This is a genomic window from Frankia sp. AgB1.9 (assembly GCF_016786355.1).
Lineage (GTDB): Bacteria > Actinomycetota > Actinomycetes > Frankiales > Frankiaceae > Pseudofrankia.
In genome coordinates this window covers 56,588-113,670 of record NZ_JADWYX010000009.1, presented here as the reverse complement: position 1 = coordinate 113,670, position 57,083 = coordinate 56,588, and the positions used below count along the sequence as shown (strand labels likewise).

At 70.1% G+C, this 57,083-nt stretch carries 51 protein-coding genes and 1 pseudogene (2 of these 52 running past the window's edge); 35 read left to right on the top strand and 17 right to left on the bottom strand.

Features of this window, described 5'->3' with window-relative positions; translation table 11 throughout:
* From I6A60_RS05310 to I6A60_RS05285, 6 genes are all read left to right on the top strand, one after another.
* Positions 1-471, top strand: partial view of a cytochrome P450 gene (locus tag I6A60_RS05310; RefSeq protein WP_203015819.1) — the 3' portion only. The gene continues 777 nt to the left of window position 1, outside the view; the window shows 471 of its 1,248 coding nt (coding positions 778-1,248); its start codon lies beyond the left edge, outside the window; the stop codon is at positions 469-471.
* A gap of 49 nt (positions 472-520) precedes the next feature.
* On the top strand, positions 521-955 hold the full coding sequence (locus I6A60_RS05305) for a nitroreductase family deazaflavin-dependent oxidoreductase (protein ID WP_203015817.1): 435 nt from the start codon (positions 521-523) through the stop codon (positions 953-955).
* A 20-nt stretch (positions 956-975) separates the two neighbouring features.
* The gene (locus I6A60_RS05300; protein ID WP_203015815.1) at positions 976-1,701 is read left to right on the top strand and encodes a TetR/AcrR family transcriptional regulator; all 726 of its coding nucleotides are present in this window, start codon (positions 976-978) and stop codon (positions 1,699-1,701) included.
* 179 nt (positions 1,702-1,880) lie between these two features.
* Positions 1,881-3,533: an AMP-binding protein gene (locus I6A60_RS05295; RefSeq protein ID WP_203015813.1), complete on the top strand. Its 1,653-nt coding sequence runs from the start codon at positions 1,881-1,883 to the stop codon at positions 3,531-3,533.
* Positions 3,534-3,686: 153 nt separating this feature from the next.
* On the top strand, positions 3,687-4,097 hold the full coding sequence (locus tag I6A60_RS05290) for a hypothetical protein (protein WP_203015811.1): 411 nt from the start codon (positions 3,687-3,689) through the stop codon (positions 4,095-4,097).
* Positions 4,098-4,341: 244 nt separating this feature from the next.
* Positions 4,342-5,577 carry an ABC transporter substrate-binding protein gene (locus I6A60_RS05285; RefSeq protein WP_203015809.1) on the top strand — a complete coding sequence of 412 codons (1,236 nt, stop codon included), beginning with the start codon at positions 4,342-4,344 and terminating at the stop codon, positions 5,575-5,577.
* A gap of 62 nt (positions 5,578-5,639) precedes the next feature.
* Here I6A60_RS05285 and I6A60_RS05280 read toward each other — a convergent pair whose 3' ends face one another.
* The 4 genes from I6A60_RS05280 to I6A60_RS05265 all read right to left on the bottom strand — a co-directional run bounded on the left by I6A60_RS05280 (position 5,640) and on the right by I6A60_RS05265 (position 9,381).
* On the bottom strand, positions 5,640-6,320 hold the full coding sequence (locus tag I6A60_RS05280) for a class I SAM-dependent methyltransferase (RefSeq protein WP_203015807.1): 681 nt from the start codon (positions 6,318-6,320) through the stop codon (positions 5,640-5,642).
* Between the two features lie 57 nt (positions 6,321-6,377).
* Positions 6,378-7,550, bottom strand: a complete 1,173-nt coding sequence (locus I6A60_RS05275) for an NADH:flavin oxidoreductase (protein ID WP_203015805.1) — start codon at positions 7,548-7,550, stop codon at positions 6,378-6,380.
* 84 nt (positions 7,551-7,634) lie between these two features.
* On the bottom strand, positions 7,635-8,615 hold the full coding sequence (locus tag I6A60_RS05270; protein ID WP_203015803.1) for an alpha/beta hydrolase fold domain-containing protein: 981 nt from the start codon (positions 8,613-8,615) through the stop codon (positions 7,635-7,637).
* A gap of 145 nt (positions 8,616-8,760) precedes the next feature.
* Positions 8,761-9,381 (bottom strand): TetR/AcrR family transcriptional regulator, encoded by a 621-nt coding sequence (locus tag I6A60_RS05265; protein WP_203015802.1) that lies wholly within the window; start codon positions 9,379-9,381, stop codon positions 8,761-8,763.
* A gap of 648 nt (positions 9,382-10,029) precedes the next feature.
* Here I6A60_RS05265 and I6A60_RS05260 point away from each other — a divergent pair.
* Positions 10,030-11,298: an ABC transporter substrate-binding protein gene (locus tag I6A60_RS05260; RefSeq protein ID WP_203015800.1), complete on the top strand. Its 1,269-nt coding sequence runs from the start codon at positions 10,030-10,032 to the stop codon at positions 11,296-11,298.
* Positions 11,299-11,363: 65 nt separating this feature from the next.
* On the opposite strand, the gene I6A60_RS05255 is transcribed toward I6A60_RS05260, so the two are convergent.
* Positions 11,364-11,990: a TetR/AcrR family transcriptional regulator gene (locus tag I6A60_RS05255; protein WP_203015798.1), complete on the bottom strand. Its 627-nt coding sequence runs from the start codon at positions 11,988-11,990 to the stop codon at positions 11,364-11,366.
* 107 nt (positions 11,991-12,097) lie between these two features.
* On the opposite strand from I6A60_RS05255, the gene I6A60_RS05250 reads away from it, so the two are divergent.
* From I6A60_RS05250 to I6A60_RS05225, 6 genes are all read left to right on the top strand, one after another.
* Positions 12,098-13,690, top strand: coding sequence for an AMP-binding protein (locus I6A60_RS05250; RefSeq protein ID WP_203015796.1), 1,593 nt, complete (start codon positions 12,098-12,100; stop codon positions 13,688-13,690).
* Positions 13,687-14,481 (top strand): enoyl-CoA hydratase/isomerase family protein, encoded by a 795-nt coding sequence (locus I6A60_RS05245; RefSeq protein WP_203015795.1) that lies wholly within the window; start codon positions 13,687-13,689, stop codon positions 14,479-14,481. The genes I6A60_RS05250 and I6A60_RS05245 overlap by 4 nt, the downstream gene beginning before the upstream one ends.
* Positions 14,478-15,236: an SDR family NAD(P)-dependent oxidoreductase gene (locus tag I6A60_RS05240; protein WP_203015794.1), complete on the top strand. Its 759-nt coding sequence runs from the start codon at positions 14,478-14,480 to the stop codon at positions 15,234-15,236. Before I6A60_RS05245 ends, I6A60_RS05240 begins: the two co-directional genes overlap by 4 nt.
* A gap of 32 nt (positions 15,237-15,268) precedes the next feature.
* Positions 15,269-16,279: an alpha/beta hydrolase gene (locus I6A60_RS05235; RefSeq protein ID WP_203015793.1), complete on the top strand. Its 1,011-nt coding sequence runs from the start codon at positions 15,269-15,271 to the stop codon at positions 16,277-16,279.
* Entirely contained in the window at positions 16,276-17,907 is a 1,632-nt protein-coding gene (locus tag I6A60_RS05230; RefSeq protein WP_203015792.1) for a CocE/NonD family hydrolase, read from the top strand. The genes I6A60_RS05235 and I6A60_RS05230 overlap by 4 nt, the downstream gene beginning before the upstream one ends.
* A 135-nt stretch (positions 17,908-18,042) precedes the next feature.
* The gene (locus I6A60_RS05225) at positions 18,043-19,848 is read left to right on the top strand and encodes a hypothetical protein (protein WP_203015791.1); all 1,806 of its coding nucleotides are present in this window, start codon (positions 18,043-18,045) and stop codon (positions 19,846-19,848) included.
* Positions 19,849-19,953: 105 nt separating this feature from the next.
* Here the strand turns inward: I6A60_RS05225 and I6A60_RS05220 are convergent, their stop codons facing one another.
* Positions 19,954-20,967, bottom strand: a complete 1,014-nt coding sequence (locus tag I6A60_RS05220; RefSeq protein WP_203015790.1) for an alpha/beta hydrolase — start codon at positions 20,965-20,967, stop codon at positions 19,954-19,956.
* A 376-nt stretch (positions 20,968-21,343) separates the two neighbouring features.
* Between I6A60_RS05220 and I6A60_RS05215 the strand changes: the two genes are divergently transcribed.
* The 4 genes from I6A60_RS05215 (at position 21,344) to I6A60_RS42675 (ending at position 24,905) form a co-directional block, all read left to right on the top strand.
* Positions 21,344-22,600, top strand: coding sequence for an ABC transporter substrate-binding protein (locus I6A60_RS05215; RefSeq protein ID WP_203042383.1), 1,257 nt, complete (start codon positions 21,344-21,346; stop codon positions 22,598-22,600).
* Positions 22,601-22,741: 141 nt separating this feature from the next.
* On the top strand, positions 22,742-23,392 hold the full coding sequence (locus I6A60_RS05210) for a TetR/AcrR family transcriptional regulator (protein ID WP_238434802.1): 651 nt from the start codon (positions 22,742-22,744) through the stop codon (positions 23,390-23,392).
* Positions 23,393-23,535: 143 nt separating this feature from the next.
* Positions 23,536-24,309 (top strand): alpha/beta hydrolase domain-containing protein, encoded by a 774-nt coding sequence (locus I6A60_RS42680; protein ID WP_374210162.1) that lies wholly within the window; start codon positions 23,536-23,538, stop codon positions 24,307-24,309.
* The gene (locus I6A60_RS42675) at positions 24,240-24,905 is read left to right on the top strand and encodes an alpha/beta hydrolase domain-containing protein (RefSeq protein ID WP_203015787.1); all 666 of its coding nucleotides are present in this window, start codon (positions 24,240-24,242) and stop codon (positions 24,903-24,905) included. The genes I6A60_RS42680 and I6A60_RS42675 overlap by 70 nt, the downstream gene beginning before the upstream one ends.
* 301 nt (positions 24,906-25,206) lie before the next feature.
* Here I6A60_RS42675 and I6A60_RS05195 read toward each other — a convergent pair whose 3' ends face one another.
* Together I6A60_RS05195 and I6A60_RS05190 are read right to left on the bottom strand one after the other, a co-directional pair.
* Positions 25,207-25,773, bottom strand: a complete 567-nt coding sequence (locus I6A60_RS05195; RefSeq protein ID WP_203015786.1) for a VOC family protein — start codon at positions 25,771-25,773, stop codon at positions 25,207-25,209.
* A 61-nt stretch (positions 25,774-25,834) separates the two neighbouring features.
* Entirely contained in the window at positions 25,835-26,608 is a 774-nt protein-coding gene (locus I6A60_RS05190; protein ID WP_203015785.1) for an SDR family NAD(P)-dependent oxidoreductase, read from the bottom strand.
* 283 nt (positions 26,609-26,891) lie between these two features.
* Here I6A60_RS05190 and I6A60_RS05185 point away from each other — a divergent pair, with 283 nt between their 5' ends.
* Positions 26,892-27,494 (top strand): TetR/AcrR family transcriptional regulator, encoded by a 603-nt coding sequence (locus tag I6A60_RS05185; RefSeq protein WP_203015784.1) that lies wholly within the window; start codon positions 26,892-26,894, stop codon positions 27,492-27,494.
* A gap of 111 nt (positions 27,495-27,605) precedes the next feature.
* Entirely contained in the window at positions 27,606-28,613 is a 1,008-nt protein-coding gene (locus I6A60_RS05180) for a dihydrodipicolinate reductase (RefSeq protein WP_238434824.1), read from the top strand.
* 12 nt (positions 28,614-28,625) lie between these two features.
* Here I6A60_RS05180 and I6A60_RS05175 read toward each other — a convergent pair whose 3' ends face one another.
* Positions 28,626-29,909, bottom strand: a complete 1,284-nt coding sequence (locus tag I6A60_RS05175; protein WP_203015782.1) for an ABC transporter substrate-binding protein — start codon at positions 29,907-29,909, stop codon at positions 28,626-28,628.
* Positions 29,910-30,346: 437 nt separating this feature from the next.
* Positions 30,347-30,973 (bottom strand): TetR/AcrR family transcriptional regulator, encoded by a 627-nt coding sequence (locus tag I6A60_RS05170; protein WP_203015781.1) that lies wholly within the window; start codon positions 30,971-30,973, stop codon positions 30,347-30,349.
* Positions 30,974-31,360: 387 nt separating this feature from the next.
* Between I6A60_RS05170 and I6A60_RS05165 the strand changes: the two genes are divergently transcribed.
* From I6A60_RS05165 to I6A60_RS05130, 8 genes and pseudogenes are all read left to right on the top strand, one after another.
* Entirely contained in the window at positions 31,361-33,127 is a 1,767-nt protein-coding gene (locus tag I6A60_RS05165; RefSeq protein WP_203015780.1) for a CocE/NonD family hydrolase, read from the top strand.
* Positions 33,128-33,136: 9 nt separating this feature from the next.
* A complete protein-coding gene (locus I6A60_RS05160; RefSeq protein ID WP_203015778.1) occupies positions 33,137-34,870 on the top strand; it encodes a tannase/feruloyl esterase family alpha/beta hydrolase in 1,734 nt (577 codons plus the stop codon).
* 29 nt (positions 34,871-34,899) lie between these two features.
* Complete coding sequence (locus I6A60_RS05155; RefSeq protein WP_203015776.1) at positions 34,900-35,895, top strand: alpha/beta hydrolase; 996 nt, start codon at positions 34,900-34,902, stop codon at positions 35,893-35,895.
* Between the two features lie 63 nt (positions 35,896-35,958).
* A complete protein-coding gene (locus I6A60_RS05150; RefSeq protein WP_203015774.1) occupies positions 35,959-37,704 on the top strand; it encodes a CocE/NonD family hydrolase in 1,746 nt (581 codons plus the stop codon).
* A gap of 21 nt (positions 37,705-37,725) precedes the next feature.
* Positions 37,726-37,851: pseudogene (locus I6A60_RS43890) on the top strand (hypothetical protein); the annotation flags it as partial.
* A 107-nt stretch (positions 37,852-37,958) separates the two neighbouring features.
* On the top strand, positions 37,959-38,891 hold the full coding sequence (locus I6A60_RS05140) for a zinc-binding dehydrogenase (RefSeq protein WP_203015773.1): 933 nt from the start codon (positions 37,959-37,961) through the stop codon (positions 38,889-38,891).
* Between the two features lie 330 nt (positions 38,892-39,221).
* Positions 39,222-40,187 (top strand): TIGR03621 family F420-dependent LLM class oxidoreductase, encoded by a 966-nt coding sequence (locus tag I6A60_RS05135; RefSeq protein ID WP_203015772.1) that lies wholly within the window; start codon positions 39,222-39,224, stop codon positions 40,185-40,187.
* Between the two features lie 87 nt (positions 40,188-40,274).
* Complete coding sequence (locus I6A60_RS05130) at positions 40,275-41,219, top strand: SDR family oxidoreductase (RefSeq protein WP_307873538.1); 945 nt, start codon at positions 40,275-40,277, stop codon at positions 41,217-41,219.
* Between the two features lie 160 nt (positions 41,220-41,379).
* On the opposite strand, the gene I6A60_RS05125 is transcribed toward I6A60_RS05130, so the two are convergent.
* Positions 41,380-41,937, bottom strand: a complete 558-nt coding sequence (locus I6A60_RS05125; protein ID WP_203055568.1) for a nuclear transport factor 2 family protein — start codon at positions 41,935-41,937, stop codon at positions 41,380-41,382.
* A gap of 235 nt (positions 41,938-42,172) precedes the next feature.
* Here I6A60_RS05125 and I6A60_RS05120 point away from each other — a divergent pair, with 235 nt between their 5' ends.
* The 4 genes from I6A60_RS05120 to I6A60_RS05105 all read left to right on the top strand — a co-directional run bounded on the left by I6A60_RS05120 (position 42,173) and on the right by I6A60_RS05105 (position 46,126).
* On the top strand, positions 42,173-43,009 hold the full coding sequence (locus I6A60_RS05120; protein ID WP_203023776.1) for a mycofactocin-coupled SDR family oxidoreductase: 837 nt from the start codon (positions 42,173-42,175) through the stop codon (positions 43,007-43,009).
* A gap of 41 nt (positions 43,010-43,050) precedes the next feature.
* Entirely contained in the window at positions 43,051-43,635 is a 585-nt protein-coding gene (locus I6A60_RS05115; protein WP_203023777.1) for a carboxymuconolactone decarboxylase family protein, read from the top strand.
* A 69-nt stretch (positions 43,636-43,704) separates the two neighbouring features.
* Positions 43,705-45,003, top strand: coding sequence for an acyl-CoA dehydrogenase family protein (locus I6A60_RS05110; RefSeq protein WP_203023778.1), 1,299 nt, complete (start codon positions 43,705-43,707; stop codon positions 45,001-45,003).
* Between the two features lie 40 nt (positions 45,004-45,043).
* The gene (locus I6A60_RS05105) at positions 45,044-46,126 is read left to right on the top strand and encodes a phosphotransferase family protein (protein WP_203023779.1); all 1,083 of its coding nucleotides are present in this window, start codon (positions 45,044-45,046) and stop codon (positions 46,124-46,126) included.
* 32 nt (positions 46,127-46,158) lie between these two features.
* Here the strand turns inward: I6A60_RS05105 and I6A60_RS05100 are convergent, their stop codons facing one another.
* The 3 genes from I6A60_RS05100 to I6A60_RS05090 are packed head-to-tail and all read right to left on the bottom strand — an operon-like array spanning position 46,159 to position 49,446.
* Entirely contained in the window at positions 46,159-47,370 is a 1,212-nt protein-coding gene (locus I6A60_RS05100; protein ID WP_203023780.1) for a CaiB/BaiF CoA-transferase family protein, read from the bottom strand.
* The gene (locus I6A60_RS05095) at positions 47,367-48,464 is read right to left on the bottom strand and encodes a dihydrodipicolinate reductase (RefSeq protein WP_203023781.1); all 1,098 of its coding nucleotides are present in this window, start codon (positions 48,462-48,464) and stop codon (positions 47,367-47,369) included. The genes I6A60_RS05100 and I6A60_RS05095 overlap by 4 nt, the downstream gene beginning before the upstream one ends.
* A gap of 52 nt (positions 48,465-48,516) precedes the next feature.
* Entirely contained in the window at positions 48,517-49,446 is a 930-nt protein-coding gene (locus I6A60_RS05090) for a TIGR03564 family F420-dependent LLM class oxidoreductase (RefSeq protein WP_203023782.1), read from the bottom strand.
* Between the two features lie 163 nt (positions 49,447-49,609).
* Between I6A60_RS05090 and I6A60_RS05085 the strand changes: the two genes are divergently transcribed.
* The 3 genes from I6A60_RS05085 (at position 49,610) to I6A60_RS05075 (ending at position 52,868) form a co-directional block, all read left to right on the top strand.
* A complete protein-coding gene (locus I6A60_RS05085) occupies positions 49,610-50,206 on the top strand; it encodes a TetR/AcrR family transcriptional regulator (protein ID WP_203012161.1) in 597 nt (198 codons plus the stop codon).
* A gap of 86 nt (positions 50,207-50,292) precedes the next feature.
* Complete coding sequence (locus I6A60_RS05080; protein ID WP_203012162.1) at positions 50,293-51,273, top strand: alpha/beta hydrolase; 981 nt, start codon at positions 50,293-50,295, stop codon at positions 51,271-51,273.
* A gap of 140 nt (positions 51,274-51,413) precedes the next feature.
* Positions 51,414-52,868, top strand: a complete 1,455-nt coding sequence (locus I6A60_RS05075) for an aldehyde dehydrogenase (protein ID WP_203012163.1) — start codon at positions 51,414-51,416, stop codon at positions 52,866-52,868.
* A gap of 180 nt (positions 52,869-53,048) precedes the next feature.
* On the opposite strand, the gene I6A60_RS05070 is transcribed toward I6A60_RS05075, so the two are convergent.
* Both I6A60_RS05070 and I6A60_RS05065 read right to left on the bottom strand, forming a co-directional pair.
* Complete coding sequence (locus I6A60_RS05070) at positions 53,049-55,064, bottom strand: molybdopterin-dependent oxidoreductase (RefSeq protein ID WP_203012164.1); 2,016 nt, start codon at positions 55,062-55,064, stop codon at positions 53,049-53,051.
* A gap of 288 nt (positions 55,065-55,352) precedes the next feature.
* Positions 55,353-55,934, bottom strand: a complete 582-nt coding sequence (locus I6A60_RS05065) for a TetR/AcrR family transcriptional regulator (RefSeq protein WP_203012165.1) — start codon at positions 55,932-55,934, stop codon at positions 55,353-55,355.
* Between the two features lie 292 nt (positions 55,935-56,226).
* Here I6A60_RS05065 and I6A60_RS05060 point away from each other — a divergent pair, with 292 nt between their 5' ends.
* Positions 56,227-57,048, top strand: coding sequence for an isocitrate lyase/phosphoenolpyruvate mutase family protein (locus tag I6A60_RS05060; protein ID WP_203012166.1), 822 nt, complete (start codon positions 56,227-56,229; stop codon positions 57,046-57,048).
* 24 nt (positions 57,049-57,072) lie between these two features.
* On the opposite strand, the gene I6A60_RS05055 is transcribed toward I6A60_RS05060, so the two are convergent.
* Positions 57,073-57,083 carry the final stretch of an ABC transporter ATP-binding protein gene (locus I6A60_RS05055; protein ID WP_203012167.1) on the bottom strand. It continues 1,186 nt past the right edge of the window, so only the last 11 of its 1,197 coding nucleotides appear in the window; its start codon lies beyond the right edge, outside the window; it ends in the stop codon at positions 57,073-57,075.

Here is a 57,083-nt window from a genome sequence, read left to right as displayed (position 1 = left end):
TGGAAGCAGATGGGCATCGTGCTGACCGCGCTGCTGGAGCGCCCGGAGCTTCTCGCGGCCGTGCGCGCCGACCGCCGGCTCCTGCGACCGGCGATCGAGGAGGCGATCCGGTGGACGCCGACCGACCCGATGTTCTCCCGGTTCGTCGCCAGGGACACCGACTTCTACGGCACCCACCTGCCGAAGGGATCGGTCCTGCACCTGTGCGTCGCCGCGGCGAACCGGGACCCGGCCCGCTGGGAGCGCCCCGACGAGTTCGACATCCACCGGCCGATGCAGCGTTCGCTCGGTTTCGGCGGCGGAATGCACATCTGCCTGGGAATGCACGTCGCGCGGGCGGAGATGACGGTAGGCATCGGGGCCGTACTCGACCGGCTGCCGAACCTGCGGCTCGATCCGGACGCGTCCGCGCCGCGGGTGATCGGGATGTACGAGCGGGGCGCGACCGAGATTCCCGTGCTGTTCGGCTGACACGGCTGTTCGGCTGACACAGCGACGGATTACCAGAGAGGCACCAGCCATGAGCACACCGGGCTACCAGCCCCCTGATCTCGTCCTTGTCGGCCCGGAGCACGTGCGGCGCTACCGGGAGACCGACGGCGAGGTTGGCTATGAGTGGAACGGCGTCCGGATCCTGCTGCTGACGACCACCGGGCGCAGGAGCGGCGAGGCCCGCACCTCGGCGCTCATCTTCGCCCAGGACGGCGACGACTACCTGGTCGTGGCCTCGCAGGGCGGCGCGCCCCAGCACCCCAACTGGTACCACAACCTGCTCGCGACGCCCGAGGCCGAGATCCAGGTCCGGGCCGAGCGGCTGGCGGTCCGTGCCACGACGGCCTCCGAGGCGGACAAGCCACGCCTGTGGGAGATCGTGACCAAGGCCTGGCCGAACTACGACACCTACCAGTCCCGAACGGAGCGGCCCATCCCGGTGGTGGTGCTGTCGCCGGTCTGAGCACGGGTAACGTTCCCGCTATGGCCTGGGCAGATCGCGCCGCCGACCGTTCCCCGGTCGTGCACCGCAGCCGCTCGCGCAGCATCCAGCAGACGCGCGACATGGTCGACGCCGCCCGCCGGCTGATCGCCGCCAAGGGCTCCTCCTTCACGACCCAGGAGCTCATCAAAGAGGCCGGCGTGGCCATGCAGACCTTCTACCGGCACTTCGCGGGGAAGGACCAGCTGCTGCTCGCCGTCATCGAGGACATGGTCGCGGAGAACTCCGAACGCTACGCGCAGGCCGCCAGCGAGCTGCCCGACCCGTTGTCCCGGCTGCGTTACTACCTCGGCGCGATCGTGTCCGGGCTGTCCGGCGACCTGTCCGGCGCCCGCTTCGTGACCTCCGAGCACTGGCGGCTGCGTGAGCGCTTCCCCGACGAGATCGTCACCGCCGACCAGCCCTTCGTCGACCTGATCGAACGTGAGCTGCGGGCAGCCCAGGACGCCGGGCTGCTCCCACCGACCGACACCGCGCGCGACGCCGGAATGGTGGCCCGGGTCGCGATGTCCGTCTTCCACCACTACGCGTTCGCGCCCGGGGGCTGGTCCCCCGAGGACCTCGGCGAATACCTCTGGGAGTTCTGCCTCGGCGGCATCAGCCGCTCGGACATCCCGCGGCTGAACGCCATGCTCCACGGCACGACCGGCACACCCGGGGTCGCCGGCGACACCGCCGCCGACGAGCGACACACCCCTACCCACTAGCCACTCGATCCCTCGGCCGACGCCGACGCGCCGCGCCCGAGTCCTCGGCCCCGCCCCACGGGGCGCTTCCGCACGGCGGCGACGCCTTTGGCGTGCGCGCGCCGCCGCCGCTCCCGCGCGTCCCCACCGCGTTTTCGCCAGGCCGTCATCCGCGGCGCCGCCGGTCCCAAGGAGACCCCATGTCAGCACACCGATGGCCGGCCCGGCCCGTGCCGAGCGAGCTCACCGCCGAGTGGCGGGCGGCCGGCCTCTGGGACGACACGACGCTCGGCGTGAAGATCGACAAGGCGCTGCGCGAGCACGCCGAGCAGGAGTTCCACGTCCACTCGCTCGAACGGCCCTGGAAGGGGACCTACGGCGAGCTGCGGGAGCGGGCACTCGCGGTGGCCGGCGAGCTGGACGCCCGCGGTGTACGCCCGGGCGACGCGGTCGCCTTCCAGCTGCCCAACTGGTCCGAGGCCGCCGTCGTCTTCTACGCGGCCTCGTTCCTGGGCGCCGTCGTCGTGCCGGTCGTGCACTTCTACGGCGTCAAGGAGGTCTCCTACATCCTGCGCCGCACGGAGGCGGTCGCGTTCGTCACCGCCGCCCGGTTCGGCAGGCGCGACTTCCTCGCGGACCTGCCGAAGTCCGTCGACGGCGCCGCGTCCCTCAAGGTCGTCGCCGTCGTCGGCGCGGCCGACGGCCCGCTGCCCGCGGGCGCCGTCCCGTTCGACGCGCTGACGGCCGGCCCCGCGCTGGCCGGCCCGGTCGACACCGACCCCGACGGTCCGGCCGTCGTCGCCTTCACCTCGGGCACGACCGCCGACCCGAAGGGCGTCGTGCACTCCCACAACACCCTCACCGCCGAGCTCATCCAGCTCCACGACATGGACGCGGGCAGTGGCCGGCCGTCGCTGATCGGCGCTCCGGTGGGCCACTTCATGGGGATGCTCGGCGGGCTCCTGCTGCCGGCCGTGCACGACATGCCCGTGCACCTGATCGACGTCTGGGACCCCGCGCGGGTGCTGTCCACGATGCTGACCTGGGGCCTGTCGGCCGGGTCCGGCTCGACGTTCTTCCTCACGAGCCTGCTCGACCACCCCGACTTCACCGCCGACCACCTGCGCCTCATCCGCAGCGTCGGCCTCGGCGGGTCTGCCGTGCCGGCGGCCGTCGCGGAGCGGGCGACCGCGGCCGGCATCTCGGTGCTGCGCAGCTACGGCGCGACCGAACACCCGTCGATCACCGGCTCGAAGCACGAGCACGACGCTCATTCGAGACTGCGCACCGACGGCCGGCCGATGACCGGCGTCGAGATCAGGCTGCTCGACGACGACGGCCAGCCGGTCCCGGTGGGCGTGCCCGGGGAGATCTGGTCGCGCGGGCCGGACTGCTGCATCGGCTACACCGACCCGGAGCTCACGGCGCGTGCCTTCGACGCCGACGGCTGGTACCGCACCGAGGACGTCGGCGTGCTCGACGCCCAGGGCTGCCTGACGATCACCGACCGCAAGAAGGACATCATCATCCGCGGCGGCGAGAACGTCAGCGCGGCCGAGGTCGAGGAACTCCTGATGCAGGTTGTCCCCGGCCTCCTGGAGGTCGCGGTCATCTCGATCCCGGACGCCCGGCTCGGCGAGAAGGTCGGCGCCGTGCTGCGGATGGCGCCCGGGACTCCCGCGCCCAGCCTCGACGCCGTGCGCGTGTGGCTCACCAACGCCGGTCTCGGCCGCCAGAAGCTGCCCGAGCGCCTCGACGCGGTCGACGACTTCCCGCGCACCTCCACGGCAAAGATCATCAAGGCCGAGCTCCGCCGCCAAATCGCCACCGCGGCAACTGGCGCCGCCAGCTAGCCCCGAAAACCGACATGATCGCCGTTTCGGTCCTCCCGTGGTCGCGATATGACCCGCTTCACGACCACGGGAGGGCCAGAACGGCGATCATCGGCCGGGCCGACGTCGCGATCGCGGCCGGCCACAGTTGGAACAACAAGGGAGAGCGAAGTCATGCCGGTAAGCAAGCTCACGGACCTGCCCGTCGGTGGAGGCGGCCGCTGGCCGTTATGCGGGGTCGGATTCCGCTCGGTCCACTGGGGAGATCTCGAGGTCGGCTACACCACCACGATTGCCGCCGACCACACGGCGGGCTACCAAGGGCTGCCCGGCGGAGTCTGCCCCTGCCCGCACTACGGCTACATCTTCAAGGGCCGCCTCCGCGCCCACTTCCCAGGCACTGACATTCCCGACGAGATCGCCCAGACCGGCGAGGCCTACTTCTTCCCCGCCGGCCACGTTCTCATCTACGAGGAGGAGACCGAGGCCCTCGAACTCAACCCGGCCGACGCCCTGCAGCGCCTCATGGACCACTTCGAGGGAATGGCCCGCAGCTACGCCGCGGAAGCGACGCCCGAGCCCTAGAGAATCACCTCCGGCTCCTCGCGCGCGCTCCTAGTGCTGCCCCGGCAAGGTTCGCCCGTTCCGGCGTCCCAGTGATCGCCGTTTCGGCCCTCCAGTGGTCGTAACCGGGCTTGTTTCATAGCCACCAGAGGGTCAAGACGGCGATCAAGGCGACGGGCGGACCTTGGCGGTCGCGCTCCTAGGGTTGATTTCGCTCCTCCATTGCCTGCGATCCACGACCAGATCTCTAATGGAACGAGGATGAATGATGCGCAGAAGAGTCGGCGCGGCGGCGGCGCTCGCCGCCGTCCTTGCCGTGACCGCGGCCTGCGGCGGATCGTCCAAGCCGAGCACGAGCGCCACAGGCGGCACATCCAACCAAACCGTCACGGTCGGCGTCTTAGCGGACATCACTGGGCCGGCCGCCTCCGTGAACAAGACCAGCGTCGCCGGAATCAAGGCAGGCGTCCGCTACGCCAGCCGTCAGGGTTACACCATCAGGTACATCGTCGGGGACACCGCCACCAACCCGAACACCGTGCTGTCCGTCGCCCAGAAGTTCGTCACCCAGGACCACGTGACCGCGGTGCTCGCGGAGTCCAGCCTCACGTTCCTGGCGTCCAGCTATCTCACGGCGCACAACGTCCCGGTGGTCGGGATTGGTGAGGACGGCCCCGAGTGGATCACTGCGAAGAACATGTTCTCCGTCGTCGGAGCCCTGCACACGACGAAGGTCGCCACGACCTCAGGTGAGTTCTTCAAGAAGATGGGCGTCACGAATCTCGGCATCATCGGCTACGCCGGCCTGCCCGCCTCCACCGACGTCGCCAAGGCCACAGCGCTGTCGGCGGAGGCCGCCGGAGTGCACGTCGGCTACCTGAACGCCACGCTGCCGCTCGGCACCACCGATGTCGGACCCATGGTCCTGGCGATGAAGAATGCCGGCGTCGACGGGTTCACCGGAACCATAGTCCCGGACACCGCTTTCGCGCTCATCACCGGTCTGCGCCAGCAGGGCGTCAACCTCAAGGTCGCTCTCCTGCCGACCGGTTACGGCGGAGACCTGCTCGAGGCCGGCCCCGGCGCGATCGCCGCCGCCCAGAACGTCTACTTCCTCGTCAACGCCGAGCCGATCGAGATGCAGACCGCCGCGACCAGGACCTTCCAGACCGACCTCGCCAGCACGGGAACCGCCGCCGCAGCCACCACCTTCGCGATGTACAACGGCTATGTCTCGGTCGGCCTGCTCGTCGAAGGGCTCAAGAAGGCAGGCGCGAAGCCGACGTCAGCCTCGCTCATCGCGTCGCTTTCCAACATCCATGACTTCACCGCTCTCGGCCTATACGGCACCCACAAGCTCGACGTCAACAACCGCGAGGACACCATCAACGGCGTCGACAACTGCATCTGGGTCACCCAGTTCCGCGGCAGTACCTTCCACGTCGTGGACGGCGCGGCTCCCATCTGCGGAGCGACCCTCGCGGGCAGAACCGTCTCCTGACCGCGACGGTTGAGAACGATCCTCCCGGCCTTGGTCAGGATCCAGCGGGGCTGTCGGGTTCGTTAGTGGTCTGGTCGGGTGACCGCGAGTCCGAGCAGTTCCGGGATCGGCGCGTCGCCGTCGTCCTCCGCGGTCTCGCCCAGTACGAGACCGGCGCCGGTCAGCGCGTTCAGCAGCGTGGGCAGCGGGACGTTGACGACCCCGACGCGGGAGCGGATTCCGTCGCCGAGCAGGGGATGGTGCTCGACGCGCTGGTGGCGCCGGTAGCCGGGGTGGACGGTGCAGGTGCCCTGGCCGTCGCGTTCGACGAAGACGCCGCCGAAGCAGGGATGCGCGCCGACGACCACCAGGCGCCCGCCGGGCCGCAGCACGCGGTGGGCCTCGGCGAACACCGGGGCCAGTTCGTCGAAGTCGGTACTCGTCATGATCATGGTGGCGGCGTCGACGGACTGGTCGCCGAGCGGGAGCCGCTCGGCGCTGGCGACGGCCACGGTGAGTCCCCTGCGGCGGGCGACGCCGAGCTGAGGCGCGGAGACGTCGACGCCGAGAAGCCGCCAGTCCAGTCCGGTCAGCGCGGGGGCGTGCGCGCCGCCGCCGCAGCCCAGGTCAAGGCACAGGCGGCCGTCGCCAGGGCCGAGGAGCCTCGCCAGGAGGCGGTCCGCGGCTCGGGCGAACGGCAGCCCCACACCCCGGGTCGCGTAGGAGTCGTACCAGTCAGCGAAATCGTCGTAGCGCTGGCGCATCTGACCACCCGAGCAGAGACCGAACCGCGCCGCCACCCAATTTGGCGCGGCCGGTCGTCAGGTCAGGCGCGCGGTGTCGGCGGCGTCGTAGGCCTGGATCTCGGCGAGGCGGCGCTCGCGGAGCTTGGTGGTCCAGGCGGGGTCGGAGAGCAGGACGCGGGCGAGCGCGACCAGGTCGAACTCGCCTCGGTGGAACAGCTCCAGCAGCGGGGCGAGACTCAGCGTCGGCGCGAGGCTCTCGTCGTCGCCGTGGAAGGCGAGCGGCACGCCGACCGAGCCGATCGCGATGGTGGGCAGGCCGGTGAGGTTCTTCGCCCAGCCGGCCAGCGTGCGCGGCGAGCCGTCGAATGCCGGCAGCCAGTAACGACGGGTCGAGACGTGCAGCGCGGTGGCCCCGGCCGCCGCGAGTGGGGTGAGCAGCTCCGCGAGCTCCTCGGGAGTCTCCGCGACCCGCGCGTGGAAGTCGGCGCCCTTCCACTGGGAGAACCGGTAGATCACCGGGAAGTCGGGTCCGACCTCGGCGCGGACCGCGGCGACGACCTCGGCCCCGATCCGGGCCCGGTTGGCGAGGCTTCCGCCGTAGCCGTCGGCGCGCTGGTTGGTCCGCGACCAGAAGAACTGGTCGAGCAGGTAGCCGTGCGCTCCGTGCAGCTCGACGCCGTCGAACCCGGCCCGCAGGGCGTCGCCCGCGGCGCGCGCGAAGGAGGCGACCACCTCGTCGATCTGGGCGGTGGTCGCCGGCTCGCCGATCACCGTGCCGTCTGGACGCAGCCCCGACGGCGAGAACACGGGCGCCTCCGGGTGGGGCGGGGCCCCCGCCGCGCGGCCGGCGCCGAGATGCCACAGTTGGGGGACGATCCGCCCGCCGACGGCGTGCACCGCGTCGACGACCCCGCGCCAGCCGGCCAGCGAGTCCTCCCCGTAGAACCGCGGGACCCGGTCGCTGGAGCCGGCGGAGACGTGGTCGACGTAGGTGCCCTCGGTGACGACGAGGCCGACGTGGGCCGCCCGCCGGGCGTAGTAGCCGGCGACGTCGTCGCCCGGCACCCCGTCCGGGGAGTGCTGGCGGGTCATCGGCGCCATCACGAACCGGTTGGCCAGTTCGACACCGGACAGCGAGAACGGCGTGAACAGCGGGGTCACGTCCGCCCCGTCCAGCAGGTGCGTGTTGCTCAGGGTGGGCGCGGTGGTGGCGGCACTCGTCGGCGCGGCACTCGAAGACACAGTCACATGGCGTTCAATCCGGCCGGCCCGGCTGGTGTTCCGGCCCGCCGGTGTGTCGCCGCTGGCGGCGGGGGCGAGCCGGCGCTCCGGTCAGCCGCTCAGCCGCTGGTCGATGAACTGGCGGATGTCCGCGTCGAGCTCGCTCTGTTCGGGTGTGTCGACCATGAAGCCGCCGTGCGGGCACGCCTCCAGGACGTGTAGCTGGGCGTCGACGCCGGCCGCGCGCAGTGCACGGTGCATGCGGACGGTGTTGGACAGGAAGAAGTCTCGCGTGCCGCTGGTGAGCAGGGTTGGGGGAAAGCCCTTGGTGAAGTCGCCGAACAGGGGCGACAGGTAGGGGTGGGCGAGGTCGTGGCCGCCTGCGTAGAGCAGGTTGGCGTTCATGAGGCTTTGGCCGCCGCCGACGGTGTCGATTCCGAGCATCGTGTGAAAGGTGTCGCCGGACTCGGTGAGGTCGGCTTCTGGGCTGATGAGCACCGCGGCGGCGGGCAGTGGCAGACCTTCGTCGCGGGCCCGCAGGATGAGCGCGGCGGCGAGGTTGCCTCCGGCCGAGCCGCCGCCGACCACGACGTTCTCCGGGCCGTAGGACGCGATTGCCTGCCGGTAGACGGCGAGGCAGTCGTCGAGTGGCGTGGGGTAGGGATGGTCCGGGGGCATCCGGTAGTCCGGCGCCCAGACCCGGATACCGAAGCGGTTGGCCGCCGCGATGCCGGTGACCCTGCACAGCTCGTCCCCGCCGCCGACGAGCGCGCCGCCGTGGATGTCGAGGTAGATCCGCCTGTCCGCGGCTCCGGCGCTGTGCGGGGTGATGGTGAAGGTGCGGACGCCGGCGATCTCGGTGTCCTCGACGTCCGCGTTCGGGAGTGGTCCCTGGGTCAGCAGGCCACGCACCAGCTCACTGGTCTGGGCGATCACCGCCCGCCAGGCGTCGAGGTCGTCGGGCGGTGGCTGTGGCGTCCCGCCGATCACGCCCCGCGCCAGCACCGCCTGCGCCTGCGGGCTGATCGAGGTGGGAACCGGGATCTCGCGCGCGGGCACCCGTAAAGCGGGCCGAGAATCGTTCTCGCTCATGGCATCCTCCCCGGCGCGCCGCGGCCTCGGTCAGCAGTCGCCCCTACCGCTCGCTGGCGGGTTGGTGCGGCTTCGGTTCCGCGTCGTCTCGGCTGTCGGTCGAACGGTGGCTGGTGATGCTGACCATATGTTTAGCACGGCGCGATCACCCGCGAAGGAGCCCGCCGGCACAGAAGTCCCAGACTTCAGCGGCGGTCAGCGGATGGTCGTACCCCGCGCTGGCGACGGCGGCGAGGAACAGGGCGGTGTGCAGGACGGCGATGGCCGCCTCGCCAGGCCGCACCCGGGGGCGTACCTGCCCGGCCCGCTCCGCGTCGGCCATCATTTCGGCGAAGACCTGAACAAGCGGTCGGAGCGCGCCCTGGCCGCCGCCTGGATGGGATGAAACCGTCAGCGGGGCGAAATGGCTGAGGAGCCCGGGCCGTCCACGCCCGTCCGGCGCCGACTGCTCGAACAGAACGCGAACTGCCGACCTGAGCCGGTCCAGTGGGTCGGAGCTGTCCAGAATGCTGGCTCTGATCTGCCTTGCGCAGGCCTGAACGGAATCGTTCATCACGGCCAGGAGCAGGTCATCTCTGCTGGAAAAATGCTGATAGAAGGCACGAAAAGACAGCCTCGAACAGCCGAGGACGTCCCGCACGGTGAAACCGGTGAGGCCATTTTCGACAATGAGACCGCGAGCCGCGTCGAGGAGTCGCGTCCTGCTGCTCGCGACCTGTGGGCGGGCCGAGCTGGCTGCGACGCGGGACGAGTTGGTCAGCTCCATCGGTGCGTTCCTTCTTCCAGGTGACGCGGACCTGGTGATCGAGCGGCGGCCGTCGCTCGTGGGTGGACGGTGGCCTCCTCGGAAGGCGCGGACATCGATGGGGGCGGTGACGCGGGTCAGCTAGCGAGGCCCTGTCGGAGGCGAGGACCAGTGCGGCGTCGGTGATACCTTCGGTTTCGAGCCTGTGCTGAACGACCGTACAGGCTGCGGGTGAGCTGGGCAAGATTCCGGTTGGCAGAGCCTCGTACGTCCGGGTGCGCCGCGCCCGGCGGGTGCCCGGCGTGACCCGTAGCGGGCCGCGGGCGTGCCGCGAAAATGGTCGGGCGAGCCGGTTGACATGGGTGGCCGGCCTCGCTATACATGCGTTCAGCGAAATTGTGACCGGCACTACAGGACTTTTGGTGCGGTCGACGTGCGTGGGCGCGCCGTTGTCGTTCGGGGACGGGTGACGCGGGCCCCGCGCCCTGTGCCGCCCGCTGCCGAGGCAGGCGGTGCCGCTCACTCTTCCCCGAAACCCTGCCGCGGGCTGACGCCGGGCGGTGGCCGATAAGGACGCCCACCCTGCCCGCGCGCCGCGGCTCTTCGTGTATCCGTTCGTCCAACCATCACACATTCGGTGAGAACGCCGCGCAGAGAATCGGAGAAGACATGGGCTTATTTAGGCCAGGGAAACGGAAGCGGCTCGGACTGTTGGCGACCTCGGTTGTCGCCACGCTGGTCGGGGCGGTCGCCTGTGGCGGGTCGTCCGCCCCGCAGGGCGGCGCCGGCGCGAGTGCGTCTGGCGGGTCGGCGCCGAAGACGACCGTCACGGTCGGCGTGTTGGCCGACGTCACAGGTGCGGCCGCCTCCGGGAACAAGTCGAGTCTCGACGGGTTCAAGGCGGGCACGTTCTACGCGTCGCGCGAGGGTTACACGATCAAATACATCGTGGCGGACACGGCGACGAACCCGGCGACCGTGCTGTCCATGGCGCAGAAGCTGGTCACCCAGGACCATGTCACCGCCGTTCTGGCCCACTCCGCGTTGTTCTTCGCGGCCGCGCCGTACCTCACCCAGCACAACGTTCCGGTGATCGGGTTCGCCGAGGACGGCCGGGAGTGGTTCACCTCGCCGAACATGTTCTCGATCACCGGACCCAGCTTGGACGACGAGGTCACGACCACCATCGGCCAGATATTCAAGAAGGTCGGGGTTACCAATCTGGCCGCGCTCGCCTACTCCGTCGCGCCGGGATCGCAGGCGGCCGCGAACGAGGCCGCCGCTTCGGGCAGGCTCGCTGGGATCAAGGTCGGCTACCAGAACGTGCAGCTGCCGTTCGGTACGACCGACGTGGGGCCGCCCGTGCTGGCGATGAAGAACGCTGGTATCGACGGGTTCTTCGGTGCGGTGGACGCGAACACGTCATTCGTGATGTTGAAGTCCCTGAAGGACCAGGGCGTCACGCTGAAGGGTGCCCTGCTGGCGACGGGCTACGGAGGCGACCTGGCCCAGGCGGGTCCGGGTGCGTCGCAGATCGCCCAGGGCGCGTATTTCTCGCTTGGTTTCGAGCCGGTGGAGATGCAGACGGCCGCGACGAAGCAGTTCGAGAGCGACCTGAAGTCCGCGGGCGTCACGGGCGAGCCGACGTTCGCGCAGTACGACGGATACGTCACCATGGGCCTGCTGGTCCGGGCGTTGAAGGCCGCCGGTTCCAGCCCGACGTCGGCGTCGCTGTTGACCGCGCTGCGGGGCATCCATGACTGGGACGGGCTGGGTCTGTTCGGTCCGGGCAAGACGTACGACATCAACCAGAAGAAGATCACGACGGGCGAGTGCCTGTTCGTGACCAAGTATGAGGGCAGCGCGTTCAAGCCGGTGCAGGGCGCTCTGCCGATCTGCGGCACCCTGACGGACCAGAAGATCCAACGAGCGTCCTGACGGTCGCCCGAAAGGGGAGCCCTCAGGTCGAGGGCTCCCCTTTTGCCGTGGGCCTGGCGACCTCCTCAGCCCGCGTGGCGAAGTCCGTTGAAGAGGAGATCGGCGAGCTCGGCGAAGGATTCGGCGGCGGACAGTCCGGTGCGTTCGAGCAACGCACCGGACTGGACGGCCTCGATCGCGAGGCCGACGACCTGCGCGGCGAAGACACCGTTGGTGGCACGGAAGACACCGGCGCGGACGCCGTCGTCGATCATTTCCTGAATGCGCTCGGCCGCCTTGGCGGTGTTGCGCCGGTAGATCTCCGCGGTCGGGCCGTAGGTGACCATGTCGGCGTAGAAGGCCGGCGAGTTGCGGCGCATGGCGTGAGCCACGCCCTGCAGGTAGGTGGTGATCTTCACCCGCGGGTCGGCCTGCTCGGCGACGGCGTGCTCGATGCGCTCGGCCTCGGTGCCGAAGAAGTGCTTGGTCGCCGCGATCACCAGCTGTTCCTTCGTGCCGCCGACCCCATACAGGGTCGACTTCGAACAGTGCATCCGGCGGGCGAGGTCGTCGACGGACACCGACGTGAAGCCCTCCGTCAGAAAGATGTCGGTGATCTGCGCCAGGAGCTCCCCGCGCCGAGCCGTGTCGACGCGGCGCCGCCGCGGCGTCCGCAGCGGGGCGGAGGGCGTCGAGCCGACTGGTCGCGTCATGTCCGCAAGTCTGGCCCAGGACGGGGCGACCGGGCGCCTGGACTTGCCCGCTCGGTACGTTAGACGGTACGTTTCGCTCCACTAAAGTACCCATGCGAGGAGTCGTGATGATCGACCCGGCAACACGCACCGACGAGCTGGTGCGGAGGTACTCGGCGCCATCGCTGGACGTCGCCCAGTTACTGTGCGATCGCCATCCAGGTCACGCGGTCGCGGCGCGGGTCATCGGGGACGATCTGGCCGAGACGACCCTCACCTACGCGGAACTGGCCGAGTCGTCGCGGCGGTTCGCCGCCGTGCTGAGCGAGCGTGGCATCGGGCGCGGTGACCGCGTGGCGACGCTGATGGGCAAGAGCGTCGACCTGTTCACCGTGCTGGTGGGGATCTGGCGGGTGGGCGCGGTGTACGTCCCGCTGTTCACCGCCTTCGCCGAGGCCGCGGTGACCGACCGGCTGCATCGCTCGCAGACCCGCCTGGTGATCGTCGATCCTGACCAGCGCCACAAGATCGGCGAGGGCGCCTGGGCGGTGCTGCCGGCCGACGAACTGGCGGCCGAGGTGGCGCGTGCTGAGCCTTGGGTTCCGGGCTCGGTCGCGGTCGGGGGCGGCGGTGCATTGGTGCACATGTTCACCTCGGGCACCACCGGGTCCCCGAAGGGCGTCGTGCATCCGGCCGCCTATCTCGGCGGCTGGCACAGCTACCTGGAGTTCGGGCTCGGAGTCGGCCCGAACAGCGTTTTCTGGTCCGCGGCCGACCCCGGCTGGGCCTATGGCCTGTACACGGCGATCCTCGCGCCGCTGGCGGCTGGAATACCGACGATTCTGCTGCGCGGCGGATTCTCCGCGGAGGCCACCCGACGGGTGCTCTCGCAGCTGAAGGTGACCAACTTCGCCGGTGCCCCGACCGCCTATCGCGGCCTGCGTAATTCCGGTGAGATCCAGCCGGGAACGCTCAACGTGCCGCATCTGTCCAGCGCGGGGGAGCCGCTGACGCCCGATGTGAACGCCTGGGCGCCCGAGGCTCTGGGCACGCGGGTGCATGACCACTACGGGCAGACCGAGGTCGGCATGCCGATCGGCTTCCCCCACCACGAAGCCGTGGCGGTGCCGATCGTGGACGGCGCGATGGGGGTCGCGCTGCCCGGCTGGTCGGCGACGGTGCTGGCCCCGGACCGCGACGAGCCCGCCGAGCCGGGAACCGTCGGCCGGCTCGCCCTCGTCGTCGCGGACAGCCCGTTCATGACCTTCGCGGCGTACGCCGACGGCGACGACCACGGCCGGTTCGTCGGCGGCGGCGGGTACTACGTCACGGGTGACACCGCGAGCATCGACGCCGCCGGGATCGTTCGCTTCTCCTCGCGCGACGACGATGTGATCATCATGGCCGGCTATCGCATCGGCCCGTTCGACGTGGAGTCGGTGCTCGCGCAACATCCCGCGGTCGCCGAGTGCGCCGTGATCGCCGCGCCGGACGAGACCCGAGGCGAGGTCGTCGAGGCCTACGTGGTGACCGCCTCCAGCAGTGCTGTCACCGAAGACGAGCTGCAGCGGTGGGTGAAGGACCGCTACGCCGCGCACGCGTACCCGCGCCGGGTCCATTTCGTGCCCGGCCTGCCGAAGACACCGAGCGGCAAGATCCAGCGGGCCGAGCTGCGCCGGCAGCGCCGCGCGCGCGTCCTCGGCGGGCCCGGCTCCCGATGAACGATACGGAGATCCTGCGCGTCGAACGGTCGGGCCCAGTGCGGGTGCTGACGATGAACCGGCCGCACCGGCGCAACGCACTGGACGCGGCGCTGGTCGACGCCCTCGACCAGGCACTGGACAAGGCCGAAGGGGACCCGGAGACGCACGCGGTCGTGCTGCTCGGCGCGGGCCGGAGTTTCTGCGCCGGCGCCGACCTGCGGTACTTCCTGGCGCTCGGCGAGCGCGGTGAGACGCCGCTGGCGTTTCTGCGGACCGTGTCCGCCTTGGCCACCCGGCTGGAGATCAGCCCGTTGCCGGTCGTGGCGGGGCTGCACGGCCACGCCGTCGCGGGCGGCATCGAGCTGGCGCTGGCCTGCGACGTCGTCGTCGCCGCGGCCGGCACGCTGATCGGGGACGGGCACGTCCTGAACAACCTGATGCCCGCCGGGGGCGCCGCGGTGCGGATGCCGCGGCTGCTGGGCCAGGCGACCGCGCGGCGGCTCGCGCTGACCGGCGAGCTGATGCCCGCCGAGCGGCTGGCCGCCACCGGCTGGCCCCACGAGGTCGTCGCGCCGGACGAGGTCGGGCCGGCCGCGCTGCGGATCGCCGAGACCCTGGCCCAGACACACGGGCCGGCCCAGAGCAGCTACAAGCGACTGCTCGCCCAGACGCCGGCGATGGAGACTCCCGCCGCGCTGGCCTTGGAACTGGACGTCTTCGACGCGCACTGGGCCGCGTACGACGTCGCCGCCGCGCTGCGGGACTTCGTCAACCGCCCCGCCACCCCGCGAACGGAGCAGCCAGCGTGAACCGCTTCACCGACCAGGTCGTCCTCGTCACGGGTGGTGGCCAGGGCCTCGGCGCGGCGATGGCACACCGGTTCGCCGCCGAGGGTGCGACCGTGGTCATCGGCGACATCGACAAGGACACCGCGGCCGCCCAGGCCGACGCGCTGCGAACCCAGTTCGGTCAGCCCGCCGAGGCCATCGGCATCGACGTGACGGACTCGACCGCGATCACCGAATGGATCGACGAGGTGGCCGCCCGGCTCGGCCGGATCGACGTGCTCATCAACAACGCCGGCATCATCCGGGACAACCGGGTCACCGCGATCAGTGACGCCGACTGGCACGCCGTCGTGGACGTCTCCCTGACCGGCAGCTTTCTCTGCGCGCGGGCGGCGATCCCGCACATGCGCGCCCGCCGCTATGGGCGCATCGTGTCGTTCAGCTCGATGAGCTGGCGCGGCAACTTCGGGCAGGCGAACTACGTCGCCGCGAAGGCCGGGATCGTCGGCCTGACCCGCGCCATCGCGCTGGAAACCGCCCGGGACGGCATCACCGTCAACGCCATCGCCCCCGGGCTGATCGAGACCCCGATGCTCGCCTCGATGAACGCGCCGGCCCGGGCGAAGCTCGTCGCCAAGGTGCCGCAGCGCGCCACCGGCCAGCCCACGGACATCGCCGAGGCGGCCGCGTTCCTAACCTCGCCGGCGGCCGGCTACATCACCGGCGTCGTTCTCGACGTCGACGGCGGGCTCGGTATCGGCTCGTCCATTCGCTAACCCCGCACCTGCTGCCGAGAGGAATGCCAGCTGTGACGAGTGCCCACCCCCCGACGCGGATTCCCGAACGACTGGTCCCGGTCCCCACCACGCTGAGCGAGCCCGCGCAGGCCATCATCTCGATGGGCAATCCGCTGCCTTTCAAGCCATGGCCGCCGCTGGACGACCGCGAGGCGGTCCAGGCGTTCATCGACGAGCGGAACGCGGCGGCGCCGCCGGGCGCGGAAGGGCCGATGGTCGCGTCCTGCTACGGCGCCGCCGACACCGGCGTGCCCTGCGCGACCGCCCGCATCGAGCTCGACGGCGTCGGCGTCTGGCAGGCGATTCCGGACAGCCTTGCCGCTGACGATCGCCGGGTCTACCTGGTCATTCACGGAGCGTGGATCTACGGCGGTGGCGAGCTGGCCCGGCTGGGAGCCGCGATGACGGCCGGCGGCCTCGGCGCGAAAACCTGGGCCGTGGACTACCGGATGCCGCCGTTCCATCCGTTCCCGACCCCGCTCGACGACTGCCTGACCGCCTACCGCGCGTTGCTCGAAGCGCACCGGCCCGAGGACATCATCATCGGCGGGATGTCCGGCGGGGCGAACCTCACCGTCGCGACGATTCTGCGGGCCCGCGACGAGGGCCTGCCGCTGCCGGCCGCCGCGGTGGTGAACACGCCTCCCATCGACCTCACCAAGGTCGGTGACTCCTACCAGGCCAGTCAGGGCGTGGACATCTCCTACGACGAGGGCGAGCTGGAAACCGTCTTCCAGCTCTACACCAACGGGCACGACCGGCGTGACCCGTATGTCTCCCCGCTGTTCGGCGACTTCGGCAAGGGCTTCCCGCCGACCATCCTGACCACCGGCACCCGCGACTTCCTGCTCTCGGACACCGTGCGACTGCACCGCACACTGCTGACCGCGGGAGTGGAGGCGGAACTGCACGTCTGGGAAGGCGCGCCGCACTTCATGTTCCTCGGCCTGGCCCCGGAGGACCATCAGCGCCAGGCGCAGGTACGCGTGTTCTGCGAACGGCAGTGGGCGGACGCCCGATGAAGCTCAACCTGATGAGCCGCCTGCTGCAGAAGACCCAGCAGTTACCACCGCCGCTCACCCGCGATGTCACCGTGGACCGCAACCTGCGAGTGCCGATGCGCGACGGCGTCGAGCTGGTCGCCGACCACTGGTTCCCGAAGTCCGGCGCGGACGGCCTGCCGACCGTCCTGATGCGCACCACGTACGGCAGCCACACCTCGGCGACCTATCCGCTCGCCCGGCCCATCGCCGAGCGCGGATTCCAGGTGTTCATCACCAACGCCCGGGGGACCTTCGGCTCCGGCGGCACCTTCGACCCGCTTCGTGGCGAACGTGACGACGGTCTGGACACGTTGGACTGGATCGTCAAACAACCCTGGTTCGGCGACTCGATCCTGCTCTACGGGCCCAGCTATCTCGGCTACACCCAGTGGGCCGTCGCCGCCCAGGCGCCTCCGCAGGTCAAGGCCATGATCCCGATTCAGAGCGAGTCGGCGACGATGCTGGAATTCCTGCGCCCCGACGGCTTCGCGCTGGAGATCCCGTTCATCTGGGGCTTCGTGGTCGACGGGCAGGAACGTCCGCTGGCGCTGCTGCGCCACCCCGGCCTGGCCGGACGGCGCAAGATGAACCGCCTGATCGCGAGTCTGCCGCTGGACACGGCCGACCAGCGCGGCGTCGGCCATCGCATCGACTACCTCCAGAACATGCTGACCCACGACGCCACCTCCCCGTACTGGGCGCGCGCCGACCACAGCGGCCGGGTCGCCGACGTGACGATCCCGGTCAGCTCCATCGCCGGCTGGCACGACTTCTTCCTGCCCGGCCAGCTCCGCGACTTCAGCGCCCTGCAGGCGGCCGGCCGCCCGGCTCGGCTCACCGTCGGGCCCTGGGCGCACAGCATGACGGCCGAACCGATCAAGCTCGGCATGCAGGAGCTGCTCGATTTCGGCATCTCCCACGCCCGTGGGGACCAACCCGTCGAGCGCGCGCCCGTTCGGCTGTTCGTCCAGGGCGTCGACGAGTGGCGTGACTTCTCCTCGTGGCCACCCGAGGGCTATTCGCCCCAGCGGCTCCAGCTACAACCTGGCGGCGGTCTGTCCACGGACGACCCGGCGGACTCGGCCCCTGACGGCTACCGCTACGACCCGGCCGACCCGACTCCCGCCGTCGGCGGATCCCGTTTCCAAACCAACACCGGCTCCGTCGACAACACCCGGCTCGAGGCGCGGCCCGACGTTCTCACATACACCACACCGCCGCTGGACCACGACGTCGAGATCATCGGCGACGTCGACGCCGAGATCTGGTTCCGGTCCAGCCTGCCGTTCGCCGACGTCTTCGTCCGGGTCTGCGAGGTCAGGATCGACGGACGATCCTTCAACGTCACCGACGGCCTCACCAGCCTGACCGACGCCGACCAGGACACCCGCGCGCGGGTGCGACTGTTCGCCACCGCCTACCGGTTCAAGAAAGGCCACCGGATCCGCGTCCAGATCTCCAGCGGCGCCTTCCCTCGGTACAACCGCAACCCCGGCACCGGCGAGCCCCGCGGCAGCGCGACAACACTCCGAGCCGCCAGCCAGACCGTCTTCCACGACCCAGCCCACCCGTCAGCGGTGATCCTCCCGATCCGCCACGGCGACTGACGCGGCGAGACGCGAACACATCCGACGGCTGTTCGTCGCGGGACCCACGCGGCACGAAAAAAGGGAGTAGCAATGCCAGACAATCGGTTGCCGGGTCAGTTCCGGGGGAGACGATGGCGCGGCCTCTTAGGGCTGATGGCGGTCACGTTAACCGCCACATTAGCCGTCCAGGCCTGCACATCCTCGTCGTCGAGTGCCTCGGCGCCCACGTCCTCGGCGGCCAGCAGCCTTCCTGTCAGGATCTCGGAGCTGCCGGTCCCGCCGACCGTCCCAGCGGACGGCACCTGTACCACTCCCACCGGCTGCGTCTCAGCGGACTGGGGCGGCATAGGCTCTCCCGGGTTCTACTGGGACTCCCACTATGTGCTGCTGGGCGTCACCTATGCCGGCGCTCCCGCCGCGCCCAACCCGGCCAGCATCTACACCGGCGGGCAGGTCGTCGTCGTGAGGACAGACGGCACCAAATTCGCCGACGGCAACGCCTGGAAGTGCGTCACCTGCGGGGTCGCCTTCGGCGCGGATATCGACCCGACCCAGTTCATCTACCCGCCCGCGCACGAGCTGCCTGACGGAAGGCGAGTCCTCGTCGGCAACGGGATACTCGAGTGCGGCCCGAACGGCGCCGACTACGCCGTGACGGATCCGCGGTGCACGCCCGCGAACACTCGCATTGCCCCCATCTACTGGGGCACCAAGCCGTTGCGCGGCCTGACGGGCCGGGAATGGCGGCTCAGCCCCGACGGTGTTCACCTCGCCTGGGACACCCTGGACCTGGCCACCTTCAGCGAGGTCCCGTTCGCCGGGCGCCTCAGCTACGACAAGGCGAGCCGGCGCTACAACCTCATCAACGTCTCGGCGCTCTACAACCCGGCGGACACCAAATACGCGCCGTACGTCGTGGGCCCTGGGAACAAGCTCACCTTCAACAGCGCCGGCATGGTGGGCGAGCTCCGGGGCTGGAACAACGACGGCACGGCGACGCTCGGGATCCAGGCCTATGAGTCGGACAGCGTCGACGCCTGGGAGACCTCACTCTCGACCGGGAAGTCCCGGCCGCTCACCGACCACGCCGAGTACACGGACCCGATGTCCATGTCGCCGAACGGCAGGTGGCTCCTCGCCGAGGAGGTGATCGGCTCCGGCAGGCTGGACTTCATCTCGGGCATGGAGGGCATTCCGCCGATCACCGACCAGCTCTCGACGATCGGCTACGTGTCGGGCATCCGCAACAACGGCAACCGCCGGTTCTTCCTGCCCTGGCTGGTGGGAACGGACGGCAAGGTCAACCAGCAGATCAACAAGGGCGCCGACCCGGCCTGGAACGCGGCCGCGGACCCCGCCTGGCTGGCTGACAGCACCGCGGTGGTCTACACCGAGAACCTGGCCTGCGGCGCCAACCCGACCCTGCACAAGTGCCCCGACTCGACCGAGCCGGGCGGCCGCAACAGCAGGACGATGATCGCTCGGTTCCCCACGCTCCGCGCGAGCAAGGCCGTGGCGCCCGCGGTCACGTCCGACCGGACCTGGGGACTGCCGGCGACTCAGGGACAGGAGCTCCCGCTGCCGACCCCGCTGCCAGCCGGCACCTACACGGTGGACGGGAAGGTATCGGGAAGCGCCAGCGTGGTGATCACCCACAACGCGGCCGACACGGCGATCGCGAGCATCGACGTCACCTTCCACGACATCGTCGACAAGCCGGGCTACGTGATAAACGGGACCGAGAAGGTAAGCATCGTCGGTACCACGCCCCTCAACGAGGTCGTGACCTGGAACGCGGACGTCAGGCTCTCCGGCAGGCACACCGGAAGCAAGGTGACCAGCCCGGGCGGCTTCACCCTCGGTCCGGACCTGCTCCTGCAGAACAAGTTCCTGCCGACCGGAACGATGACGACCGTCATCGATGGACACACCTACACCCAGCCCGCCAGCGGAGCCTGACAGCGTGGTGAGCGCCGTCTGATCTCGGCCCGCGGTGGCAGTCGTCGGGTGCGCCGGTCACGGCGCACCCGATGGCTGCCACTTGATGTGGAACACCTTTGATTCCTACGGCAGCTCAGCGGCCGTGGGTGTGGAAAGCGCTTTGGACGTGGAGGCGAGGCCTGCCGCCTGGGCGATGAAAGCGTCGAGACGCTCCCAGAGCAGGTGACGGGTGGGTGCGAAGTTGTGCATGTGCGCCATCCGTCGGAGCCGGAATACGGCGAGGTCGCGCGCCGAGGTGAAGGCGGCGGCCTCGGTGAGAAGTGGGCGCACGACATCCCGTTCACCGGCGACCAGCAGAACGGGCACGTCGACCGCGGCGACCTCGGCGGCGATCGCTCCTGGTTCGAGGAGAGTCACCGCGAGACTGGGCACGGTCATGCTCGACCACGGCAGCGCCGCCGTCTTGACCGGGATGCCTGCCTCGATGTCGGCCGCCGCGAGCGGGGAGAGCTCCTCCACCCAGTGGAACGCCCAGGGCCAGTCGAGGTCGGCGAGAATGCCGGTCCTCGCTTGGTCCGGGACGACACTCGAAGCCGCCGGCTGCCGGCGCGGAATCGTCGTTTCGATCACGCTGCTCCCCATCAGCGCGATGGCGTCGAACGTCCGGTGCTGGGCCTGCATGGCGGCGGCGATGTGGCCGCCCATCGACTGACCGGCGCCGACGACGGCCGAGATCTCGACGCAGGGCACCGCGCCGGCCGCGAGGGTGCCGTCCCGCAGCCGTTCCAGCACGGCCGTGAGCGCGGCGTGATTCGCGGCGGCCACGAGCGGAAGCGTGGTGAGGTCCGGGCCGGGGCTGGTGCTGTCTCCGGCCCCGAGGTGGTCGAGCGCCACGACGATGGTCCCGCGGCGGGCGTGGTGGTCGGCCTGGCTGTACCCGCGATCGGGCAGGTCGAAGTAGCGACGGCCGTATCCGCCTCCGGGAAGAAGGACGAGGACCGGCGAAGCCGCGCTGCGCGCCTCGCCCGCGAGCACGTGCACGGTCGCTGCGATCTCCCACGCCGCTTCACCGACGGGTGTCCCGGGAACCGCCACACGGATGTCGATGACCTTGACGTCGGTTCCTGTGTCTGACATAGCTGCTCCAGCATTCGAGGCGATCGTCCGCGGTGGGCGCTCCGATCGCGTTGACACGCGCGGTCGTCCTTGCTATACATCCGTTCAGCAGGAACATGAGGCAGTACACCGTACGACATTCGGGCGGGGCGGCGGCATCGAGTAAACCGGTGTCCCTGGGGGTTGGGTGGCAGGGCCGCCCCGCCGTCCGCCCGGGTCTCGGGACCGGGTTTTCGGCGTGCCCTTTTGCCGAATTCTGGCCCGGGATTCAACGATTGGCGATGGCTGACGGTGCCTCCGATCCAGCCGCGAGTTCGCGGGTCGCGAGTCCTCGCGCTGAGTCCACGGCCAGCCATCGCGTTTCGGCGGCATCGCCGTGAACAGGATAAGGGGAAAGATGGATCTATCCGTGCACGTGCGGCGGAAACGGCTTGGCCTGGCGGCCGTTGGCATGGTCGCCATGCTGCTCGGGGTGGCGGCCTGCGGCGGCTCGTCCGGCGGCGGCACGAGTGCCGCCGGGGGGTCCGCGTCCAGGGCGACGGTCACGGTCGGCGTGTTAGCTGACGTGACCGGTGCGGCCGCGTCCGGGAACAAGTCGAGTCTCGACGGGTTCAAGGCGGGCACGTACTACGCCTCCCGGCAGGGATACACGATCAAGTATGTCGTCGCGGACACGGCGACGAACCCGGCGACCGTGCTGTCGGCGGCGCAGAAGCTGGTCACCCAGGATCATGTCCTCGCGGTTCTCGCGCACTCGGCGTTGTTCTTCGCGGCCGCGCCCTACCTCACCGCGCACAACGTTCCGGTGATCGGCTTCGCCCAGGACGGCCGGGAGTGGTTCTCCTCTCCGAACATGTTCTCCATCACGGGACCCACGCTGAACGACGAGGTCACGACGACTCTGGGCCAGGCGATGAAGAAGCTGGGCGTGACCAACCTGGCGACGCTGGCCTACTCGGTGTCGCCGCAGTCGCAGGCCGCCGCGAACGAGGCGGCCGCGTCGGCGAAGCTAGCCGGGGTCAAGGTCGGCTACCAGAACGTCCAGCTGCCGTTCGGTACCACGGACATCGGCCCGGTGGTGCTGGCGATGAAGAACGCCGGCGTCGACGGGTTCTTCGCGACCGTCGACCCGAACACGGCCTTCGTGCTCCTCAAGGCGCTGCAGGACCAGGGCGTGAAGCTCAAGGCCTCGCTCCTGCCCACCGGGTATGGCGGTGACCTGACGCAGGCGGGCCCGGGCGCGACGCAGACCGTGCAGGGTTCCTACTTCTCGCTGGCCTACGAGCCGGTCGAGATGCAGACGGCCGCGACGAAGCAGTTCGAGAGTGACCTGAAGTTCGCGGGGGTCACGGGCGAGCCGACGTTCGCGCAGTACGACGGGTACATCACCATGGGCCTGCTGGTCCGGGCACTGAAGGCCGCTGGCGCGGACCCGACGTCGGCGTCGCTGCTGACGGCGCTGCGGGGCATTCACGACTGGGACGGGCTGGGTCTGTTCGGTCCGGGCAAGACGTACGACATCAACCAGAAGAAGATCACGACGGGCGAGTGCCTGTTCGTGTCCAAATACGAGGGCAGCGCCTTCACGCCCGTTCAGGGCGCTCTGCCGATCTGCGGCACCCTGACGGACCAGAAGATCCAACGGGCGTCCTGAGGCTAGAGCTGCGAACCTCGCCGGGTCCGTCCGCCCTCGCGGCGGGCGGGCCCGGCTTTGTAGTCGTCCCAGGTCGAGCGGGGGGACGCTTCGTTCGCGGCCCCGTCCGGGTCGCCTGGTAGCTGAGAGGGACGAAGAGGGATGGCGATTGCGGCGGACCTGCCCTCGGGTCCTGGCGGCGCGCTCTCGGCAGAGCGCCAGCGGACCCGGGCGCGCCTTCTGAAGGCCGCTCGGATCGTCTTCGAGCGCGATGGCTTCAGACGGTCGCGGATCACTGACATCGCGCATCTCGGCGGCCTCGCTCACGGCGGCTTCTATCGCTACTTCGACTCCAAGGAGACCGTCTTCCTGGAGCTCGTGGAGGCCGCGGCCGAACGCCTCGGCACCCCGTTGGATGGCGTCGCCTTCGACTCCGACCCGCTGGAGGACCTGCCCGACCGGATGCGCTCGAGCATTCGCCGGTATCTGGAGACCTATCAGGACGGAGCCCGGATACTCGGCCTGATCCGGGAGACCGGGCACGAGAACGACCGGCTACGCGTGCTGTGGCGCGATCCGCGGCGCCCCGACGTGGAGCGACACGTCGAGGCGGTCCGCCAGCTGCAGCTGCGCGGCCTGATCGAGACCAGAGTCAGCCCGCTGGTCATGGTGTTCGGGGTCATCGGCATGCTGGAACGGTTCGCCGACCGATGGCTGGTAGACGGCGCCATTACCTGCGACCTCGACGTCGCCGTCGAGCAGCTCGCTCGACTGTCCCTGCAGGCGCTACGGATACCGGACCGTCCCGGGTGAAGCCGGCGGTCTTCGTTGGCTCGATCCCACCCTGTGCCGAATCTGCGAACTAGCGTCGTTTCCTGCCTGAGTCAGATTTCCCCCATCATTCGCAGGCCGCGCTGCCGAACCCGTCTGACAACAGGTGTCCGAAGTCAGGAAGGATGATAATGAATCCAACGACGGAACCTTCTCCGGCTGTGCAGGTAATGGGACCAATCCCCGTGACGGTCGAGTCCGGCCCGCCTTTCGGTGGCGCGGAATCCCCGGTGGGGCTCGACGAGACGTCGGTGTCCGAGTTATTACGGCGCCATGACTTCGTTGAAGAGGAGTTCTTCGTCTCGGGCACCGTTGACGGCCAGCCCTATACGACCTCGCTCCTGATCCGCCGGCCGGCCACGGCGGCGGGTTTCTCCGGCCTGATCGCGCTCGAACCCGTCCACGTGCAGGGGGCGCTGGGACTGTGGCAGACCTGCCATCCCGCGATCCTGGCGGACGGCCACGTCTGGGTCACGGTGGGCTCACAGCTCGCTGCCGTCGAAGGGCCGATCAAGCTCGCCAACCCGAGCCGGTACGCGGGCCTGCACGTTCCCTCCGTGCCGGCGAGCGAGGAAAGCTTCGCCGCGCTCCTGGAATGGCAGCAGGGCGATGACGCCAACCCGCCACGCACGTTGTTCGCGATCGACGCGGTCTCGAACGAGATCATGACGCAGGTCGGCGTCCTGTTGAAGACGGGCTCGAAGGACGGCCCACTGCCCGGTTTCACGGTCGAGCGCCTCATCATGGGTGGGGCCTCGCAGACGGGCATGGCGACCCTCAATTACATCGTGCCGGCCATCCAAACGCCCGCCTGTCGGCTGAGAAGCCGGTGTATGACGGTTTCCTGCCGATGGCCGCGCCAGGCTGGACGCCGGCGGCCGGTGGCGACGCCGCGGTAGTTCATACCTTCACCGAGGGCGACCTCGTTCTGTTCGGCGTAATCGGCAAGGACGGCGTCGTGGCCGCGAGGCCAGACGGCGACGCGACGAACGACCGGTATCGCTCCTACCAGGTCCCTGCCTGCCCACACCTGCCCACCCGGGGCCTGCGCGATGCCAACGGCGTTCCTCAGCTTGGCCTCACCCTGGAGCCGGGCGAACGGCTGAATCAGTTTCCGTCCGCGCCCTTCAACCACGCCGCCTTCGTCCACCTCGTGAACTGGGTGACGAAAGACCTGGCCCCGCCCCGCGCGGCGCCGATAGCGATCGCGAACGGCGCGATCGTGACGGACGAGTTCGGCAACGCGAAGGGCGGCGTACGCTCACCCTACGTCGATGTGCCAACCGCGCGTTATATCCCCGCGCGCTACCTGCGTAACCTGATCGGCGTCGAGCTGCCGTTCGCGCCCGAGCAGCTCGACCAGCTGTACGGGTCGCGTGCGGACTATCTGATCCGCTTCAACCAGAGCCTCGACGAAGCGATCAACGCCGGCTCGATCCTGCCCGCGGACGGCGACCTGCTGCGGCAGGAAGAGACTGAAACAGCGCCGCTCTGAGCGAGGAGACCGATCGCGGGTGCGCGGCAAGCCTGGGCCTACTCGCCGACAGTCTTGGTGCTGCTGCCGTAACCACCGTCCCGCCGCGGTTTCCCGAAGCCATCGAGATGTAGTGCCAGGTCCGGCGAGGTCGGTCCGCCGGCTTGATCGTCGTTTTGGCCCTCACGTGGTTGCAAAACCGCCGCGCTTACAGCCACGCGAGGGCGAAAACAGCGATCTTGCTGGTCTTGGGACGAGGCTAACCGGGTCAGATGCGGCACTGGCCTGCGCGACCCTCGCCTTCCGGCACCGCGGTCTTCTGTCAGGTGAGGCGGACCTGGTCGCGGTGGTCCCGCCAGGGCTTGGTGGCCCAGTAGAGGTCGTCGGGGTCCTCGATGAGTTCTAGGTAGACGCCGAGTTCGGCGTAGGTGTCGATGAAGGAGACCTTCACGGTGCCGAACCGTCCGGACATCGCCTCGGCGAAGCCAAAGTCCGCCGCCGCGGCCACGGACTCGGCGAGGTTCGCGACGAGGTAGCCGTAGTGGTGCGGCCCTGGCCCGCGCTCGGTGAGGAACTCGTGCTGGATCGTGGCGCCCGCGAGCGGCTGCATGAGCTCGACCTGCATGTTGCCCGTGCGGGCGTAGCCGAGCGCGAGGCCGCCGGCGACCCGCTCGCCGCGCAGCGTCCATTTCTGTTCCATGCGGAACTCGGCGAACTCGCCGCAGCCGAGCGTGTCCTGCATGGCTTTCTTGGCGGCGTCGAGGTCGGCCACCACCCACGCCGTCTGGAAGAAGCTGGGTCCGATGCGGCCCAGCAGGCCGCCCAGGTCCCTGGCCGCTCCGGCCCGCTCCTCGCTCAGTGTCGCGGCCGGCTCCTGATCCGATGTCATCGCATGCTCCTCTTTCGCGGCCTGGGCCGCGTCACGGATTTCCTGGCCGGCAGTCGGGCCGTCAGCCGATGGTCCGGCCGCCGTTGACGCCGACGACCTGGCCGGTGATGAAGCTGGCCTCGTCCCGAACGAGGTAGGCGCACGCGGCCGCGATGTCCTCGGGACGGCCGACCCTGCGCACCGGGGTCGTCTTCACGTGCGTCTCGACGCCCTGGCCGAGGAAGCCGGCGGCCTGGCTGGTCTGCAGGGTCGGCGTGTCGACGAAGCTCGGCGGGATCGCGTTCACCGTGATTCCCTTGGGCCCGAGCTCCTTCGCCAGGGACATGGTGAGGCCGATGACGCCGGCCTTGGTCGCGGCGTAATGGGTCTGCAGCGCGTTTCCGGTCTGGCCGGCGGAGGACGCGATGTTCACGATCCGGCCCCAGCGGGCCGCGATCATGCCGGGAGCGATGGCCTGGCAACAGTCGAACGTGCCGCGCAGGTTGACCGCGAACACCCGGTCGTAGTCGTCGCGGGTGATGTCGAGAAACCGTTTGAACGGTGAGATCCCCGCGTTGTTCACCAGGATCGTCGCTGGCCCGAAAACGGCGTCGACCTCGGCAGCCGCTGCGTCGATCCGGGCCCGGTCGGCAACGTCGACGGCCAGCCCGATGGCCCGGCCACCGGCCTCCTCGATCGCGGCGGCGGTGGCCTTCGCGGTGTCGCCGTCGAGATCCCAGACGGCGACGGCCGCGCCCTCGGCGGCCAGCCGACTGCTGATGGCCGCGCCGATGCCACGGCCACCGCCGGTCACGATCACGGTTTTGGGCTCGGCCCACGCCGGAAACGAACTCATGCTGAACGACCGTACAGGAGGTGTGGTGGGGCGGCAACGGGACGGATGATCAACGGATCCGCGCTTTCCTGAATCAAGGTTCCACGGGTGTCGCGCGGCTCGGGCCCCGGGGCGCTGGGTACGGTCGACAGATGTCCATGGGTCGCGCCGCCGCCATCGAGGCAGGGCGGACCGTCCGCTGGCCCGGTCTTGCGGGGTCGGTCGCGCGGTCGTCGGGCGTGGCCCGTCAAATTAAACGCCAGTTCAGCACGGGTGGCTTCACGGCGTCAAGGAGAATCGAAACATGACCGCACCGCGCCGTACCGGCACCGAGAGCTCGACGACCCGGGCGTTCCTGCTGGACATCACCGAGCGCATCATGCGCGAGGAGGGCTACGCCGGTGTGAGCTCACGCAGTGTCGCCAAGCGGGCCGGCGTCACCCCCGCGCTGATCCACTACTACTTCCCGACGCTGGATGACCTGTTCCTGGCCCTTTTCCGGCGGGGTGCCGAGCGCAACCTCGAACGGCACGAGCGCGTGCTCTCCTCGCCGCAGCCGCTGCGTGAGCTGTGGGAGCTGATGACCGAGCCCACCCGCTCCGCGCTGCTGACCGAGTTCATGGCGCTGGCGAACCACCGCAAGAGCATCCGTGACGAGATCGCCGAGTACTCGAAGCGGTCCCGGCGTCAGCAGACCGAGCTGCTCGCGAGCGGGACGGCGCAGTACGGGCCCGGCCTGGCCGAGATCCCGGCACCGGCGCTGATCTTCCTCATGGGCGCCGTCAGCCGCGCGTTCGTCGCGGAGGACGCCCTCGGCATCTCCGACGGCCACGCCGAGGTGCGCGCGCTCGTGGAGCGGCTGCTCGCGCAGGCTGCTCCCGTTGAGCCGGTCGCCAAGGAATCCTGATCCGCTGCGCTGAACGCCCGATCAGCATCCCTGGTACGGTACCGCCGGCCGGAAAAGCGGATGCGCGAGAGAGGCGAATCAGCCATGGCTCTTCGTGTGGTGCAGTGGACGATGGGCGGCGTGGCTCGAGCCGCGGTGCGGGCGGTGATCGCGCACCCCGAGTTGGAGCTGGTGGGCTGCTACGTCTGGAGCGCGACAAAGGCAGGTCGAGACGTCGGTGAGCTTGCCGGCTTAGCCCGGATCGGCATCACCGCGACCAACGACTTCGACGAGATCGTCGCGCTGCGGCCGGACGTCGTCGCCTACATGCCGCTGGTCTGGAACGTCGATGACATGGTCCGGCTCCTGGCGGCCGGCATCAACGTCGTCTCGACGGCCAACTTCATCACCGGGCATTCGTACGGCGAGCCGGACCGGCTCCGGCTCGACGAGGCGGCGAAGAAGGGCGGCGTGTCGCTCTACGGGAGCGGCATCAACCCGGGGCTCGCGAGCGCGGTGGCTCTCACCGCGGCGGCGGCCTGCCGGGAGATCGAACAGATCTCCATCTTCGAGCAGTCCGACGCGACCTCCTACGAGTCGGCCGAGACCTGGCGGTCCCTCGGCTTCGGGTCGCCGCCGGAGACTCCCGGGCTGGTCGAGACCGCGCGGGAGCGCCAGCTGGTCTTCCGCGACGTCGTCGAGGTCATGGCCCAGACCCTGCGGGTGCGGCTCGACGAGGTGCACTACGCCGCCGAGTTCGGCGTCGCGACCAAGGAACTGCACCTGGGCTACATGGACATCCCGAAAGGCACCGTCTGTGGGCTGAACGGGACCTGGCAGGGGATCGTCGCGGGCAGGCCGCTGATCGCGGTGGGGCTGCTGTGGCGGCTCGGGCAGGCCATGGAACCGGACTGGGAGATCAACGAGGGCTACCAGATCGAGGTGCGCGGCATTCCGAACGTCCGGCTCCGCTACGAGCTGGACTATCCGGCGAACGCCCTCGACAAGGACGCGAACACCGCGAACCCGGCGGTGAACGCGATCCCCGCCGTGGTGGCCGCCCGCCCCGGCATCGTCACCATGGCCGACCTTCCGCTGGTCACGGCGGGCTCGGTGCAGGCTGCTCCGCTGGCCGGTTGACGGCTCTGGTCCCTAACCCCTGGTCGGCGCGGCTTCGACGGGCTCGCCGCACCAGAATCCGTCCGGCCGGTTTCCGGGCACGGTCGTGAAGCCCGTTCCGGTGGGGTTGACCTTGAGGAAGTTGAAGCACGGCGGCGGAGCGGCCGGCCGCGAGAGATCCGTCGGCGCGAACAGTCCGCTGCCGGTGAAGTCGTGGACCTGGCGCAGGTTCGTGATGAACGCGGGACGGGTCGGGCAGGCTCCGGCGACCTCAAGGCCTTTGATCATCTCGTCGGCGGCGACGTAGGAGCCGAGCGCGATCTCGTCGTCCGGGTCGGCGAGTTCCGGCGCGTAGTCGGCCATGGATTTCTGGTAGGTCCGCATGGCGGGCGCCGGCTGTTCGAAGGGCAGGTAGTCGACCATGACCGACATCCCGGCAATGGCGCTGCCGTGTGTCCGCAGCAGGCTCGGGCTGTAGCCGGCGCTGCTGAGAGCGACGTTGAGCTTGACGCCGGCCTGACGTGCGGCCGCGTAGATGTCGATGAAGCTGTCAATCTGCGCGGCGCCGACGAGGGTGTCCGCCCCGGTCGCGCGCAGCCGTTCGACCACCTGGGCCGGGCTGGAGATGTTCTCGGTGTACGGGTAGGTGCTGACAACCTGGATTCCCTGGCTTTGCAGGCTCGGCGTGAACCGTCCCGCGAGGTCCTTGGAGGCCGAGGAGGTCGGGTCGAACAGGACGAGTGCCTTCGTGCCGTTCTCGGATTTGACGTACTTGCCGAAGGTGTCGACGGCGGCGCCCTCATTGAAGATCGAACCGAAGTGGAACAGGTTGGGGTGCTGACTCCAGTCCGCGCTGGTCGCGATGCCGGTCACGGGAACCCCGGTCTTCTGTAACCAGTCCGCTGAGGGAGGCAGGTCGATCGAGACGGCGATCAGTCCGAAGGCGTGCTGCTGGTCGACGAGGTCGTGGGCCGCGTTGGCGAAGCCGGCGGCGTCCGACCTGTCGTCACGCCATTCGATGACGATTTTGCGGCCGTTGACCCCGCCGCTGGCGTTCTGCAGCGCGACCCGGGCGTCGACGCCGCTGCGCGCGTCTCGGAAGCCACCGGACACGGCGCCGCTGTCGGGGTAGATCAGGCCGATGGTGATCGCGTCGGCTGTCACGCCTGGTGCCGTGCAGGGGCCGTTGCTGTTGCCACCGGAGGCGGAGGAGCCGGTGGCACAGCCGGCTAAGGCGGCGGGCAGCCCGACGATGACCGCGGCTATCGCCGTCGCCGTGCGCGGGCGCCTCGGTCGCTTGGTGGTGCGCTTTCGCATCTGTCTGTCCCCCTGCCGCCGCCGCCCGGGCCCCGGCCGCCGATCCACCGAGGCGCGGCGCATCGCCGCATGCCGATGACGTCCGGGATGCGGTCGGGGCGAGGTGGTGGTGGCGGGCAGCAGCGAAGGCCGGCGGCGCAACGTCGTGTCCGAAATCCTGGCAAATGAAGACATGCGCCAAAGGCACAGGTCCGTGCGCCGGAAACCGTCGGATTTTCCGACGGTTCCGAGCGCGCTGTTCGATCTGGCGACGTGCTCGATCGCAGGCTGCTTCCGACAATGGTTGCGCAACCAAAGAGATAACCAACACAATCGCCTGAACGCGTGTTTAGCATGCGCTCGTCCGCCGGTCAAGACGGCCGCGCAGTGTCGGCGAGCCTCCGCCTCGGCGCCAAGCGATAGCAGAATGGGACACGGTGCGAGGAGGCGCTAACGCCTCACGCCGAGAGCTGTGGGACCGGCTGTTGGCGTGGACCCTCGATCTCCCGGAGCTGCCGCTCGACCAAGGTCGCCAGCTCCTGGTGGCCCAGATCCAGCCCGATCGTGTGCTCGGTGGCAAGCACGTTGGCGACGCCCTGCAACAGGAGCACGACGGCGGCCGCGGGGAACCGGTCCGGGTCGGCCCCGCGACGACGCAGCGCCGCGGAGACGGCCTCGGCCTGCATGGCGCGGAACGCCTGCACGTAGTGAACGACCGCCTCGCGCACCGTCGGCCGATGGTTGGCCAGAGCGACGAACTCCGCGCCGATCGCCGAGTATTCGTGGGACCTGGTCATGTCCCAGAGCGCCCACAGCGGCTGCTCGACGTCGAGCAGCCGTGCCTGCTCGACGAGAGCCTGGTCGACATGCCGGCGGAAGACCTCGACCAGCAGGTCGTCCAGCGTGCCGAAGTAGTAGTAGATCAGAGGGCTCGTGACGGAGGCCTTGGCCGCGATGCGCCGGGTGGTCACCGCGGCGTAGCCCTCCTCGGCCAGAAGCCGCGCGGCGGCGTCGACGATGGCGAGCCGGGAGGCCGAGTCGGCATGTCCACCCCTCGGCGGCGCGGCCTGCTTCCTTCGGCTCATCGCTCCCTGGCCTCGTCACGCACCCCGCTACCGCCGCACATCCAGGCGTCCCGACGGTCGGGTGTGGGCCGGCGAGCGAGCGGGTTGGAGTCTAGACGGGCCGGTCGGGGGACCGTCAACGGTCGCCGTGCGTAGCGAAGACGCCGCGGATCTCCTGGGGTGACAACGCCCTGATCGAGTGATAAACATACGCTGAACGTCCGTAAAGCTCGGGTGCGGGCGTCGGATAGTTCGAGCATGCACTGCTCCCGGCACGCGCGGGGAATCGAGACCTGGCGGGACGGCGGGCCGCCACGCTCGAACGTTCTCCGCCGTATTCGTCGCGCCTGATCCAGCCAGTCATCCCACGCGGACCGTCGCTCGGCGGTCGTAAGAGGAGGGGGCGAGTTGATCGCCGAAGAGGAACTGATCGTGGACAAGGGCGTCATGGTTCCGATGCGGGACGGCGTGCGCCTGTACACCGAGATCTACCGGCCGCCGGGGGACGGGCCGTTCCCGGTGCTGGTGAGTCGCACCGCGTACTGGCTTGAGGGTGGCGTGACGCAGGGCCTGACCGAGTTCGCCAAGCTGATCGCCCGGCAGGGCTATGTGGCGATCTTCCAGCAGAGCCGGGGCCGGTTCGCCTCCGAGGGCGAGTTCCACCCGGGGCTGTGCGACATCGACGACGGCTACGACGTGGTCGAATGGGCCGCCGCCCAGCCGTGGTCGACGGGCAAGGTCGGCATGTTCGGCGGGTCGTACCAGGGCATCACGCAGTGGGCGGCCGCGATCGCCCGGCCGCCGCATCTGGTGTGCATCGCGCCGTTGACGTCCACCTGGAACTCCTTTGGCAACGAGATCTGGTACGCCGCGCCGGGTGTCCTGTCGCTGGGCAGCGCGTTCGCGTGGGCGTGGGGAGCCGTGCTCGGCGAGGCCGAGCGGCGGGGCGTCCCGGCGCCGGACGGCGCGATTCACCATGGCGAGGAGGGCAACGAGCCCGGCGATGTCGCGGAGGCCATCGCGAAGCGGGCCGTGTCGATGATGGAGATGTACGCCTACCGGCCGCTGCGTGACATTCCGCAGCTGGAGCTGGTGTCGTGGTGGAAGGACTGGTGCGACCACGGCGACCCGGACGACCCGTACTGGTTGGCGATCAACGCCTCGGAGCATGCCGTCGACCTCGATCTGCCGGTCTTCCACGCGAGCGGCTGGTACGACCTTTTCCTGAACGGGACGATCGAGGCCTTCCAGACGCTGCACCGCTCAGGGGCGAACCAGCGCGTCCGGGACGGCCAGGAGCTGGTCGTAGGCCCGTGGAACCACGGCGGCATGTGCCCGCCGCGCCCGGACGCGCCGGCGAACTCCGGGCCGCATGGGCTGTGGGACCTTTCCGAGGGTTCCGCGTGCATGGAGTTCTTCCGCCGCCACCTGAAGGGCGAGCAGGTCCCGGACGTGGCCCCGGTCCGCCTTTTCGTGATGGGCGAGAACACCTGGCGCGACGAGCAGGAATGGCCGCTGGCCCGCACGCAGTGGACGCCTTACTACCTGCACAGCGCGGGCGCGGCCAACACGGCCGGTGGCGACGGGGTGCTCTCGACGCTGCGCCCCGAGGACCAGCCGGCGGACGTGTTCGTCTATGACCCGCAGAACCCGGTCGTCTCCCAGGGGCGGCTGGAGTGCTACGCCCCCGACCACGGCGCCGAGACCGCCCGCAACGAAGGCCGCGACGACGTGCTCGTCTACACGACCCCGCCGCTGGAGCAGGACGTGGAGGTCACGGGTCCGGTGACGCTCGAAATCTGGGCGTCCTCGTCGGTCGCCGACACGGACTTCACCGCCAAGCTTGTCGACGTCTTCCCGGACGGCTCGGCCATGCCGCTCGCCGAGGGCGTGGTGCGCACCGGCGTAGCGTTCACGCAGCCACCGGCGCCCGAAACCCCGCGCCGTTACCGCCTCGACCTGTGGGCGACGAGCAACGTCTTCAAGACCGGCCACCGGATCCGGCTCGACGTCTCGTCCAGCGCGTTCCCCGAATACGAGCTGAACCCGAACACCGGCCAGCGCATCACCGAGGACGCGTCCGGAAAGACGGTGCCCGCGACCCAGCAGGTGCACCACGACGGCCGTCACCCGTCGCGGTTGATCCTGCCGGTCATCCCGCGGCCCGCGCGGTAGGGGAAGGCCATGGACACGACATTCTTAGCGGAGTGTGCCGAGCGGGCGTTCGGAACCGACGCGCTGGTGCGAGTTCTGCTTGTCACGAGCTTCCAGGCGGGCGAGCCGCTCGTCCTGTCGGAGACACCGGCGGCGTACACGCCGAACGCGCCGGCCGATCTCTTCCTGGTGAAGCTGGTGGTCGGGCCGGGGAATCCCGGTCCCGCCGAGGCCCCGTCGACGTCGCCGGGCATCGGTATCGAGGTGTGGTTGCCGCCGAAGGACCGGTGGAACGGGCGGGTCCACAACATCGGCGGCCTTGGCGGTTACGACGGTGGCCGTCACGCGTCGCCGACCGAGATCGGGTGGTTCTATGCCGCCCTGACCGCGGGTGGTGAGGGAGCGGTCTCGGCGAGCACGGATTCCGGCCACGCGTTGACGAACGGCGCCTGGGGGATGAACCCGGACGGGACGCCGGCCACGCAGTTGTGGATCGACTTCGCGCATCGTGCCATGCACGAGATGGCGGTCCGGTCGAAGACGCTGGCTGAGGCGTTCTACGGTGCGCCGCCGCGGCGGTGTTACTACGAGGGCTCCTCGACCGGGGGGCGCCACGGATACCGGCTCGCGCAGCAGTACCCGGACGACTACGACGGCATCATCGCGAACCTGCCGACGATCAACTTCAGCGAATGGGCGCTCGCCGGTCTCTACCGGCACCTGGTGATCCAGCGCGACCTCGACGGCGTCCCGCTCACCGAGGAGCAGCTGGACGTGGCCTCCAATGCCGCGATCCAGGCGGGTGACCTGGTCGGGGGCGAACACCTCGGCTACATCCTCGACAACGAGGCGTGTCATTACGACCCGACCAGGGATCCGGCAGTCGTGTCCGTGAGCGACGGCGGGAACAACAGCTCGCCCGCCAGCCTGACCCCGGCCCAGGCACGGGCCATCAACAAGATCTGGTACGGGGTGACCGACGACGGCTCCGTACCGGACCCCGAGGCGGACAACGGCACCGGTATCGCGCTGGGTGAGCGTCGTTGGTACGGGATGGCGCGGGGCACCTCGCTCTACGTCGCCTACTTCACGAAGCACGACCCGCGGATGCGCGAGATCCTCCGGGAACGCGCCGCCAGTGGGGACGCACCCGGCGCGGACCAGGCGGCGCTCATCCTTCAGGACCCGTCGATCGCCGGCCCGTCCTTCGAGAACGCGAGCGGCAAGGGCGAGGGACGCTGGCGCGACTTCTCCTACGCGCAGCTCGCCGAGCTTTTCGACCGGGCGGCCGAGATGGAACCGGCGTTCGCGCACATCGCCAGCGACAACCCGGATCTCTCCGCGTTCCAGGCCCGCGGTGGGAAGTTCCTGAGCTGGCACGGCTGGAACGACGAGTCGATCCCGGTGCAGTCCACGATGCGCTACTACGACCGGGTAGTCGAGACGATGGGCGGCCTCGAGAACGTCCAGAGCTTCTTCAAGCTCTACATCGTTCCCGGCGGTGGACACATGTCCCCGCACGGCACCTCGAACGAGCAGGCGAATCCGCCGATCTTCGGGGCGAGCCAGCTGTACGCGCTGCTGGTCGACTGGGTCGAGAACGGCGTCGAGCCGGGCACCGTCGCGATCACCTCGCCGGTGGCGAACCCGACCTCGATCACGCACGCTATCGGGCCCTATCCCGCCAGGGCGGTCTACACCGGCGGCGATCCTCGCGTCGCGTCGAGCTTCGTCATCTCAGGCAGCAGAGGCGCGCAACGGTGACACCCGCCGTGACAGAAGGGATGAAGACGATGACGGACGAAGGTTCGCTTCCGGCGCTGCGAGTGCCCGAGCGTGAGATCCCGGTTCCCCCGACAGTGAGCCCCGAGGCGAGGGCGATGCTGGCGCTGGGCATGGTGGGGCCGGAGCCCGAGTGGCTCGGCGTCGAGCTCGACACCGCGGGCTGGAAGAAGCTAGTCGCCGAGCGCGAGGCCGCTGTGATCGCCATGACGGGGGCCGGCGGAGCGTACGTCGGCGCCACGGTCGAGGAGGAGGACCTCGGCGGTTTCGTCGTCTACAAGATCCGGCCCGATGAGGTGTCCGCGGACGACCGCAGGGTCTTCCTCGACTTCCACGGCGGTGGCTTCATTCAGGACGGCGGCCAGATCGCCTGCTCGCGGGCGGTCGACTTCGCCAAGGGACTGGGGGCGACGGTCTGGTCGGTCGACTACCGGATGCCGCCCGACCACCCGTTCCCGACCACGGTCGACGACTGCGTCGCCGGCTACCGGCGGCTCCTGGACGAGCGGCGGCCGCAGGAAATCGTCATCGGCGGTTCGTCGGCGGGCGGGAACCTCGCGGCGGCCTGCATCCTCAAAGGCCGCGACGAAGGCCTGCCGCTGCCCGCGGCGGCGGTGCTGAACACGCCCTGCACCGACCTCACCGAGAGCAGCGACAGCTGGTGGGCGAATGAGGGTGTCGACACCGTGCTGCGCGGTGTCTTCGCGCCCGCCTTCGAGCTGTACGCGGGCGGCCACGACCTGAAGGACCCCTACATCTCGGTCGTCTACGCCGACCTGGACCAGGGATTCCCGCCCACGATTCTGACCACCGGAACGCGCGACAAGCTTCTGTCGGACACGGCCCGTTTCCACCGGGCCCTGCTGCGGGCGGGCGTCGAGGCCGAACTGCACGTGTGGGAGGCCATGGGCCACGCCGGGTTCCTCGGAATGTCCCCGGAGGACAACGAACGCGCGGCGCAGATCCGCCTGTTCTGCGAGAACCACTGGCCGGCGGCCGTCGCCTGACCACGCCGGCATCGCCTGCGCACCAGAAGCCTGAGACGAGCGAGCGAGAACGCGGGAGAGACCGTGGGATACCGAGTCGAGAAGAACGTCATGGTGCCGATGCGCGACGGCGTGACGTTATGTACTGACCTGTTCCTGCCGGACGGCCCGCCGGGGCCGGCCCTGGTCATCCGGATGGGCTACAGCAAGGATATGTTCGAGAAGCTGCCCCTCTCGCTCATCCCGAACGTGCTGTCGATGGTCGAGGCCGGCTATGCGGTGGTGTACCAGGAATGCCGCGGCACCTACGGCTCGAACGGCGACTTCCGGCCGTTCATGGACGACGCCGACGACGGCTTCGACGCGGTGGAATGGACCGCCGCGCAGCCATGGTGTGACGGAACTGTCGGCGGCTACGGAATGTCGTACCACGGGATCACTCAGTGGGCCGCGGCCTCCCGGCGTCCAGCGGCTCTCAAGGCCATTGCCCCGACGGCGGCCACCACGGACTTCTATCTCGCTCCGTGGTACAGCCCGGGTGGCGCCGTTTCCTGGGGCATGGCTCTGGGCTGGGTGGCCGCCCAGATCGTCACCCAGGGCCAGTACGCCTTCGAACACGGCAAGGGCGACCTCGACCCACTCATTGAGGCCGGGTCGGTGATGTTCGACCTGGAGCCCCATCTGCGCAGGTTCCCGATCACCGACCAGCCGGTGCTCGACAAGCACGCCCCCTGGTGGAAGGAGTGGTGGAAGCACCCCACCCACGACGACTTCTGGACGGGCATCGCACCCGGCGAGCACCTGGGCGAGATGACCACCCCGGCGCTGCACATCGTCGGATGGTTCGACTTCTTCGCCCCGGAGACGACCCGTGCCTATACCCGGATGCGTGCCGGTGCGGCGACGCCGGAGGCACGTGAAGGCCAGCGGCTCATCGTCGGCCCGTGGGACCACACCTATCAGGACGCCATGTACCGCAACCGCGAGTTCGGCCTGATGTCCGGCGCTCCCTACGCCGACCTCACGGGCGCGCACCTGCGGTTCTTCGACCGCCATCTGCGCGGCAACAAGGAAGCGGACGGCGGCGCCAGCCCGGTGCGAATCTTCGTGATGGGCATCGACCAGTGGCGCGACGAGCAGGACTGGCCGCTGCCGGACACCCAGTACGTCGACTACTACCTCGACAGTGCTGGCCAGGCGAACACCGCCGACGGCGACGGCCTGCTGACGACCGACGCGCCAACGGCCGACACGTCGGACGGCTATCGGTTCGACCCGCACGACCCGGTGCCGACACTGGGCGGACGGCTCAACGAGATGGGCTTCGGCGTGGCCGCCCTGCGGTCCGGGCCGGCCGACCAGCGCCCGGTCGAACAGCGCGCCGACGTGCTCTGCTTCAGCACGCCGGTCCTCGACGAGCCGGTCGAGGTCACCGGCGACATCCGCCTGGTCCTGCACGCCTCGTCGTCGGCGCTCGACACCGACTTCACCGGCAAGCTCGTCGATGCGTTCCCCGATGGCCGGGCGATCTACCTGGCTGACGGCATCCTGCGGGCCCGCTACCGGGAGTCGCTGGCCGAGGCGAAGCTGCTCGAACCCGGGGAGGTCTACGAACTGACCGTCGACCTCGGCCCCACGTCGAACGTCTTCCTTCCCGGCCACCGCATCCGGCTTGAGGTCTCCAGCAGCAACTTCCCGCGCTACGACCGCAACACCAACACCGGCAACGAGATCGCCTACGACACCGCCACCCCGGTCGTCGCCGACAACCAGGTGTTCCACGGCCCGTCCCACCCCAGCCGCCTCGTCCTGCCGATCATCCAGCGGTAGCGGGAGGGCGAGGGCGGCGATGACCTGACGGCGCTCGTCCGCGACCAGTACTCCCGGCACGCCTACCCGCGGGCGGTCCATTTCATCGACGCGCTGCCGAAAACCCCGAGCGGGAAGGCGCAGCGCTACCTGCTGCGGCAGCGATAAAGGCCATCGGCACGGCACCGCGGGCCTGACAGACACCGGCGACCGCGCTCCGCTCTCGCGTGTCCGGGTCCGTCACATCCGACGACCGCGACGAAGGACGTGAACGTATGAAGGCGGTTCGCAGGACCGACGACGGGGTCGCCGTCGTAGAAGTCGATGATCCACCGGGCTCGGGTGAGCTCGTGCGGATCCGGTCGGCCAGCATCTGCGGCGGCGACCTGCGCCACGTCGGACCCGGGTGCCCGATCATCGGCCATGAGCTGGCCGGGGTGCGCGAGGACGGGACGGCCGTGGTGGTCGAGGCCGTCTACGGATGCATGACCTGCAAGCGATGCCAGCGGGGCCGCTACAACCTGTGCCCGACCTGGCTGCAGCGCTCGCTGGGCGTCGCGATCGACGGGGGAATGGCCGAGCAGTTCCGTGCCCCGGCCGAACGCCTGGTGGCGCTGCCGGCCGGGCTCGCCCTCCGCGACGCCTCGCTTGCCGAGCCGGCCGCGGTGTCCTGGCACGGCCTGCGGCTGGGCGGGACCAGCCCCGGCAGTCGGGTCGCGGTCATCGGTGCCGGCGCGCTCGGGCTGCTGGCCGTCGCCGGCGCCATACGGATGGGCGCGCGGCATGTAGCGCTGGAGGCGCGGCATCCCCACCAGCGGGAGGTGGGTGAACGGCTCGGAGCGTCGTTGGGCACCGGCGGCCGCTACGACGTCGTCGTCGAGGCCGCCGGAACCGACGCGAGCCTCGCTCGTGCCGTTGAGCTCGTCGCTCCAGGCGGGTCGGTCGTCGTTCTCGGCGCGCAGTTCTCCGAGATCCGGATCGACCTCCAGACGATATTCATCCGCGAGGCACGGCTCATGCCGTCGCTGGGGTACTGCGCTCACGAGGGCGGCAGTGACCTGGCGGACGCGGCGGCCATGCTGGCGGCGGACCCGACCATCGCCGCCGCACTGATCACACACCGGTTCCCGATCGAGGACGCCGCCGAGGCGTTTCGGGTCGCCGGCGACAGGTCACTCGGGGTCATCCGTGTTGTTCTCGAGCCCTGACAAGCCCTGACAAGCCCTCGCGAGCCGTGGTGCCTGAGTTGGCATCCCCCGTCGCGGGTCCGGTCTGGAGTGCAGCGCGTACAACGCTCGGCCCGTGGGCTCTGGCCCCGCTTGACCGCGCGATGCGCGCCGTGTTAAACATGTGTTTAATAGATTGTTAGCGACTGTCTGATGTGATCGTGGCGCTAAGCGGAGGCGAATGCGGTCCGGGTGCAGACCAGTGCAGTTCGCGGCTACGTGAAGCTGCCGATCTTCGTCTGAACGGGGTGCGCCGTACTGGTTAAGCCGAGCCCTGAGCAAGAAGTTCTCCGGGAGACCACCGCTCGGGCGATGGACGTCAAGCCATTCCGTTTCGCGGTGCAGGGGACGCGGGCCACGTCGGCGCGCGAGTGGTACGACCTGGCGCGCAAGGCTGAGGCTCTCGGGTACTCGACGCTGTTCGTGGCCGACCACTACGTCGGGCCAGGTCCGGCGGCGCGCGCGTGCGGCATGCCGCCGCAGCATCTCGCGCCGATCGCGGCGATGGCCGCGGCCGCGGCGGTGACCGAGACGCTGCGGATCGGCTGCCGGGTGTTCTGCGTCGACTACCACGCGCCGGCGGCGCTGGCGAAGGAGGCCGCGACCCTCGACCTGCTCTCGGACGGCCGCCTGGAGATGGGCATTGGCGCTGGGGTGCAGGCCAACGAGTACAAGGCGCTCAACATCCCCTTCGATCCCGGAAAGGTCCGCGTCGACCGGTTGGAGGAGATGGTTGCCCTGCTGAAGGCGCACTGGTCCGGCGAACCGATCGAGGTGCCCGGCGAGCACGTGAAGGTCAGCGGCTACCGCGGTCTGCCACTGCCGGTGCAGCAGCCACGGCCGCCGTTGATGATCGGCGGGAGCCGCAGGCGCGTTCTGTCGCTGGCGGCGCGGGAGGCCGAGATCGTCAGCGTCTCCAGTGTGCCGTTCGACCCGGTCAACGCGGCGGGCCGAACCCCGATGCAGGAGGCCGCGCATCGGTACGGCCTCGTCAGGGAGGCCGCAGGAAAGCGCCTCGGCGAGCTGGAGATCGAGGGTTCGCCCTACTTCACGATCGTCACCGACCAGCCCGACTCGGCGTACGCGGACATCGCCGGCTGGATCTCCGTCGACGAGAAGGTGCTCCCGCACCATCCGAATGTCCTGGTGGGCACCCTCGACGAGATGGTGAACCGGCTGCGGGCAAACCGGGACGCTTTCGGCACCAGCTACGTCACCGTCCCGCAGAACGCCGTCGACACGTTCGCGCCGCTCGTCGAACGGCTGCGGGGACGATGACGGGCGACGAGCCGAGCCCACCAATGACCAGCAGTAGGGGAAAGGGTCTGACGCATGGCTGGAAGGCTCGCGGGCAAAGTGGCGGTGGTGACGGGGTCTGGCATGGGAGCGGCGAAGGGCATCGCCGTCGGTCTGGCCCGAGAAGGGGCCAGAGTGGTCACCAACAACCGCAAGCCCGGCTCGGTCGGCCTGTCGTCGTGGGCCAACAGCGACGACACCGAAAGTCTGCTGACCGACGAGGACAGGCGGCTGATCGAGTCGCTGAGCGGCGACGCCCGGACGACCGCGGACCAGATCGTCGCCGAAGGCGGTGAGGCGGTCCCGTTCTTCGGTGACCCGGGCGACGTCGAGGTCGCCGGCGCGCTCGTCCAGACCGCGGTGGACACGTGGGGGACAGTCGACATCCTGGTCAACGGCGCCGCGGGCTCCGGCTTCGGTCCTTTTCTGAAGCTGACGCCCGAGGACTGGTCCCTGCAGACCCACGCGAAGCTCACCGGGACCTACAACACGATGCACCATGCCCTGCCGCTCATGAGGCGCCAGGGTTTCGGCCGGGTGCTGAACGCGTCCTCGGACGCCTGGGTCGGCCTGCCGATGCTCGCGGCCTACAGCGCCGCGAATGCCGGCGTCGTCGGTCTGACCAGGGCGGTCGCCCAGGAGGTGCGGGGGAGCGGCATCACCTGCAACGTCTTCTGTCCCCGCTCGATCTCCCGCAACCACGTCAACTGGCGGGCCTCGATGCGCCGGCAGCTGGCGAAGGGCGGCCCCGAGATGGAGGCCCTCCGGCGCCGTCTCGAAATAGAGGACAGGGACCACCAGGATCCCGAGAAGCTCGGCCCGTTTCTCGCCTACCTCGCCTCCGATGCGGCCGCCGAGATCAACGGCGAGGTCTTCTCGGTGACGGCGGGCGGCCGCATCGCCCTGTATGACGGATTCACGATCGTCTCCGAGATCGAGAAACGCGAAGCCCCCTGGACCGTGGACGAACTGGAAACGATAGTCCCGGAGGTGCTCCTGAAAGGCGACGGCTGACGTCAGCCCCTGCGAGAAAGGCCCGCGCTAAAGTGCCGCCTCCGGCGGTATGATCGCCGTTTTGGCCCTCGGGTGGTCGTGAATCAGCGCAGATTACGACCACCTGAGGGCCAATCGGCGATCACCAAAACCGCGGCCGGGCCCGGCTGGCCGGACGCGTCTACCAGCGGACGGCGGGGCCGGTGTCTGGCAGCAGTGGGCGGGCGTAGGACAGGTCGTCGGTGTCCCAGGTGCCCTTGAGAAAGCCCTGGAACGCGCCGGAGCGCAGGAAGGACGCGTCGGCGGTGAAGGCCCACTCGATCGTGCAGCGCCGTAGCGCGATCTTCCAGACGCCGTCGCGGCGTTCCAGCCGGTCGAGGTAGCGGCCGCCCATGAAGGCCAGCGTCTTGTCGTCGCGGGCGACCATGGTGCCGATGACGTAGCTCTCGGCGTGCGCGACGTCCCCGTCGATCTCACAGGTGTGCGTCGTGATGTTGTGCAGGTGGTCGGCGAACACCATCGAGTGCTGCTTGTTCGACCACGGACCGTAGGCGGCGCCCACGTTCGAGACCGAGCCGTGCTCGTCAATCCCGTCGGAGTGCAGCACGCTCGTCATCAGCTCGACGTCGTGGCGGTCGTGGCCGCGGGACTGCTTGTTGACGCAGTCGAGGATGTCCTGCCGGTCTCGCAGGAAGCGGACCTCGCGCCGCAGCGCCTCGATCTCGGTGTCGGTGCTCATGCTGCTCCCTGGTCGCTGCTGCTGCCGAGGCGGGCGGGATCTCGCGGCCGCTCGGGCAAGGATTGTCTGGACAGCCGTCCACGCATGTTGAGCACGTGTTTAACATCGGCGTATCCCAATGGTCAAGCGACCTTGGCGCGAGCAAAACCCGGACCAGGCGTGTACAGATCTTGCTGATCGATCCGCTCCACTGTACGGTCGTTCAGCAGATGTCTGGCGGAAGAGTGGGGTAGGAATGTCTGGACGGGTTGAGGGCAAGGTCGCGTTCATCACGGGGGCGGCGCGGGGGCAGGGCCGTGCGCACGCGGTGCGCCTCGCGCAGGAGGGCGCCGACATCATCGCGATCGACATCTGCAAGCCGCTCGACGGCGTCGACTTCCAGATGTCGACCCCCGCGGACCTCGCGGAGACGGTCCGCCTCGTGGAGAAGACCGGCCGCCGGATCCACGCCGCGCAGGCCGACGTCCGCGACCACGACACGATGAAGGCCGTCGTCGACGAGGGCGTCGCCGAGTTCGGCCGCCTGGACATCGTCATCGCGAACGCCGGCATCGGCGCGACCGGGGCACTGCTGCACAAGATGGACGAGAAGACCTGGCAGGACACGATCGACATCAACCTCACCGGCGTGTGGCTGACCACCAAGGTCTCGATCCCGCACATCCTCGCCGGCAGGCGTGGGGGGTCGATCATCCTGACCAGCTCGGCCGGCGGCCTGATGGCCCACCCCCACATCGGCCACTACATCGCCGCCAAGCACGGCGTCGTCGGCATCATGCGCACCCTCGCCCTGGAGCTGGGCGCCCGCAACATCCGGGTCAACTCGCTGCACCCGACCCAGGTCAACACCCCGATGACGATCCACGAGGGCACGTTCAAGATGTTCCGCCCCGACCTGGAGAACCCGACGATCGACGATTTCGCGGTCGTCTCCCAGAACATGCACCTGCTGCCCACCCCGTGGGTCGAGCCGGAGGACATCGCCAACGCCGCCCTGTTCCTCGCCTCCGAGGAAGGCCGCTTCCTGACCGGCGTGACCCTCCCCGTCGACGCCGGCGCCCTCCTCAAGTAGGCCGCCGCGGGTGGCAACCAGCTGCGCGAAAGGAGCGGCCCATGGCTCGAATTCCACCCCTGCCGCCGCGGGAGTGGCCCGCCGAGATGCGACAGGCGCTGGCCGCGATCGATCCGGTCACCCGGGGGCTGCCGGCGCCGGACCTGACGAGACGGCCGAGCGGGCGTGATGTGCTCGCCTCGCTGGCGCACCACCCTGACCTGGCCCGCGCCTTCATGGTTCTCAACGGCCACGTCCTGCTGGACAGCACACTGACCACCCGTCAGCTGGAGATCCTCGCCCTGCGGGTCGCGGCGCGCCGCGCGTCGCCCTATCTGTGGGCGCAGCATCTGTTCGCGGGCCGGGAGGCGGGCCTAACCGACGAGGAGATCGCGCGCGTCGCGTTCGGGCCGAAGGCGCCCTTCCTCGTGCCGCTGGAACGCGCGCTGCTCTGCGCGGTCGACGACCTCGTCGACGACGGCTCGCTGTCCGACCGGACCTGGGAGTCGCTCGCCGCCGAGCTTGACGTGCGGCAGCTCCTCGATGTCATTGTCACGGTTGGCTGTTACGCGACGATGGCCTCGTTCATGACCTCGTTGGACCTCGAGCCCGACCCGCGAATCCCGGATCTGCTGGCGGGCGGCTGAGGCCACGACGGTCGATCGCCCGGCGCAGCGGCGCGGGCGCGCTGGTACTGGTGATGGTGAGGAGCGGGCATGGCCTGGGGTTTCGAGACCGATCCAGAGTTTCAGGCCGAGCTGGACTGGATCGACGCCTTCGTGCGCGACGAGGTCCAGCCGGTCGACCTGCTCATCGGCAACGCGCGCGACCTGCGTGACCCACTGCGCGCCGAGCTGATCCCGCCCCTGCAGCGGAAGGTCCGCGAGCGCGGCCTGTGGGCCTGTCATCTGGGCCCGGAACTGGGCGGCCCGGGGTTCGGGCAGCTCAAGCTCGCGTTGATGCACGAGATCCTGGGCCGTTCGCCCGCCGCGCCGGTGGTGTTCGGCTGCCAGGCCCCCGACTCCGGCAACGCGGAGGTTCTCGCGCGGTATGGCACCGACGACCTGAAGAAGCGCTACCTGGAGCCGCTGGTCGACGGCCGGATCGTGTCGGCGTTCTCGATGACCGAGCCGCAGGGCGGTAGCGACCCGACCGGGTTCACCACCCGCGCCGAGCTCGACGGCGACGAGTGGGTCATCAACGGGGAGAAGTGGTTCTCCAGCCACGCGCGGTTCGCGGCGTTCCTCATCGTGCTGGCGGTCACCGATCCCGACGCGGCCCCGCACCGGCGCCAGTCGATGTTCGTCGTCCCGGCGGACACCCCGGGCATCACCAACGTGCGCGATGTCGCGGTCGCCGGCCAGGCCGACGCGGACGGCGCGCATGCCTACCTGCGCTACGAGGACGTCCGCATCCCGGCCGACCATCTGCTCGGCGAACGCGGCCAGGGTTTCGCTGTCGCGCAGACCCGGCTGGGCGGCGGCCGGATTCACCACGCGATGCGTACCGTCGGGCTGGTCCGCGAGGCGTTCGACATGATGTGCGAGCGCGCGCTGTCCCGGGTCACCAAGGGCGAGCAGCTGGCCCGCAAACAGCTCGTCCAGGCGATGATCGCCGACTCCTGGATCGAGATCGAGCAGTTCCGCCTGCTGGTGCTGCGGACCGCGTGGCGAATCGACCAGTACAACGACTACAGCCGGGTCCGCGCCGACATCGCCGCGGTGAAGGCCACGATGCCCAAGGTGCTGCACGACGTGGCCGCCCGAGCCGTGCAGATCCACGGCTCGCTCGGAATCTCCAACGAGATGCCGTTCGGCGCGTGGGTGCTGGAAAGCTTCCAGATGGGCCTGGCCGACGGGGCCACCGAGGTCCACAAGACGAACCTGGCCCGCACCCTGCTCGCCGGCTACGAGCCGGCCGACGGCCTGTTCCCATCCGGCCACCTGCCGGCGCGCCGCGCCGCCGCCCGGGAGCGCTTCGCCGCGCAGATCGAGCGAGCCGTCCATGCCGGCTAGCGCGGCGGCCCCGCAGGATCCAAGGACAGGCGGCCCGACGATGACCGAACCGACTGCGGCCGCCGTCCCGCCCGAGGTCGCTCCGGTCCGGCCCGGCCAGGAGCTGCCCTGGGACCAGGTCAGGGAGTACCTCGCGCCGCGGCTCGACGTCGACGGGCCGATGGAGGTCCTGCAGTTCCCGAACGGCTCGGCGAACCTCACCTACCTCGTCCGGTTCGGTGACCGCCGGTTCGTGCTGCGCCGGCCGCCGTTCGGGGTGCTGGCGCCCGGCGCCCACGACATGCGCCGCGAGCACCGGGTGCTGTCCCGGCTGTGGCGGGTCTACGACCGGGCACCGCGCGCGTTCCTGTTCTGCGAGGACACCGACGTCGCCGGCAGCCATTTCCTGGTGAGCGAGTACCGGCCGGGCATCGTCGTCTGGGGAACGATCCCCGCCGAGCTCGGCGGACCCGCCGACGGCCGCCAGCTAGGCCTTGCCACCGTCGACGCCCTCGCGGACCTGCACGCCGCCGATCCCGCAGCCTGCGACCTCGACCGGCTCGGACGCCCCGACGGGTTCCTTGAACGCCAGCTGTCCGGCTGGCGCGACCGCTGGCACCGGGTCGCCCCCTGGGCCGAGCCCACCCATGACGACGCGATGGTCGCGGCCGCGGACCTGCTCGCCGCACGCCTGCCCGCGAGCACCACCGCGACGCTCGTCCACAACGACTTCAAAATCAACAACTGCCAGTTCGCCCCGGGCCGCCCGGACCGGGTCGCCTCCGTCTTCGACTGGGACATGGCCACCCTCGCCGACCCGCTCGTCGACCTCGGGACCCTGCTCAACTACTGGCCCGACCCGGCGGACACCGACGACGACCACGCCGCCGCCGACCCCGGGCTGGAGACGCTGGGCCTGCCGACCCGCGCCGAGGTCGTCGAGCACTACGCCCGCCGCGGGGTCGCCGACCCGGCGGCGATCTCCTGGTACGAGTCGTTCGCCTGCTGGCGCATCGCGATCATCCGCCAGCAGCTCTACGCCCGCTACGCCCGCGGCGAGACCACCGACGAACGGATGGCCGAACGCGGCACCGGCGTCGGCATGATGTCCGCCCGCGCGCTGCGCATCCTGCGGGACGCCTGACCCGGGCGCCGGCCCGGGTCAATGCGGGCCGGTCAGATGACGCCGTCGCGGTGCCAGCCCGCGAGCTCGGCGGGGGAGTAGCCGAACTCGGCCAGCACCGCGTCGGTGTGCTCGCCCAGGCCCGGGACCTGGCCCATTGACGGGGTCCAGCTCGCGGCGATCGGCGGAGGCAGCACCGCGCGGAACTCCCCGTGCGGGGTCGCCACGGGTCGCCACCGGTCGCGGGCGGCCAGTTGGGGGTGATCGATCAGGTCCTGGACGCCGTTGAGCCGGGCGTTCCCGAGCGCGGCGGCGTCCAGCGTCTCCTGGGCCTCCTTCAACGTGACGCCGCCGGTCCAGGCGCTGATGGCCGCGTCGACCCGGGCCCGGTCGGCGACCCGTCCGGAGTTGGAGGCCAGGGCCGGGTCGTCGGCGAGGTCGGGGCGTTCGAGCACGGTCCGGGCCAGGCGCTGCCATTCGCCGTCGTTGGTCGTTCCCAGCACGACCGTCTGGTCGTCGGAGGTCCGGTAGGTGCCATAGGGCGCGACGGCCGGAGAGCCGACCCAGGCTGGCTCCTGCTCGACCCCGGTGCCCATCGTGTAGTTGACCTGGTAGCCCATCCACTCGGCGACGACGTCGAACATGCCGATCGTGAGGGCCTCGCCCCGGCCGGTGGCGGCCCGGCCGTGCAGCGCGCCGAGTATCCAGCTCAGCGCGTACATCCCGGTGGCCAGGTCGATCATCGCGATGCCGGGCTTGGCGGGCTGCCCCGGGCCGCCGGTGACCACGCAGGAGCCGCCCTCGGACTGGACCAGCATGTCGTAGGCCCGCTTGTGCGACAGCGGCCCGCCCTCGCCGTAGCCGGAGATGTCGACGGCGACGAGCCGGGGGTGCCGGGCGACCGCCTGGGTCGCGTCGAGCCCACGGCGGGCCGCGGCACCCGGGGCGAGGTTCTGGATGAGCACGTCGGCGCGGGCGAGCAGGCGCTCCAGCGCCGCGGCGCCGCGCGGGTCGGCGATGTTGAGGGTGACCGACTCCTTGCCCCGGTTGCACCAGACGAAGTGCGCGGCCAGGCCGGCCTGCGCGTCGTCGTAGTGGCGGGTCATGTCGCCGCCCCGCGGGTTCTCGATCTTGATGACCCGGGCACCCATGTCCGCCAGGTGACGCGTCGCCATCGGGGCCGCCACCGCCTGCTCCAGCCCGACGACGAGCAGCCCCTCCAGTGGCCGCCGACCTGAGGCTGAGAAGGGTCCGGCGGTGGTCACCGGGCGGCCGGCAGCGGGCCGCGCCAGGTGGTGCCCTCGTGGAACAGGCCCTGGGGCCGTCCCAGCGGAAGGTCCAGGTGCGTGCGGATCCCGGGCGGTGCGGCGACGACGTCATGGATCAGGTTCACGACGGACATGCCGGTCCAGATCCGTCCCGGGTACCCCGGGTCGCCGGTCGCGCTGGGCTCCAGCGGCTCCAGGGTGATCCGGCTGGCCGGTTCGCCTAGGAACTCGACGATGTAGCGGTTGCTGCCCTCCCGGATCGCGGGTGTCAGGCCGTCGGCCATCTTCCACTCGCAGACGAAGACGATCGCGGGCCGGCCGTCGACGATCGCCTCCCAGCGGCGGCGGATACCGGCCACCTTCCCGGCGGGGATCGCGCCGGCGGCGATGGTGATGTCCCGATCCGCGACGGCCATCGTGAGCTCGTGGGTGTAGCGCTCGACGCGGAGGCCCAGCGCCGCGGCCAGCAGGGCGATGGACTCCTGGTACGGGGCGTCGACCTCGCCCGTGACGGCGGTGGCGTGCTTCTGTGCCTCGTCAGGCGCGAGGCCGAAGCCGAACAGGCCGAAGAGCAGCTCGGCCTGCGGATGCTCGCTGAAGTCGCAGACCTCGGTCACGACCACCTGGTCGATGCGGCTGATCAGCCGCGAGGTGACCAGCGGCAGGATGTCGCCGGCGAAGCCCGGGTGCACGCCGCCGCCGTGCAGCGTGGTCCCACCGGCCTGGCAGGCCGCCTCCAGCCGCTTGGTCCGCTCGTCCTCGGGCGGCGGGAAGGTGAGGCCCACGGCCGTGACGACGTTCTTCCCCGACCGCAGCAGCCGCTCCAGGTCGTCGACGTCGACCGTCAACGGCAGGTAGTTCACGCAGTCGGCCGCCAGTGCGAAGAGCGCCTCCTTGTCGGTCGTCGCCGGGACGCCGACAGGACCGATGCCGGCGATTAATCCCGCGTCGACGCCTTCCTTCGCCGCGGAGGTCGTGTAGACGCCGACCAGCTCGAACCTCGGGTTCGCGGCGAGATGCCGGATCGCTATCTGGCCGATCTTGCCAGTGCACCACTGGATGACCCGGACGGGACGAGAAAGCTCGGTCATCAGACGCTCCCCTGAGAAGTGGCTCGAAGCCGATCCGGTTGTGGCCGCGCGGTCAGCCGCTGGCTGATTCCCTGGCCAGAGAGCTGAGAAGGTCCCGGCCACGCTTCAAGGAGGAACGCGCGTCGGCCCCGGCCGGGACGATGTGCGCGTGGATGTCGGTCGCGCCGGCATCGAGCAGCCCGCGCAGCTGCGCCTCGACGGACGCCTCGTCACCGACGATCGCCGCCTCGGCCGCGTTGTCGGCACCACCGATGGCCATGATCCGCTGGTAGGCGGGCGAGCTGGCGTACACGACTGACTGCGCCGCGACGGCCGCGCGGGCCTCCTGCTCGTCGTCGTGCACGCAGATCGGCAGGCCCGCGACGATCCGCGGCGCCGGCCGGCCCGCCTCCCTCGCCGCGGCGGCGAGCCTGGGCTCGACGTGCTTCTCGATCGCGGCCGCCGGGGCCATCCACAGGATCGCGCCGTCCGCGTACTCGCCGGCGACCCGCAACATCCGCGGCGACAGCGCCGCGAGCAGCACCTGAACCGGGTGGGCGAGCCGAACCGTGGCGGCCGGCACCCGCGTCGTCCACTCCTGGCCGGTGAAGTCGACCGCCTCGCCACGCAGCAGGGCGGTGAGGATCCGCAGGTACTCCTCGGTGTTGCGGCCCGGCTGGGCGTACGACAGGCCGTACATGCCCTCGATGTTCGCCTGGTGTGACGGGCCCAGGCCGATCGTCAGGCCGGCCCGCCCCATCGCCGCCGCGGTCCCGGCGATGCGTTGCGCCTGCAGCAGCGGGTGGCAGGGGTAGGTCTGCAGCACGGCGGTACCCAGCTCGACCGCGGTCGTCTCCCGGCCCGCCAGCGCCATCGAGACCAGCGGGTCCCCCTGGACGACGCTCGCGTACCACAGCGAGTGGAAGCCGTCGGCCTGCGCCTTGCGCGCCTGCTCGACCAGTTTGTCCGGCGTCGAGCCGCCGCCGCCCAGACCTATCCGCATCCATGCCCTCCGAAGGGTCGAGCCACCTGAACCCGCCTTGGCGCCGCTCGGGCACCCGGCGGCGCGGGCCCGGCCGCCGTGCTGCCCGGCGGTGAGACTGAAGCCACGTGGTTTGAACGGTAGTTCAGCACGGCGACGCGGCCGCGTCAACCAGAATGGGGGCATGTCCAGTCCACGCCGCACCGGCACCGAGAGCTCGCAGACCCGCGCGCTGCTGCTCGACGTCACCGAACGACTGATGCGCGAGGACGGCTACGCGGCCGTGAGCTCACGCAGCGTCGCGAAGATCGCGGGCGTCACGCCAGCGCTGATCCACTACTACTTCCCGACGCTGGACGACCTGTTCCTCGCCGTCTTCCGGCGGGGCGCCGAGAAGAACCTGGAGCGACAGACCCGGCTGCTCGCCTCGCCACAGCCGCTGCGCGACCTGTGGGAGTTCAGCATCGATGCCAGCGCGACGGCCCTGCTGACCGAGTTCATGGCGCTGGCGAACCACCGCAAGACCATCCGGCACGAGATCGCCGACTACTCGCGGAAGTTCCGCCGCCAGCAGGCACAGCTGCTCGCGAGCCGGCTGCCCGACCTCGGGCTCGACCTCGACGGCGTGCCGCCCGCCGCGCTCCTGTTCCTGGTCGGCGCCGTCTCGGCCGGCCTTGTCTCGGAGGACCTGCTCGGGCTCTCCGAAGGCCACGCCGAGACCATCGCGCTCGTCGATCGCCTGCTGGGCAGGCTCGGCGGCGACGCGCCCACCAACGCCTGAGCATCCTCATGGTGTAGCCGCCACGCTCCTTGCTGTGCTAAACAGTCGGTCAACATCCCTGACCGGCTGTTCAATAAGGGTGAGCGATGACGACCAATACGACCCCACCGGTATTACACGTTCCCGCCCGCGACATTCCTGTCCCGACGTCGGTGAGCCCCGAGGCGCAGGCGGTGCTCGCCCTGGGTCTGGTCAGCCCGCCGCCGGTGTGGCCGGCGCTGGACGACCCCGAGGGGTGGCGGACGTACGTCGCCGAGCAGGAGAAGCAGGCGCTCGGCCTGTTCGACTTCACCAGGCCGGCGGACGGGGCCCAGGTCGAGGACCTCGACGGCGACGGTGTCCGCGTCTACGCGGTGACCCCGGACGGCCTCGCCGCCGACGACGGGCGCGTCTACCTGGAGATCCACGGCAGCGGGTTCATCGCGGGCGGCGGGGCGATGTGCCGCTCGATGGCCGTCGACACGGCGAGGCAGGTGCGGGCGACGGTGTGGTCCGTCGACTACCGGATGCCGCCCGACCACCCGTTCCCGGCGGCGCTGGACGACTGCCTGGCCGTCTACCGGGCGCTGCTGCGCGACCGCCGTCCCGGGCGGGTCATCATCGGCGGACCGTCGGCCGGCGGGAACCTGGCGGCCGCGCTGATCCTGCGCGCCCGCGACGAGGGGCTGCCGCTGCCGGCCGCCGCGGTGCTGGCGACCCCGGCGGTCGACCTCACCGGAGCGGGCGACTCCTGGCGGACGAACCTCGGCATCGACAACACGCTTACCGGCAGCTTCGAGCCGCCCTTCGCGCTCTACGCCGACGGCCACGACCTGCGCGACCCCTACCTGTCGCCCCTGTTCGGCGACCTGTCCAGGGGCTTCCCCCCGACCCTCCTGCTCACCGGCACGCGCGATCTCCTGCTGTCCGACACCGTCCGCATGCACCGCGCGCTGCGCGCCGCGGGCGTACCCGCCGACCTGCACGTCTTCGAGGCCGCCGGCCACGCGATGTTCTTCGGGACCGCCCCCGAGGAACGGGAGCGCACGCGTGAGATCCGCGCGTTCTGCGAGCGACACTGGCGGTGAGCACGCCGGTTGACGCCGCCGGATCCTGCCTGCTAAACATGTGTTCAGCAGGCAGGAGAGCCTGCGGCGACGGTCGCGGTGAAAACCGCGGATTGATTACCCCCAAGGCGTCCCGGCGGACCCCGAAAGAATGGTGACGGATGTCCCTGCAATCGGTGCTCGACAAGGTCAGTGAGGTTCCCGGGGCGGGCGAGCTGATTCCCGTCATCAACCCGGCGACCGAGGAACAGATCACCGAGTTCCACGATGGCGGGGCGGCCGCGGTCGACGAGGCCGTGGCCCGCGCGCGGGCGTCCTTCTCTTCAGGCGTGTGGCGCAACCTGCCCGGCCGGGAGCGGGCGAAGATCCTCTGGAAGGTAGCCGAGCTGATCGAGGCGCGCGGCCCGGAGCTTGTCCAGCTGGACTCGCTGAACAATGGGATGCCGTTCCGTTCGGGCGAGGGCATCCTGCCCAGCGCGGCCGAGCTTTTTCGCTACTACGCCGGCTGGTGCACCAAGGTCGAGGGCACCTCGTTCGACATCCAGATGACGGCCGGGATCACCGGGCGGCAGGCGGACCTGCACGGATACACCCTCAAGGAGCCCATCGGCGTCGTCGGGATGATCTTCCCGTGGAACGGGCCGCTGTTCAACGCGTGCATCAAGCTCGCGCCGGCACTGGCGGCTGGCTGCAGTGCCGTGATCAAGCCGGCCGAGGAGACGCCGCTGACGGCGTTCGTGCTCGACCAGATCCTGCGTGACGCCGGCGTCCCCGAGGGTGTGGTCAACCTCGTGCTCGGCTACGGCCACACCGCGGGCGCCGCCCTGGCCGCGCACCCCGACGTCGACAAGGTCGCCTTCACCGGGTCCACCGAGGTCGGGAAGCTGATCGTGCAGGCGGCCTCGGGCAACCTGAAGAAGGTCAGCCTGGAGCTCGGGGGCAAGTCACCCGTCCTGATCTTCGACGACGCCGCGATGCGCTCGGCCACCGTCTCGGCGGCGATGGGCATCTTCTCGGGTTCCGGCCAGGGCTGCGTCTGCGGCTCGCGGATCTTCGTCCAGCGCGGCGTCTTCGACCAGGTCGTCGACGGTATCGCCGCCGTCGCGGACAAGCTGCGTCTCGGCGGCCCGACCGACGACGGCGCCCAGCTCGGCCCGCTCATCAGCAAGAAGCAGCTCACCCGGGTGATGGGCTACGTGGACGAAGGCAAGCAGGAAGGCGTCGAGGTCGTCACCGGTGGGAACCGGCTGGACCGCAAGGGCTACTTCGTCCACCCGACCGTGCTGACCAACGTCTCCACCGACGCGCGGCTCTACCGCGAGGAGATCTTCGGCCCGGTCGTCACCGTCCTGCCGTTCGACGACGAGGACGAGGCCATCGCCCTGGCCAACGACACCACCTACGGCCTGGCCGGCGCCGTCTACACCCAGAACGTCCGCCGCGCCCACCGGATCGCCCGGCGCATCGAGGCGGGCACCATCACCCTGAACTGCCAGCTCGTCTACGACCACCAGATGCCCTTCGGCGGCTACAAGCAGTCCGGCTGGGGCCGCGAGTACGCCAGAGACGGCATCGAGATGTACCTGGAGACCAAGTCCGTCTACAGCCAGCTCTGATTTGCCGCCGACCCCCGTCGTCGGTGCCCGTGCCGTGACCGCCAAGGTCCGCCCGTCGCGGTGATCGCCGTCTACGCCCTCTGGTGGCTACGAAACAGCCCCGGTAACAACCACCAGAGGGCCGAAACGGTGATCATTGGGAGCCGGGACAGATCGGCGCCAGGTACCGTCGGCGTCCGGTCAGGCCGGGTGAATGCTGACGGGTATTCCGCCGTAGCGGACCATGCCGGTCACGAGGTCGAGGTCGTCCTTGCAGGTCAGCCGGTTGACGTTCGCCGACTGGTGGCCATGCGGCACCGACACGACGCCGCGCCGCAGGGTGGCGTCGAGCCGCGCCGTCCCGGTGATGGCGCCGCTGGCGGAGCGCACGGTCACCGGTTGGCTGTCGGCGACCCCGGCGCCCGCCGCGTCGTCCGGGTGCAGCAGGATCTCCGGGACGGCACCGAGATGGTCGAGCTGCGAGTTCAGCCGGCGCTTCTGCCGCCGCGGCGTGAAGACGAGCGACTCGACCGGCTCGAGGGCGGCCAGCTGGTCGACCAGCAGCCGGGGCGCGAGCCGCCAGCCGCCCATCCGTTCGACATGCGCGTCGACCCACGGCGCGGGCACCTCGTGGGGAACCTCGATCCAATGCTCGGCGGCGATGTCCGCGAACGGGCGGCGGGCCCGGGCCGTGATGCGGGCGAGCATGGTCTCGTCGGTGACCTCGGCCGACGTGGTGTCGGCGAGCTGGTGGCCCAGCCGACGGCCGATCTCCGCGAGCACCCACCAGACCGATCGGCGGTCCCCGACCGGTTCGACGGCCGCCGGGGTGTGCTGGGCCGCGACGCGCGGCAGCAGCGCGTCCCACAGGGTGAGGTCCGCGCGCTCCAGCTGGTCCTTCGTCGGGAGGACGTGGGTGGACAGCGCGGTCGTCTCGTTCTCGATGATCTCGATCGTGGCGAACAGCTCCAGGTCGCGCAGCGCTGGGACGAGCCGTTCGGTGTCGGGGAAGGCCGTGACGAGGTGACCGCCGAGGTTGAGCACCGCGCGGATGTTCCCCGCGTTGATCTCATCGGCGAGCACCGCGCAGGGCCATTCGCCGAGGAAGGCCTGGGTCTCCGGGCGGCTGCGCGGTCCGGGCCCGAACGATCCGTCGGCCGGGGAGATGGGGAGCACGGCCTTCTCCAGCTGGTGGCCGAACCCGGGATGGAACCAGGCGCCGCCGGGCTGGTTCAGCGACCCGGTGATGGCCATGAGGGCCCAGCCGAGCCACTGGGTGACGTTCGCGCTCGCGGCCATCGTGACGCCCGTGCCGGTCTCGACCGCGAGGCGGCCCGCCCGGCGCACCCCGTCGAGCAGATCCCGTAGATCGTCGGGGGAGACGTCGGCGGTGTGGGCCGCCCGTTCGAGGGTGAACGGTTCGACGGCGGCGGCCAGAACGGCGCTGTCCTGGGTACTGCGGGCGATCACCTCGCGGTCCGCGCCGTCACGCAGGATCTCGCGGACCAGGTAGGCGAGGATCGCGCAGTCCGCGCCGGGTCGAGCGGCCAGATGCCGGCTCGCCAGCCGGGCGGTCTCGGTGTGGCGGGGGTCGATGACCCACACCTCGGCCCGTTCGCGCAGTGCCCGCAGGGTGCCGGTGGGGTTCGGCATGGCGACGGTATGCCCGTGGGAGACGACCGGGTTGCTGCCGACGAACAGGACGAAGGTGGCGTTGTCGTAGTCGGGTCGACCGCTGAGCGCGGGGGATCCGCCCATGAGGTCCGAGATCAGTGCCTTGGCCGTGCCGTCGATCGTCAATGGGCTGAACTTCGCCGGGGTGCCGATCGCGGCGTGCAGCCGCTGGGCCATCCGGTAGCCGGCGGCGTCCATGCCGATACCGCTGCCGAAGAAGACCCCGACCGCCTGCGGGCCGTGGAGGTCGATGATGTCCCGTAACCGGGTCCCCAGGTCGTCCAGGCAGGCGTCCCAGCTGGTCGGGCGTAACTCGCCGTCGACCTTCAGTAACGGGCGCTCGATCCGGTTCGGGTGGTGGTGCATCTGGGGCAGAGAGCGGCCCTTCGGGCAGGTGTATCCCCGCGACAGTGGATGGTCGCGGTCGCCCCGGACCCTGACCACCTCATCCCCGTCCGTCTCGACGAGAATTCCGCACACCGAGGTGCAGATCCGGCAGAAGCTACGAGTCGTGCGAGTGCCGCTGGCCGCGGTGTCGTCCATGGCTGCCTCCGCCCATTTCAGCTGCGCCAACGAGGATGCGTTCCCGCGCGCGGGCCTCATCGGCTCGCAGGGAGCGCCGACCGGGTCAGCCTCCGATCGCGACCCTGGGCCGGTCCGGCCGCACCTTGACGATCGTCACGGCCGAACCTTGACGATCGTCTAGGTACGACGGCGATGTCAACCGAAGCCGAGGAAGCAGTCGATCATGAAAGGGTTGCGGGCGGCCCTGATGCCAGGCGTCAACCGGCGACCGTTGGCCGGGGGCCGGGCCGCTGTGCTCCGCGCGGGTCAGGCCCGGGTGCGTGGCGCCCGCAGTCCCAGCAGGCGGCGCGCAAGCTCCAGCAGATATTCGCGAAGGTCGTCCTTGTCGAGCTCGGCCAGCCGCGGATCGGTCGTCGCCGCCATCAGGCCGCCGCCCACCATGACCGCGGCGACCGTCGCCCTGGCATCCGGGTCCGGGCCCGCCAGCAGCCGGTCAAGCCTGCCTGTCAGGTCACGCAGGATCGGATCCTCGTGGGCAAGACGGCTTACCGCGGGGTCGGCCAGGACGACGGCGTTCAACCGGCTGTTCTTGATGACCAGATCCACGATGCCCGACAGCGCGGTCGCCACCTGGCCGGACCTGCGCGGCTGGCCCTCCGCCGCCTCGACCAGCAGGCGCAGCTCCTCGATCGCCGGAGCGACGAGCGCCCGGAGCAGGCCCTCCTTGGCGTTGAACTGGAAGTACACCGCCGCCTTGGTCACGCCCAGCTCGTCGGCGATCATCTGGATCGAGGTGCCGCTCACGCCGTGCTGCGCGAACAACTCCAACGCGACCGCCAGCACCCGATTGCGCGCTGGCCCGACCCGTTGGGCCCGCTGAACCGTCACGAACCCGATGCCCCCACCAACCGAGCCTGGCAGGACTGACAACCAGCCCAACCGGCCGAACACTATCTCCTGACCCGGACAGGCAGCCGCCCCGCGGGACCAGCCCCGCGGTCCAACGGGCCCGCCGCCCATGCTGGCCCAGAACGCCCACGACTCCATACCGATGGCCGTCGCCCTGGACGTGGCGCTCGCCTACGTCGAGTCGTTCACCGTGACAACCTGATCGGGCCCTCGTAGGTAACAGTTCCCGCTCAGGCTGACCTCTCTCGCCCCGACGAGTAAGGACGTGACCATGCCCGGCTCCGAGATCTACGAGCACTTCCTGGCCCTGCACACCCGCACCGGCGGGCTCGTCATGCCCAACGCCTGGGACGGCCTGTCCGCCCTCCTGCTGGCCGACGCCGGATTCGAGGCCATCGGGACGTCGTCGGCCGCGCTCGCCGCCACCCTCGGCCGCCTCGACGGGCGGCACGCCGTCAGCCGCCAGGAGCACCTCGACCACGCCGCCCTGCTCGGCCGGCTCACCGGTCTGCCGGTCAACGGCGACTTCGAGGACGGCTACGGCCAGACGGCCCAGGACGTCGCCGCGACCGTCGAGGCCGCGGTCGACGCCGGGCTCGCCGGCATCGGCATCGAGGACACGTCCGGCGACCCGGAGCGGCCCATCCGCCCCTTCGACGAGGCCGTCGACCGGGTCCGCCACGCCGTCGTCGCCTCCCGGGGTCGCATCGTCGTCACCGGCCGGACCGACAACTTCCTCCAGGGCCGGTCCGACCTGGACGACACCGTCCGTCGGCTGACCGCGTTCGCGGAAGCCGGCGCGGACGTCCTCTACGCGCCCTTCCCGCCCGATCTGGCCGCCGTCACCGCCATCGTCCAGGCCGTCGCGCCCAAGCCCGTCAACGTCGTCGTCTCTCCGGTCGACAAGACCCTCTCCGTGGCCGAGCTCCAGCAAGCGGGTGTGCGGCGGATCAGCCTGGGCGTCTCCCTGTACGCGCACACCATGGGAGCCCTCCAGCAGGCAGCCGCAGCCCTCACTGCCGGCGACCTCGCCACCGCGACGACGGGCCCCAGCTTCGGCCGGCTGTCCCGTCTCCTCGCACCCAAGGCCTAGCCACACCCCTGACCCACGGAGAGGTCAGGGGGTGG

Coding starts and splice junctions, on each gene's coding strand:
- I6A60_RS05305 (WP_203015817.1), top strand. CDS start 521: ATGAGCACACCGGGCTACCAGCCCCCTGATCTCGTCCTTGTCGGCCCG.
- I6A60_RS05300 (WP_203015815.1), top strand. CDS start 976: ATGGCCTGGGCAGATCGCGCCGCCGACCGTTCCCCGGTCGTGCACCGC.
- I6A60_RS05295 (WP_203015813.1), top strand. CDS start 1,881: ATGTCAGCACACCGATGGCCGGCCCGGCCCGTGCCGAGCGAGCTCACC.
- I6A60_RS05290 (WP_203015811.1), top strand. CDS start 3,687: ATGCCGGTAAGCAAGCTCACGGACCTGCCCGTCGGTGGAGGCGGCCGC.
- I6A60_RS05285 (WP_203015809.1), top strand. CDS start 4,342: ATGATGCGCAGAAGAGTCGGCGCGGCGGCGGCGCTCGCCGCCGTCCTT.
- I6A60_RS05280 (WP_203015807.1), bottom strand. CDS start 6,320: ATGCGCCAGCGCTACGACGATTTCGCTGACTGGTACGACTCCTACGCG.
- I6A60_RS05270 (WP_203015803.1), bottom strand. CDS start 8,615: ATGAGCGAGAACGATTCTCGGCCCGCTTTACGGGTGCCCGCGCGCGAG.
- I6A60_RS05265 (WP_203015802.1), bottom strand. CDS start 9,381: ATGGAGCTGACCAACTCGTCCCGCGTCGCAGCCAGCTCGGCCCGCCCA.
- I6A60_RS05260 (WP_203015800.1), top strand. CDS start 10,030: ATGGGCTTATTTAGGCCAGGGAAACGGAAGCGGCTCGGACTGTTGGCG.
- I6A60_RS05255 (WP_203015798.1), bottom strand. CDS start 11,990: ATGACGCGACCAGTCGGCTCGACGCCCTCCGCCCCGCTGCGGACGCCG.
- I6A60_RS05250 (WP_203015796.1), top strand. CDS start 12,098: ATGATCGACCCGGCAACACGCACCGACGAGCTGGTGCGGAGGTACTCG.
- I6A60_RS05245 (WP_203015795.1), top strand. CDS start 13,687: ATGAACGATACGGAGATCCTGCGCGTCGAACGGTCGGGCCCAGTGCGG.
- I6A60_RS05230 (WP_203015792.1), top strand. CDS start 16,276: ATGAAGCTCAACCTGATGAGCCGCCTGCTGCAGAAGACCCAGCAGTTA.
- I6A60_RS05225 (WP_203015791.1), top strand. CDS start 18,043: ATGGCGGTCACGTTAACCGCCACATTAGCCGTCCAGGCCTGCACATCC.
- I6A60_RS05220 (WP_203015790.1), bottom strand. CDS start 20,967: ATGTCAGACACAGGAACCGACGTCAAGGTCATCGACATCCGTGTGGCG.
- I6A60_RS05215 (WP_203042383.1), top strand. CDS start 21,344: ATGGATCTATCCGTGCACGTGCGGCGGAAACGGCTTGGCCTGGCGGCC.
- I6A60_RS05210 (WP_238434802.1), top strand. CDS start 22,742: ATGGCGATTGCGGCGGACCTGCCCTCGGGTCCTGGCGGCGCGCTCTCG.
- I6A60_RS42680 (WP_374210162.1), top strand. CDS start 23,536: ATGATAATGAATCCAACGACGGAACCTTCTCCGGCTGTGCAGGTAATG.
- I6A60_RS05195 (WP_203015786.1), bottom strand. CDS start 25,773: ATGACATCGGATCAGGAGCCGGCCGCGACACTGAGCGAGGAGCGGGCC.
- I6A60_RS05190 (WP_203015785.1), bottom strand. CDS start 26,608: ATGAGTTCGTTTCCGGCGTGGGCCGAGCCCAAAACCGTGATCGTGACC.
- I6A60_RS05185 (WP_203015784.1), top strand. CDS start 26,892: ATGACCGCACCGCGCCGTACCGGCACCGAGAGCTCGACGACCCGGGCG.
- I6A60_RS05180 (WP_238434824.1), top strand. CDS start 27,606: ATGGGCGGCGTGGCTCGAGCCGCGGTGCGGGCGGTGATCGCGCACCCC.
- I6A60_RS05175 (WP_203015782.1), bottom strand. CDS start 29,909: ATGCGAAAGCGCACCACCAAGCGACCGAGGCGCCCGCGCACGGCGACG.
- I6A60_RS05170 (WP_203015781.1), bottom strand. CDS start 30,973: ATGAGCCGAAGGAAGCAGGCCGCGCCGCCGAGGGGTGGACATGCCGAC.
- I6A60_RS05160 (WP_203015778.1), top strand. CDS start 33,137: ATGGACACGACATTCTTAGCGGAGTGTGCCGAGCGGGCGTTCGGAACC.
- I6A60_RS05155 (WP_203015776.1), top strand. CDS start 34,900: ATGACGGACGAAGGTTCGCTTCCGGCGCTGCGAGTGCCCGAGCGTGAG.
- I6A60_RS05140 (WP_203015773.1), top strand. CDS start 37,959: ATGAAGGCGGTTCGCAGGACCGACGACGGGGTCGCCGTCGTAGAAGTC.
- I6A60_RS05135 (WP_203015772.1), top strand. CDS start 39,222: ATGGACGTCAAGCCATTCCGTTTCGCGGTGCAGGGGACGCGGGCCACG.
- I6A60_RS05125 (WP_203055568.1), bottom strand. CDS start 41,937: ATGAGCACCGACACCGAGATCGAGGCGCTGCGGCGCGAGGTCCGCTTC.
- I6A60_RS05120 (WP_203023776.1), top strand. CDS start 42,173: ATGTCTGGACGGGTTGAGGGCAAGGTCGCGTTCATCACGGGGGCGGCG.
- I6A60_RS05115 (WP_203023777.1), top strand. CDS start 43,051: ATGGCTCGAATTCCACCCCTGCCGCCGCGGGAGTGGCCCGCCGAGATG.
- I6A60_RS05110 (WP_203023778.1), top strand. CDS start 43,705: ATGGCCTGGGGTTTCGAGACCGATCCAGAGTTTCAGGCCGAGCTGGAC.
- I6A60_RS05105 (WP_203023779.1), top strand. CDS start 45,044: ATGACCGAACCGACTGCGGCCGCCGTCCCGCCCGAGGTCGCTCCGGTC.
- I6A60_RS05095 (WP_203023781.1), bottom strand. CDS start 48,464: ATGACCGAGCTTTCTCGTCCCGTCCGGGTCATCCAGTGGTGCACTGGC.
- I6A60_RS05090 (WP_203023782.1), bottom strand. CDS start 49,446: ATGCGGATAGGTCTGGGCGGCGGCGGCTCGACGCCGGACAAACTGGTC.
- I6A60_RS05085 (WP_203012161.1), top strand. CDS start 49,610: ATGTCCAGTCCACGCCGCACCGGCACCGAGAGCTCGCAGACCCGCGCG.
- I6A60_RS05080 (WP_203012162.1), top strand. CDS start 50,293: ATGACGACCAATACGACCCCACCGGTATTACACGTTCCCGCCCGCGAC.
- I6A60_RS05075 (WP_203012163.1), top strand. CDS start 51,414: ATGTCCCTGCAATCGGTGCTCGACAAGGTCAGTGAGGTTCCCGGGGCG.
- I6A60_RS05070 (WP_203012164.1), bottom strand. CDS start 55,064: ATGGACGACACCGCGGCCAGCGGCACTCGCACGACTCGTAGCTTCTGC.
- I6A60_RS05060 (WP_203012166.1), top strand. CDS start 56,227: ATGCCCGGCTCCGAGATCTACGAGCACTTCCTGGCCCTGCACACCCGC.